Here is a 41463-nt window from a genome sequence, read left to right as displayed (position 1 = left end):
TGCCGCTTCTCCCAAACCAACGTTTATGAAAATACAGAAATAACGAGCAAATGGCATCATTCCTGCTTTTGTCAGGGAGATCTACCATGCTTATTGGCTATGTACGTGTGTCAACAAATGACCAGAACACAGATCTACAACGTAATGCGCTGAACTGTGCAGGATGCGAGCTGATTTTTGAAGACAAGATAAGCGGTACAAAGTCCGAAAGGCCGGGACTGAAAAAACTGCTCAGGACATTATCGGCAGGTGACACTCTGGTTGTCTGGAAGCTGGATCGGCTGGGGCGTAGTATGCGGCATCTGGTCATTCTGGTTGAGGAGTTGCGCGAACGTGGCGTTAATTTTCGCAGCCTGACGGATGCTATTGATACCAGCACACCGATGGGGCGTTTTTTCTTTCATGTGATGGGTGCCCTGGCTGAAATGGAACGAGAACTGATTGTTGAACGAACAAAAGCTGGACTGGAAGCTGCTCGCGCACAGGGACGAATTGGGGGACGTCGTCCCAAACTTACACCAGAACAATGGGCGCAGGCCGGGCGATTAATTGCATCAGGCGTTCCTCGCCAGAAGGTGGCGATCATCTATGATGTTGGTATATCGACACTGTATAAGAAGTTTCCGGTCGGAGATAAATGAAACCGTAGCATGTCGTATGCAAGATCGTGCGCGGTTGGCTGGTGAACTTCCGATATTGCAAGTATTGAATTATTTCCAGCCGTTATCGATTTTACGTATTTTTTTGTATGAGAGGATTTGCACCTCCTCCCACCGACCATCTATGACTGTACGCCACTATCTTTAGGACTGCTATGTGCCAGAGGAAGACGTTTATTTTTACATTGGAAAAACGCTTGGATCGGTGAACATAAAGACGAGTTTTCCAGATAGAACGCCTGGTCAGTACTGGCAGACCAGACTGAATTTTATCAGGAAAATTTACGGGAGCCTATGACGCAGAGGATGACACCGAATGTAATCAGTATCATCAGCGGACTAATGGCTTCATGCAGCAGTGTGGCTGACAGACCCAATCCAAAGAAAGGCTGTAATAGCTGTAGCTGACCGACAGCTGCAATCCCGCCAGTAGCCAGTCCCTTATACCAGAATATAAAGCCAATCAGCATGCTGAATAGCGAGACGTAGGCCAGAGCGAACCAGGCCGATGTAGAAATCCCGCCAAAAGTATCGGGTATTGTCATCAATGAGGCCAACACCATAAAAGGCAGGGAAATAATCAGTGCCCAGCTAATGACTTGCCATCCCCCAAGCACTCGGGTCAGTTTTGCGCCTTCTGCATACCCAAGTCCACAAATAACCACAGCGGCAAGCATAAGAAGATCGCCTGTCAGGGAGACTGTATCACTTTGCATGAAGGCAAACCCTATCACCAGTAGGCTACCCAGAACAGAAAAAATCCAGAACGCTATTGTTGGTCGTTCACCACCTCGTAGTACCCCAAAAATCGCTGTACTAAGCGGCAGTAGCCCTAAATAAACGATCGAGTGGGCCGCATCAATATGCTTTAGCGCCATCGCTGTAAGTAAGGGAAAGCCAACAATGACGCCCACAGACACAATAATTAGCGGTGCGAACTGAGCGGCTTGTGGGCGTTTTTCACGAAAGTAATAAACAAGAATCACCGCCAGCGTACCGGCAATGGATGCCCGGAGGAAAGTCAGAAAAAACGGATCCATATCAAGCACGGCAACACGTGTGGCCGGTAGGGAACCACTAAAAATGATGACGCCCAACAGACCGTTGACCCAACCAGATACTGAACTTGCCGCCATTTTATCTGCCACTGAATTCTCCATACCGACCTCACTTTTTGTTGCCTACAGACTTGAGCATTGTGATGGCGATGGTACGCTCAAACATTCGATACAATATAATTATTGTCATGGATACATTCGATGAAAGAGCGCTATAAATCCATCGTAGATATGTTCGCAAAGAAGATACGCAGTGGAGATATTCCTTCCGGCACCCGTTTACCGACACACAGAGCACTCTCTGCGCGGGAACACATTTCGCTGGCGACAGCGACACGAGTTTATAGCGAGCTGGAGGCTATGGGGCTGGTCAGCGGAGAAACGGGAAGGGGGACGTTTGTTCGTGAAATCGCGCTTCCATACGGACATGGAGTCGACCAGCCTGCTGTTGCTACAGATGTGATTGATTTGAACTTTAACTATCCATCGTTACCGGAGCAGGGGGAAATATTGCGTGGCGCTCTCCGACATATATCGACCGTGGGAGATATTGAGTCGCTTCTGCGCTATCAGCCGCATGCAGGCAGAATGACTGAGCGAAAAATTATCGCCGGTTACCTTGCCAGTCCAGAGTTTGAGCCTGAACCAGAGAATGTGATTATTGTGAATGGCGCGCAGCATGGACTTACCGTCACAGTTATGGGGTTATTGCGACCAGGAGATGTGGTGGCCGTCGATGCTCTGACCTATCCCGGCTTTAAAGTACTGGCTGAGTTATACCATCTGGAGATTGTCAGTATTCCAGCATTGGTTGATGGCCCCGATTTATCTGCACTGGAAGCGATATGCCAGAAAAGGGATGTAAGAGCCATCTATACAATGCCTACGTTGCACAATCCTTTGGGCTGGGTGCTTAGCCGTAAGCAGCGAAAAAAAATGGCTGATATTGCCCGAGCTTATGACCTGATCATCATTGAAGATACAGCTTATAGTTTTCTGATCCACAGGCCTCCGCCACCAGTTGCCTTTTATGCGCAGGAACGCACCGTGTACGTTACGGGTTTTTCAAAGAACATCGCGACGGGACTTAGAGTAGGGGCTATAGTTTGTCCTGAAACCTACAGACCAGCTCTGGAAAGAGCTGTGAGAGCAACCGCGTGGAATACGCCCTCAGTGATTACCTCGCTGGTCTGTAACTGGATAAAAGATGGTACTGTTTCCCGGTTTGAAATACTGAAAAGGCGCGATGCGCGCCAGCGCCAGGCTGTATTAAGATCCAACTTGGGCAATCTTCGCTGTGTTACGCATTCGAATTCCTATTTTGCCTGGATCCCTATGCCAGATGAAGCACGAGCTGATAGGGTTGCCAAGAATTTAATGAATTGCAACATTTCTGTCTCAACAGCAGAACCGTTTAGTACATCATTAGTGGTGCCCCAGGCAATCAGGTTAGCCCTAGGTTCCGTGACTACCGATGCCTTATACAAGGCAATTCTTAAAGTTCGGGAAGCGATTGAGTATGAGCAGTATCGCTAACCTGATAGTCCGTTGTTGGAGTATTTGACTTCAAAGAATACAACGTCCGCTTCACGCCCTGAGACATTCACTTCAGTTACGGCAGAAAGGTATGCATGCTGGGTGGGGAAAGTGTGAAGGAAAAGAAGACTGCTGCGCCGTTTGTCGTCACGTTTATCTTCATTGGCTATGCAAGTCGTAATACAAGGTGGGACAAAACTGAGACATATAAGGCCTCGCAATGGATTGCAAGGCTTTACATGTTTTGATGTGGTGGGACGTGTGAGCGCAGTGTTGATGGGGTAATGCTTTGAATTAGAAGCGGATTCTTATAATTCGTAATGCGAAGGTCGTAGGTTCGACTCCTATTATCGGCACCATTTCAAACTCTTCCCAAGTCTATCTAAGTCAATTGACCCCGCACATACTACAGCTCACTGCCCGTTCCTTATCTTCCATTATCAACCGTATTTTCTTTAATGCGTTATCTGGTTACACAGGTAGTCCGCTGGTTGTTTTGGGGGCGAGATTGTTGATTATTACAGGTGTTCGAACCGGAGAGTGGAGAGCGGCGCTCTGGAGCGAATTCAACCTCGATAAAGCGATATGGGAGATCCCTGCGCAACGGATGAAAATGAGGCGACCACATATTGTTCCGCTTTCAATTCAGGCAATTACAATACTCAAAACGCTTCAGATAATGACAGGAAATTATCCTCTAGTGTTTCCTGGTCGTAAGGATCCAAATAAGTGCATGAGTAAAGCGCCGGTGAAATAGCATGGAGCTACTGCCTGTAACTCCCGGAGCGGATACCGGGTTTTATGGTTGATACAATTCATATATCACAACTGACAGGATCATCACGTTCAATACGACGCTGATTGCGAAGTAGGTTCTGAATGGCTGTTTCTGTGTTTTATGTCGAAAGACCTGTTGACCAATAATTGCACCAACCCAACCTCCGACAAAGCCAAACACCAGCAGAGTTGCTTCTGGCACTCTGCGCCAGCCTCTACGTGCAGCCAGCTTATCAGTACCATAAATTACCAGGGTGAGCAGGTTTACGCATGTAACCCACGCAGCAAACGGCTCCGCCAGTAACACACTGCTGGCAGCCGTTAAAAGGAGGAGCAAATAGCAAAAACGATTCAGATTCATGGCGTATTTTAGTCATACCAGGCATGCGCTTGCTATCGTTTTTGTATATCTCCCTAAACGGAATGGACTCAATTTTGGGGATTATGATGTTGTGTAAGTATCCCCATAATCGTGGCTAGTTTTTGTTGACCACTTCAATCCCTTGTATAACAGTTTCGATACGCTCTTTTATTTCCTCAAGTTGTTGCTGACGACCTTCAGGTGTTAATGTCTGATCTTCGTTAACATCCAAAACCCATCGACGAGGAAGCAATGCGCCAAAAACAATATCCATTAGCATTCCAGCGCAATTACCCGTATTTTTAACAGCAATACGCCCTTGAGCTTGCTGAATATCCAGCCATTCGATTAACAGTTCTCTTGAGCGAAGCGTTTTAGTGGCATATAAATAGTCTGAAAGCTCTGGAAAGAGAATTGATTCACGTGTCATTAATTTTAAGAGTGCTTCTCTCTCTTTAGCTTCTTCTTGACTTATATCTAATCGGAATATACGAAACAGAGTTTCATTAATGGGGAGCATCTCGTTTTCCGGTCTTGGGAGATCGAGGAACAGGGCTTTATATTCTTTAATTACTTCAGAAAAAATTTCCTTCTTATTACTGAATACCTCATAAATTGTTCTTTTTGATACTTTTGCCCGACGAGCAATTTCTGTGGTTGAGGTTTGGGCAAAACCAAGCTCAATGAAGGCACTATACGCGCCAATAACTATCGCTTTCTTACGCTCATCAAGCCCCGCACTTTTAGGTCTTCCCCGTCGCACCGGCGTCCTCACTTCGCTCTTGTTCATCAAAACAGTTACTCCTGCATTCATTTTTGGTACTTGACCAGTACCAAAAATGGTATCACTATACCAACAACATAAGCAATGATCATAACATGGTGTATGAAAACAACCAGGTAACATCACTTCATAAAATACAGGTCCTTATTTATGAGTCGATTAAATAATAGTATCTGCCCCATTCGTGATCCCCAGGTTATACGTGTTCTGGAACGCATGAATAATGAACGCAAACATCCCCCGCAGGAACTGTTTCGCGAAGCTCCGGCACTTGATCCTGAAAAATTTTCCAGTTATGGCTTTTCCATAGCCCCAGAACAGGGGGAACTCATCTACTTACTGTGCCGGGCAATGAAAGCCACTCGCGTTGTGGACTTTGCAACTTCTGTAGGTATGTCAGCGCTCTATTTTGCCGCTGCGATGAAAGATAATGGTGGCGGACTGGTGATTGGTTCTGAAATGGTACGGGAAAAGGCTGAAGTCGCGTCTCGAAATCTGGCAGAGGCAGGTCTTACGTCTTTTGTTGATATTCGTGTCGGTGATGCGAGAGAAACGCTGAAAGATCTCGGTGGTCCTGTCGATTTTATTCTTATTGATGGTTTCCCTCTTGCGGATGGCCCAAGCCTCGCTCGTAAGGTTACTGAGATCGTTGCGCCACAGTTACGAGTAGGAGGATATATATTAAATGATAACGCAGAACCGGATTTTTTATCCTATGTTCGTGATCCGCAGAATGGTTTTATTTCTATAACATTGCCGATAAAACGAGGTACAGAGTTAGCACTGAAGATAAGTTAAATACAAGCACGAATGATAAAGTTGAAAAAATATAGTCTTGGTATCATGCTGATATTCATTTAATTTTGGTCAAAAGTAAAGAGGGCATTTATGCCGACGCGCAGAGAGTTTTTAATTAAAAGTATTGCGGGTGCTTTAGTTGTTTCAATGCCTCGCATTGTATTCGCAAACACAAACAACAAGGCAATAAAGGCTACAGCTATTACACAAGTTTTTGGTGACGGAGTTCGACTTATTGCGATAGCTGTAGAATTTGAAAAGCCTATAAATAAGGAAGAACTTTCGTCAACAGAGTTTAGCGTAAAAAATTATCATATCAATAAAGTGTTTATCAGTCAGTCAACAGCTTTGGTTGAGGCAAAATCAGGTAAGTACGCGATTCTTGAACTGGACCACAGCAAACCACAAAATGAATGGCAAGAAACTATAACGGACCCAACAATACAAAAAGCAGCTCCCAAACAAGGGCAAGGTAAACCCTCCTGGGTTGCAGGAGAAAAACTAAACCAAACTATTAGATATAAAGATGCATCTGCAACTGTGATTACACAAAATACCACGCTGGAAACTAACGCCGTTTCAAATCTGGTGGTCGATAGTTTTAGACAAGGTAAATATAAAGACAATGAAAGTGGAAAAATACTAGAATATAATTTCTTTATTCCTGAAGAACAAAATAAAGTATTGCCATTGGTTCTTTTTATGCATGATGCAGGGGCTACCAGTGCACAAATAACAACGACTCTGTTTCAGGGGCTAGGCGCAGTAATTTGGGCAGAACCGGAAGAACAACTGAAACGTCCCTGCTATGTTTTAGCTCCTCAGTATAATGAAATCATTGCTGATGATGACTGGCGTACATCTACGTTGCTTGATACAACAATAAATCTTGTTCAGTCTTTGATGAAAGAATATAAAATAGATCCTGAACGTATTTATGTTACTGGTCAGTCAGGGGGATGTATGCTGGCCATCGCTATGAATATCAAATATCCTGACTTTTTCACAGCGAGTTACCTGGTTGCAGGAAAATGGGATGCGGAACAGGTTGCTCCAATAGCTAAAAACAAATTGTGGTTTATGGCCTCAGAAGATGATGCAGGGGCTTTTCCCAGCTTCAACGCGATTACTGAACGTCTTAAGCAGTTTGGGGGAAAAGTTTCTCGTGCAGCATGGAATGGTCAATGGGACCCTGAACAATATCGATTTGCTGCCGACACATTGTTTGAAGAACAAAGTAATATCCGTTATACCGTTTTTATAAAAGACAGTGTATTTGATGAATACTCTTCGCGAGAAGGTGCCAGCGGGCATCGTAACACATGGCGTATTGCTTACAGCATAGAACCAGTTCGTGAATGGTTATTTAACCAACGCAAACAATAAAGTGTAGGCCAGACTGTCATCAGGTATCGTGTTGGCAGTCATTTTTACCGAGAGACAGAATGAAGGCGTTATTATTTGTAATTCTATTTTTTTCTGCATCTGTATATGCAGATACTCCACCAAAAATGAATTTTGATGAAATAATAACGCGCTCTGCTCAGGGAGATGCAGAAGCGCAAGCCAGATTGGGGGAAGCATACCTGAATGGAAACTACAATCAAACGGTGAATTATACTGAGTCTTTTAAATGGTTGACGAAATCAGCAGCCAGCGGAAACCCCCGCGCGAAACTGGATTTAGGGATTTTATATCTTAATGGATATGGCGTACCGTATGATTATGCAAAAGCCTTAAGCCTTTTTGAGCAAGCTGACCTGGCGGGAGAAATGAAAGCTGCACGTTATCTTGGGATTATTTATGAAAGAGGATTAGGCGTTCCTCAGGATTATAATAAAGCGGCGAAATATTATAAGAAAGGCGATAAAAATAATGATATTACGGCGCAGTATCGTCTGGCTAAACTTTATGAACAAGGTTATGGTGTAAAACGCGATTATCAAAAAGCGATAAACCTTTATCTTAAACATATCAGCAGAATGGATCATATCACTGCTCCCAGTTTTGTGGCTTTAGGTGATATTTATTCTTTGGGATTGGGCGTAGAGAAAAATCCACAACTGGCTAAAAAATGGTATCAAAAAGCGGTTGATGCGGCTCATACACAGCATCAGCAGGTAGCAAGCCATTAATGAGTAAGAAGATACGTTTGCAGGAAAGTTAATGCTGGCGTACTGAATACACCAGCGTTAATCAGGCATGATTATGCAGCCAGCCAGGTGTCGTTGAACCTTCAAACTCAGAGTTAACGCTTTTTCTTGCGCCTCTGAACAGCCTTAAAGCGGGGATTAGATTTGCAAATGGCATATAGCCGTCCTTTTCGCTTCACAATCTGACAGTCTGGATATGTGGGATTCCCGCAGCTAACTGAACGTGCCGGAAGTGAGAGATGTTGTTGGCTATCGTTGGTGACGGCACTATTCATGCTGATTTATGTCACTACCTGCTGATCGGTATGAACGCATTGAGAATGTGGGTGAGCCTTGCTTTACCGGCTGATTATTTATCACGCAGCCAAAGTAACAATTTGGTGAACCAACATGCGCATTGGGTAACTAAAATGCTGACTCAATGCGCAATCTCTTTTAGTGCGGCACAAATACGGTTTCTTTAAACTTCCCTTCGAAACCGTACGAATATCCTTCCCCACTGGCATAACTCTTACAAAGTAGGTGGAGGATACATATTTTAAATATCACCTAAGGGAATTGTTTTTAGATGTAATTAATAGTAATGGAGGAATAAATAAGCATATTCTACAACTGCAACCAAAACAACAATATTAATCAGCTTATTACTGATTTCTTGTATCTTATTCTCTTTCATTGGTATTTCCTCGCTTTAAAAAAGAGCGCACCTCATAAGCGCCTCTTATATAGATAACGAGTTTGGTCAACCAATTTTTTGAACTGTATCACAAATTTGGAAAGATGTATTACATCAATTATTACTAATCGCACACAAGTGATCCATAGTTTACGCTGAGATTGGCCCTGAGGATTACGCTGCTCTCCTTGTATGATCCCCGCATAATTGTGCTATTCACACTTAGAAATGTACCGTGTTTACAATCTGCTGAGACTGCATTTTCGTCGTAAGGACAAGCCATGGAACCGATGCTCATGATAAACAGTCCATGGCACATCATTTACTATTTACTTATAGATTTCAGCAACTCCGTGCAGTTTGTTATTCCCCGTGGTAGACAGGATTTTGAACGACGTTGCTTCTTGCTCATCAGCCTTACGAGAAAGCGCATTCGATAACTCATCAAGCGTCAAGGCATTGCTGGCTGAGATTACACCAATCTTTTCTTTGCCATCTGTATGATTAATTTCTTGCGCTGCAAATGCAACATTCACCGAAATAAAGCCCATGACTAATGTAGTAACAAGTAGTGTTTTCATAACTAATACCTAATCTAAGTTATATGTTTGAAAATGAATTAATATAGGAGAGAACGTCTCTTTCCTGATAATTGTACAGATTAAAGCTGTCATAATACTGACCGCTATATGATAAAATTGTCATATTTTAAAATTAGTTAACCTTGGTGTGCAGATTCAGGTCATTAATAATACATTCAGGTTCTTCACGCACAGGCATATTGTCTATATCCAAAACCCCATCGTTTTTTTGAGGATTATCACTCTGCAGGTTTGCAAACAGAGTGGGCAGATCCTGCTGCGCTTCTCCTCGTTCTGCGACCAGTTCGAATGTTTTATTTTTAGCGGCGTCGTTGCTCAGGGTACTGACCAGATCCACGGGCTGATGACCCATTGCAATAGCGGTATTTACTACATGAATACCGATGCATCCTGTTGCTCCTGCAACGAGTATTTTCATGGTAAACCTCATGATAATTAATCTTTATTTTCGATACATACAGATTATCAATTATCATAATTGTCAGTAATGTGGCTAAAATAATTGTATCTATGAACGCCCTTCATGAGTGCGCTTTGAAAAATGTGGATAAGGATATGATTGCAGTGCGGATTGGACCAGAGATGCGGATGGCCGTGGTGGGGGCACCGGAGTATTTTGCCGCTAACGCCTTACCTGAAACGCCTCACGAGCTACAAAATCATCGCTGCATCAATATGCGTTTGCCAACCGCCGGTGGGCTTTACCACTGGGAGTTCGAGCGAGAAGGGAAACCACTTCGCGTCAAGGTTGAGGGGCAACTGACGTGTAGCCCATTGCCAGTAAGAATTGATGCCGCGTTATCAGGGTTTGGGATCGCTTTCTCTGAAGACATGGTTCAGAAGTATGTAAAGTCAGGCAAGCTTATTCAGGTGTTGCAGGAGTGGTGTCCAACTTTTCCAGGATATTACCTTTACTACCCCAGCCACAAGCAGCATCCGCCAGCTTTTGCGCTGTTGATCGTATTCAGAGTAACGGGTCCACATTTTGTTGTGGACCCGTTTGGGCATTAACGGCCTACGCGTGCCTGGTGCTCAGGCGAGTAACGTTCACCGACGATTTTAATTGTTTCCAGTGCCTCGGTTATCTGCTGCGTATCATTGCGCGAAAGAACAATGTCGACAGCACCCAGGTTTTCTTCCAGCCGGTGTAGTTTAGTGGTGCCAGGGATGGGTACAATCCATGGCTTTTGTGCTAACAGCCATGCCAGTGCGATTTGTGCAGATGTTACCCCTTTCTCCGCGGCCAGTTCACCTAACAAGGTGACCAGTTTTTCATTGGCTTCAATAGCTTGTGCCGCGAAACGCGGTACGGTGCTACGGTAATCATCCTTGCCGAAAGTGGTTCCTGGCTTAATCGACCCCGTCAGGAAACCTTTACCTAGTGGGCTGAAGGGTACAAAACCAATCCCCAGTTCCTCCAGCAACGGCAGAATTTCCTGTTCAGGCTCACGCCACCACATGGAATATTCGCTTTGCAGGGCGGTGACAGGTTGTACCGCATGTGCACGACGAATGGTTTGTGCTCCCGCTTCAGACAGGCCGAAATGTTTGACCTTACCTTCTGCAATTAGGTCTTTCACCGTTCCTGCAACATCTTCAATAGGAACATCCGGATCAACACGGTGTTGATACAGAAGGTCAATGACATCAGTCTTAAGACGGCGTAATGATCCTTCAACGGCTTCACGGATATGCTCCGGGCGGCTGTTTAAAATCTGCTGCTTATTATCATCGCCGAAGGTAAAACCGAATTTAGTGGCAATCACCACACGGTCACGAAACGGTTTTAAGGCTTCGCCGACCACTTCTTCATTCAGATACGGACCATACACTTCGGCGGTATCGAAGAAGGTGACGCCACGTTCAACCGCAGCACGAATAAGTTCGATAGCCTGACGGGTATCGGTCGCCGGGCCGTAGCCGTGGCTTAAGCCCATGCAACCGAGCCCAAGGGCGGAGACTTCGAGTCCGGATTTACCCAGATAACGTTTTTGCATTGAATGAATACCTCTTTTATCGCGGCTTAAACATCAAGTTTGCGGCCAGTCAGCCATTCCACCATTGCGGGATCGCGGTGAGAGAAGAACGCGCTGGTTGCGGTATCCAGGGCGGTAATTTGCAGCATATCTTCAGGGCTGAGTTCAAAATCGAGAATGTTGATGTTCTCTTCCATGCGTTCTTTTCGCACTGATTTTGCCAGTGAAACAATGCCTCGTTGGTAGATCCAGCGCAGAACAACCTGGCCCACGCTTTTGCCATACTTCGCGCCAATTGCCGTCAATACGGGATGCTGGAACAGACCATTTTTCCCTTCCGCAAACGGTGCCCAGGCTTCTGGCTGAATGCCACGACTTTGCATCCACGGAACGGCCTGTAATTGCTGGTTGAAGGGGTTAACTTCAATCTGGTTTACCGCCGGAACGACTTTATTAAAGGCGATAAGGTCAGCCAGTCGGTCAGGATGGAAGTTACTGACGCCAATAGCGCGGATCTTGCCTGCCTGTTGCAGTTCTTCCATGGCGCGCCAGGCACCGTGGACATCACCGTATGGCTGGTGAATCAAATACAGGTCAACGTAATCAAGTTGCAGTCGATTCAGAGAGCGTTCGAACTGGGCTTTGGCCCCTTCGTAACTGGTATCCTGCAACCAGAGTTTGGTGGTGACAAAGAGCTCGTTACGGACGATACCGCTTTGTTTCAGTGCGTTCCCGACCTGGGTTTCATTTTGATAGGAGGCGGCGGTGTCAATCAGTCGATAACCGGTGTTAATAGCGTCAATGACCGCTCTTTCGCATTCGGCGGCATCGGTCATCTGAAATACACCAAAGCCCAGCAGGGGCATTTCAATACCGTTGTTCAGTTTTACTTTTTGCATGGTGTTATCCTTCCGTTATCGTTCATGAGAAGCATAACGTAAAGGGAAGAGCTCGATTAGACGGCAGGATCTGTCAGGGGTTATGAACGAAATTCATAAATCTGTTTGAGTGTTGAGATGAGTCGTGCAAGTTCGATATCCCCGGAATTTACATTCTGATGAAGGAAAATGAATATCCATAAAAAATATATTGGTTTATCCTGGCGTATATACCTACTTCGACGTATTGCCAATCGTGATAAATTAAAGGCAGGTCATTATTATTCACTCTGAATAATGAATTATTCACTGTCCGCAGACTAAGAAATATAACTTAGGTATCTATTTAATGACTTGCACAAAAAGCTAAATTTTCACCCATAAATAAAAATATAATCCCGCGCCCAACCACCTGATGAGTGGCTACAGGCACTGGATATATTAGGTGGCGGTGTACTTTCTTACATAAAGGTATTTCCTTTTCTGCGGAAAAGGAAACCGGGAAATTCCCGGTTTTTCTGACAAGCGGACGCCATTATTTGTGTCTGCCTATGTTCGTTAATTCGTTCATCAGGAAATTATCTCAATGTCACGTTATAAAACAGGTCATAAACAACCACGATTTCGTTATTCAGTTCTGGCCCGCTGCGTGGCGTGGGCAAATATCTCTGTTCAGGTTCTTTTTCCACTTGCAGTCACCTTTACGCCAGTAATGGCGGCACGTGCGCAGAATGCGGTTCAGCCACGGTTGAGCATGGAAAATACTACGGTAACTGCTGATAATAATGTGGAGAAAAATGTCGCGTCGTTTGCCGCAAATGCCGGGACATTTTTGAGTAGTCAGCCAGATAGCGATGCGACACGTAATTTTATTACCGGGATGGCCACCACTAAAGCTACCCAGGAAATCCAGGAGTGGCTCGGGAAATATGGTACTGCGCGCGTTAAACTGAATGTCGATAAAGATTTCTCGCTGAAGGATTCTTCGCTGGAAATGCTTTATCCGATTTATGATACGCCGACAAATATGTTGTTCACTCAGGGGGCAATACATCGTACAGACGATCGTACTCAGTCAAATATTGGCTTCGGCTGGCGTCATTTTTCAGGTAATGAATGGATGGCGGGAGTGAACACCTTTATTGACCATGATTTATCCCGTAGTCATACCCGTATTGGTGTTGGTGCGGAATACTGGCGCGATTATCTGAAACTGAGCGCCAATGGTTATATCCGCGCTTCTGGCTGGAAAAAATCGCCGGATATTGAGGATTATCAGGAACGCCCGGCGAATGGTTGGGATATCCGCGCAGAGGGCTATTTACCTGCCTGGCCGCAGCTTGGCGCAAGCCTGATGTATGAACAGTATTATGGCGATGAAGTCGGGCTGTTTGGTAAAGATAAGCGCCAGAAAGACCCGCATGCTATTTCTGCCGAGGTGACCTATACGCCAGTGCCTCTTCTGACACTGAGCGCCGGGCATAAGCAGGGCAAGAGCGGTGAGAATGACACTCGCTTTGGCCTGGAAGTTAACTACCGAATTGGCGAACCTTTGGCGAAACAACTCGATACGGATAGCATTCGCGAGCGTCGGGTACTGGCAGGCAGCCGCTATGACCTGGTTGAGCGTAATAACAATATCGTTCTTGAGTATCGCAAATCTGAAGTGATCCGTATTGCTCTGCCTGAGCGCATTGAAGGTAAGGGCGGGCAGACGGTTTCCCTGGGGCTTGTGGTGAGCAAAGCAACTCACGGTCTGAAAAATGTTCAATGGGAAGCGCCATCTTTGCTGGCCGCAGGCGGAAAAATTACCGGGCAGGGCAATCAGTGGCAAGTGACGCTCCCGGCTTACCAGGCAGGCAAAAACAATTATTATGCGATTTCTGCGGTTGCCTACGATAACAAAGGCAATGCCTCAAAACGCGTGCAGACAGAGGTGGTCATTACCGGAGCAGGTATGAGTGCCGAGCGCACGGCGTTAACGCTTGACGGTCAGAGCCGTATCCAAATGCTTGCTAACGGTAGTGAGCAAAAGCCACTGGTGCTTTCTCTGCGCGATGCAGAGGGGCAGCCAGTCACGGGTATGAAAGATCAGATCAAGTCTGAGCTGACGTTCAAGCCAGCTGGAAATATTGTGACTCGTACCCTGAAGGCCACTAAATCACAGGCACAGCCAACACTGAGTGAGTTCACCGAAACTGAAGCTGGGGTGTACCAGTCTGTCTTTACTACCGGAACGCAATCAGGTGAGGCAACGATTACGGTTAGCGTTGATGGCATGAGCAAAACCGTCACTGCAGAATTGCGCGCCACGATGATGGATGTGTCGAAGTCTACTCTGAGCGTGAATGAATCTTCAGGAGACGTGGTTGCCGATGGTCAGCAATCCCACACGCTGACGCTGACTGCGGTGGATACTGATGGTAACCCGGTGACGGGAGAGGCCAGCCGCTTGCGATTTGTTCCGCAGGATAGCAATGGTGTCACCATTGGTACCATTTCGGAGGTAAAACCAGGCGTTTACAGCGCTACGGTTTCTTCGACCCGTGCCGGAAACGTTGTTGTGCGTGCCTTTAGCGAGCAGTATCAGTTGGGCTCATTACAACAAACGCTGAAGTTTGTCGCCGGGCCGCTTGATGCAGCACATTCGACCATCGCCCTGAATCCGGATAAACCGGTGGTTGGCGGTACAGTTACGGCAATCTGGTCGGCAAAAGATGCTAATGACAACCCTGTAACTGGCCTCAATCCGGATGCACCGTCATTATCGGGCGCAGCCGCTGCAGGTTCTAAGGCCTCAGGCTGGACGGATAATGGCGACGGGACCTGGACTGCGCAGATTTCTCTCGGTACTACGGCGGGTGAATTAGCGGTAATGCCGAAGCTCAATGGACAGGACGCGGCAGCAAATGCGGCTAAAGTGACCGTGGTGGCTGATGCGTTATCTTCAGGCCAGTCGACAGTCTCTGTGGCAAAAGATCGCGTAAAAGCAGGCGAAAGCACAACCGTGACGCTTATTGCAAAAGATGCGCATGGCAACGCTATCAGCGGCCTTTCCCTGTCGGCAAGCCTGACAGGTGCTGCATCTGAAGGGGCGACGGTATCCAACTGGACCGAGCAAGGCGATGGTTCCTATGTCGCTACGCTGACCACAGGCGGAAAGACAGGTGAGCTTCTCGTTATGCCGCTATTCAACGGTCAGCCAGCAGCTACCGAAGCTGCGCGGTTGACTGTCGTAGCGGGGGATATGTCATCAGCGAACTCTACGCTTGTTGCGGACAATGAGGCTCCGACCGTCAAAGCGACGACGAAACTCACCTTCACCGTGAAGGATGCGTATGGGAACCTTGTCACCGGGTTGAAGCCAGATGCACCGCAGTTTAGTGGTGCCGCCAGCACGGGGTCAGTGCGACCTTCAACAGGAGACTGGACAGAAACAAGTAATGGGGTCTACGTGGCGACCTTGACTCTGGGATCTGCCGCGGGCCAGTTGTCTGTGATGCCGCGAGTGAACGGCCAAAATGCCGTTGCTCAGCCACTGGTGCTGAATGTTGCAGGTGACGCATCTAAGGCAGTGATCAGTGATATGACGGTGAAGGTTGATAACCAAGTGGCTAATGGACAGTCGACTAACCAGGTAACCCTGACCGTTGTGGACAGCTATGGCAACCCATTGCAGGGGCAAGAAGTTACGCTGACTCTGCCGAAAGGTGTGACCAGCAAGACGGGGAATACGGTAACAACCGATGCGGCAGGTAAAGCCGACATTGAGCTGATGTCAACGGTTGCCGGGGAACACAGCATCGCGGCCTCAGTGAATAATACTCAGAAGACGGTTACGGTGAAATTCAAGGCGGATTTCAGTACCGGTCAGGCGACCCTGGAGGTTGATGGCAGCACGCCAAAAGTGGCAAACGACAATGATGCCTTTACGCTGACGGCAACGGTTAAGGATCAATACGGCAACCTTCTTCCTGGCGCTGTGGTCGTCTTTAATCTGCCTCGGGGCGTCAAACCGCTTGCAGACGGTAATATCATGGTGAACGCCGACAAGGAGGGTAAAGCGGAACTGAAAGTGGTTTCCGTGACTGCCGGAACGTATGAGGTCACGGCGTCGGCAGGAAATGACAAGCCTTCGGATGCGCAGACTATAACGTTTGTGGCCGATAAGGCTACCGCAACCGTCTCCGGTATTGAGGTGATTGGCAACTATGCACTGGCGGACGGCAATGCCAAACAAACGTATAAAGTTACGGTGACTGATGCCAATAACAACCTGTTGAAAGATAGCGACGTGACGCTGACTGCCAGCCCGGACAATTTAGTTCTGACTCCCAATGGGACGGCGAAAACTAATGAGCAAGGGCAGGCTATTTTCACCGCCACGACTACTGTCGCAGCGAAATATACACTCACGGCGAAAGTGAGTCAGAGCAACGGTCAGGAATCGACGAAAACTGCCGAATCTAAATTCGTCGCGGATGATAAAAACGCGGTGCTCGCCGCATCATCTAATGTAGATTCTCTGGTGGCGGATGGGGTAAAGACTGCAACAATGACGGTTACCCTGTTCTCGGCAAAAAACCCCGTAGGAGGAACTATGTGGGTCGACATTGAGGCTCCGAAAGACGTGACAGAGGCGGATTATAAGTTCCTGCCGTCGAAGGCCGACCATTTCTCGAGCGGGAAAATTACGCGTACATTTAGTACCAAGAAGCCGGGTCTCTATACGTTCACATTCCACGCACTGACGTATGGCGGGTACGAAATGACGCCTGTGAAGGTGACAATTAACGCCGAGGCTGCAGATACTGAAGACGCGGAGGAGAAATAAAAGCGACGATGTAGTAAAAAATAATGGTGTTGACATGTTCAACGCCATTATTCACTGAATACCTGGCCTGATACTGATTAAACAGTAGCAGGCCAGGGTAAAACTCAATAAGACATAGCGACAAACTAAACCGGACGAACGGGGATAAAAATTTCGCAAACAACATCATTGCCATCCTTTTCTACGAAATCTTCATTGTAATAAAATCGCTCAATATCGCTGCCGTTCACTCTGGCTAACCCCCTGGCAGGCAACTCTATCAGATAGATGTTCCGAACCCAGTCAGAGTAATGTTCCCAGTTTCCTTCATAACGGAAAGAGGCATAAAGTCCTCGGGTCGTTGTCCACTCTTTCGGCATGTCAGCATATTCACATACCGTACCAGCAAAGGTTTCAACTGTGAGTAAATCGACCGACTTTGTTGATGGTTTAAACGTTGAGACGAAATAGATATCCGTCTTAAAATCCTTCATACACTTGGCTAAATGATGACGTCGCAATTTGACTTCTTCATCCGGTGATTTATTCGATATTTCAGTATCATACTTAAATGAATTGCCAAAAATACGTGTTTCAGGGAAATGAATTAATGTGCAATCAGTTTTTGTATGTTGGCGTGCTAAAAATGGAGGGAAGATATTTTCCAGATCCCAATAATCACGGAGCCGGTATTCTCGGGGAGAGCATCCGAACAACTTTTTAAATTCGCGACTGAATGACTGCTGTGAATCAAAATGCAAAGATAGTGCAATATCAAGCATAGATTTCGCTGTGAGTCGGACAAGAATAGCTGCCCGGCAAAGTCTTCGTTTGCGAATGTATTCTCCCAGCGGAACATGCATGAAGTTTCTGAACAGGAGCTGGATATTGCGTCTACTGTAGCCAGATTTCTGTGCGATATCTTCGATTGAGATAGGGTTACCGAGATTGCACTCAATCCACTCCAGGAGTTGCTGCAAAATCTTCTGCCTGATCATAACATTCTCCATTTACCCTTCGCCATTTCGTACATTTTTCGTATGACAAAGGCTATTAGTGTATCAAAAACAGAAAGGTCCGAGGCCTGGCGACTGACAGTATCTCAGATTGTTGGCTAATGCTTGTTGTGTATGCCGGAACTTATCCAGCCAACAAAATAGCGCAAATTCAATAAATTGCGATTCTCTGGTCGGCATGATAATCATAGCGCATCAGGCAATTTTGTGCTTGTCATCAATCTCATCGTGTCTGCTTCATTTTTCCCATAATAGAGAGAGTACAGTCCCCTATTATTAATGAAATTTTTACATAAGTGATATCAAAATCCACATACTAATCTGCGGTCATGTTTTAACGTAGACTAATGATTCATATGTAATGGAGGGACTGCTAGTGGAATTTTCCATATTAAGCAACAATCTGAAAATGCCGATGATGGGATTTGGTGTTTTTCAGGTTACCGATAAAGAAGTGTGTAAACAATCAGTGTTGAATGCTATCCGAACCGGTTATCGGCTAATCGACACTGCAGCGGTATATGGTAATGAAGACGCCGTCGGCGAGGCTATTCGTGAAGCCATTTCGGAAGGTTTCTGTACCCGCGAGGAGTTATTTATTACTTCTAAATTGTGGGTGCAGGACATGGTTGATCAGGATACGGCAAAAGCAGGTATTGAAGCGTCATTAAAAAAATCGGGACTTGAATACTTTGATCTCTATTTATTGCACCAGGCAATGCGCGATTATTTCAGTGCATGGCGTGCACTGGAAGAGGCTTATGAAGAGGGCAAACTGAAAGCAATTGGGGTTTCCAATTTCTATCCTCATGTTCTGGCCAACTTTTGTGAAACAGTCAGAATTAAGCCAATGGTCAACCAGGTTGAGTTGCATCCCTATTTTGCCCAACCAGAAGCGCTGGCAACCATGAAATACTACAACGTGCAGCCTGAAGCATGGGCACCATTAGGCGGTGGAAGACATAAACCATTTGAAAACAGCCTGCTTCAGGGTATTGCAAATGCTCACCAAAAATCGATTTCTCAGGTAATTCTACGCTGGAATATTCAACGGGGAGTGGTCGTTATTCCAAAATCGACTCATCAGCAGCGTATTGAAGAGAACTTCGCTATCTGGGATTTTTCCCTGACAGAGAAAGAAATGGCGCAAATAAGCTCACTTGATCTGGGTTATGTTGGCGAATCCGTAAAACATTTTAATCCTGAGTTTGTTCGTGGCTGTCTTGGCGTAAAAATACATAACTAATTAGAGTTATCAGGATACTACCTGACCCGCACTCTGAAAATATAACTTATAGCAGATGTTATTATATATTTTCCGAAGGCGGGATCTCATTATAAAAACACACTGAATCGCTTCAGTAAGATAAAATTACAATTATTAATGGTTGTGTGATTATTGTTAATAATTTCATTTATACTCATTTGGTGGACTGTTTTAACAGATACCAAATGAGTATCTCTAAATGGGTGTTTAAGATAAATTCGATTGGATTCATGACGTTATTATATCGAATGCATGATTCCATGTTGTTAGTGGCGATCATTATAAAAATGTGAGCGACGCCGAAAGAAATAAAATTAGCTATTGCATCCAGGTATCCAATGATGGATTATTGATTTGTCATACAAATCAGTCTGAATTTGTATTCTGCTACCCAATAAAAAAGCCGCCATTTTTATTGATGTCTGATAACCCGGAAGGAGTGGTTGCGATCAGGCATAAATAGAAATGAAGCAATGGAGTATTGGTTGTGAATGTAAATTTCTTTGTTACCTGTATCGGTGATGCCCTGAAATCAAGGATGGCACGTGACTCCGTGCTGCTCCTGGAAAAACTCGGCTGTCGCGTAAATTTTCCTGAGAAACAGGGATGCTGCGGTCAGCCTGCGATCAATAGTGGTTATATCAAAGAAGCGATCCCAGGAATGAAAAATCTGATCGCTGCACTTGAAGATAACGACGATCCCATTATTTCGCCCGCCGGTTCCTGCACTTACGCCGTAAAAAGTTACCCAACATATCTGGCTGACGAACCAGAATGGGCATTACGTGCAGAAAAGGTTGCCGCGCGTATGCAGGATCTCACTTCTTTTATTGTCAATACATTAGGGGTCGTTGATGTAGGCGCCAGCTTGCAAGGGAGGGCGGTATACCATCCATCCTGTAGTCTGGCCCGTAAGTTGGGCGTGAAGGATGAACCACTTACGCTGCTAAAAAATGTACGTGGACTGGAGCTGTTGCCCTTTGCCGAACAGGATACTTGCTGCGGGTTTGGCGGTACGTTCTCGGTCAAAATGGCCGAAATTTCCGGCGAGATGGTGAAAGAAAAGGTTTCACACCTGATGGAGGTCTGTCCTGAGTATTTAATTGGTGCCGACATTAGTTGCTTGCTGAATATAAGTGGGCGATTACAACGGGAAGGGCAGAAAGTCAAAGTGATGCATATTGCTGAAGTGCTGATGAGCCGCTGAGGGTATAAAGATGTCGATCAAAACCAGTAATACAGAATTCAAGACACGCATCCGTCAGCAAATTGAAGATCCGATCATGCGCAAAGCGGTGGCAAACGCGCAGCAGCGTATTGGGGCAAATCGGCAAAAAATGGTCGATGAATTAGGTCACTGGGAGGAGTGGCGCGATCGTGCCAGCCAGATACGTGATCATGTTCTGAGTAATCTTGACGCTTATCTGTACCAGCTCTCCGAAAAAGTGTCGCAAAACGGCGGTCACGTCTATTTTGCAAAAACCAAAGAAGACGCTACCCGCTATATTTTACAGGTCGCCCAACGCAAAAATGCCCGGAAGGTGGTGAAATCTAAATCGATGGTGACCGAAGAGATTGGCGTCAATCATGTGTTGCAGGATGCTGGCATTCAGGTGATTGAAACCGATCTGGGTGAATACATTCTTCAGTTGGATCAAGATCCGCCATCTCATGTTGTGGTTCCGGCTATCCATAAAGATCGCCACCAGATCCGCCGGGTGCTACACGAACGTCTGGGCTATGATGGCCCGGAGACGCCTGAAGCGATGACCTTATTCATTCGTCAAAAGATCCGTGAAGATTTCCTCAGTGCCGAAATCGGTATAACCGGCTGTAATTTCGCGGTAGCAGAAACCGGTTCGGTATGCCTGGTGACCAATGAAGGCAATGCGCGAATGTGTACCACGCTACCTAAAACGCACATCGCGGTGATGGGGATGGAGCGTATTGCCCCCACGTTTGCCGAGGTTGATGTATTGATCACCATGCTGGCGCGTAGTGCCGTTGGCGCACGTTTGACGGGATACAACACCTGGCTGACAGGGCCGCGCGAAGCGGGGCATGTGGACGGGCCTGAAGAGTTTCATCTGGTTATTGTTGATAACGGGCGTTCTGAAGTGCTGGCCTCTGAATTTCGGGATGTGCTGCGCTGTATTCGCTGCGGGGCCTGCATGAATACTTGTCCGGCATATCGCCACATTGGAGGTCACGGATACGGATCTATTTACCCAGGGCCAATCGGCGCGGTGATTTCTCCGCTACTTGGCGGCTATAAAGATTTTAAAGATTTACCCTACGCCTGCTCTTTATGCACGGCCTGTGACAGCGTGTGTCCGGTGCGTATTCCTCTGTCAAAACTGATTTTGCGCCATCGTCGAGTGATGGCTGAAAAAGGGATCACCGCAAAAGCAGAGCAACGGGCGATCAAAATGTTCGCTTATGCCAATAGTCATCCGGGATTGTGGAAAGTCGGAATGATGGCAGGCGCTCATGCGGCAAGCTGGTTTATCAGTGGCGGCAAAACACCACTCAAGATCGGTGCGATTAGCGACTGGATGGAAGCCCGCGATCTTCCTGAAGCTGACGGCGAGAGTTTCCGTAGTTGGTTTAAGAAACATCAGGCGCAGGAGAAAAAGAATGGATAATCGAAGCGAATTCTTGCAAAACATCGCTCAGGCACTGGGGCGTCCGTTGCGACTCGAACCGCAAACAGAAGATGTACCGCTTAACAACTATGCAAACGAGCGTCTTACTGAACTTAACCAGCAACAGCGCTGTGACGCGTTTATCCAGTTTGCCAGTGATGTCATGTTGACGCGTTGTGAACTGATCAGCGAGGCGCAGGCCGCGGATGCTGCATTACGCCTGTGTAAAGAGCTGGGAGATCAGTCGGTTGTGGTTAGTGGCGACAGGCGACTGGAAGAACTGGGGATCAGTGAACGTTTACAGCAGGAATGCAATGCCGTCGTGTGGGATCCGCTGAAAGGTGCCGAGAATATCTCGCAGGCAGAGCAGGCTAAAGTTGGCGTAGTGTATGCTGAATATGGCTTAACAGAATCGGGAGGCGTGGTGCTTTTTTCCGCTGCTGAGCGTGGACGCTCGTTGAGTTTGCTCCCTGAGTCCTCAATTTTTATCCTGCGCAAAAGCACCATCCTGCCACGCGTGGCGCAACTTGCAGAAAAATTGCATCAGAAAGCGCAGTCCGGTGAACGTATGCCGTCCTGCATTAACATTATTAGTGGCCCCAGTTCAACGGCGGATATTGAGCTTATCAAAGTCGTCGGGGTTCATGGCCCGGTAAAGGCGGTGTACCTGATCATTGAGGATTGCTGAGAGGGAGTAACATGAGAGTTACCTCACGTTTTTATGGCAGGATTCAGTCCCATATCAAAACGGTAACTCTCAACCTTACAAGGCCTACAGCCAAATCAAGTCGCGACTGAATTTTTAGTTCTCAGCGGCATTCCATTCGCCACAAAATACGCAGCCGTGCTTTTCGCCAATCATAATTGATGCATCCACCACGCGCAGGCCTTCCAGTTTGTATACGGCCCGCCGTCTCGTCGTAGTCTGTTCTGTACGCATCGCACGGGGGAAAGGCGGTTTCGGTGCAATTACGCACAAGTTCGTTGAGCTGTTCATCGGTCTGACAATCGACACACAGGGAATAGTGTGATGTTCCAGGACGTGCATAAAACTGCGCCATCTCTGCATATGGTACGGGAATCATTGAACCACTGTAGAATTTTATGCATATATTATATATAGTTGTAACTTCATATCTTGTAATTCCTCTTAGTCACTTGTAAATCTTATATTCTATTAATTAACGATTTTATATGAATGAAAGCTGAATGGATTCAGTCTTATGCGCATATATATTTATTAATAAGACAATTCTTATATTTAAATACCTAATTAGAGTTATCACTTTCGTTGGTTATATATTATGGGTGTAATGCCTGCTCCTTGTTTATGTTTTGAGTTGATTTGAGCTTTCAGATACATATAATGCGCATATGTTTGAGACTGGGTGCTAATGTAAGGGTAAAGTTAAGATTGTTAATTTGAAATAGGTGTCCGGTAGTAAGTTAATCTATTATTACTCTCTGAACTGCATACCCAGGTATGTGGTTATCAATGTTATGCGATTTTTTTGAATTTATATATGCCATGAACAGTAACCGGGATGGCATTTTATGCGTTGCTGTTTATGCAATCTTGGTTTTATTTGGATGTATTGCTGGAGATTGTGATGAATAAAATATATCGGCTAAAGTGGAACAGGTCCCGTAACTGTTGGAGTGTCTGCTCTGAACTGGGAAGCAAAATAAAAGGAAAAAAGTCCCGGGCTGTTTTAATTAGCGCGATAAGTTTATATTCATCTCTGGCGTTCTCTGGTGATTTCATCGTGAACGAGGATAAGACCGTTGATTACGGCAAAGCCGATCAGAACATCGATTACCGTATTACGGTGACTGATAACGCTAATCTGGTTATTAACGTAACAGATACTTCCCGTCCTCGTTTTACTCTCGCTTCTAATGGTGGGCTGGATATAACCGGAGGGAAAGTCTATATCAATGGTCAGCTTGACGTACTGTTGAAAGGTACGGGTTTCCTGAACGTCTCCAATGCTGGTAGTGAGTTGTATGCTGATGATTTATATGATTCAAACTCCGGCTCCTGGCATGATCGTGGCTATTTTAATGTCTCCAATGGCGGCAAAATCCATGTTAAGGGCACCAGTCGTCTGACTTATACGCAGGGAAATGTCAGTGGTGAAGGTAGCCAGGTAAATTCCGAAACCTTCTTTATGGGCGTTTTCAGCAGTTACGGTGGTGATCAGTACCTGTCAGTTAATAACGGCGGTGAAGTTAATGCCAGGAAGCAAATTAGCCTGGGCTATTATAATCAAAACTCCGATACAACACTTGCCGTTTCGGAAGGTGGTAAAATTTCTGCGCCGACTATTAGTTTAAGCACCAACTCTGAGTTGGCGTTAGGTGCACAGGAAGGAAGCGCAGCGAAGGCAGCAGGGATTATTGATGCCGAAAAAATTGAGTTTGTCTGGGCTTCGACATCCGATAAGAAAATCACCTTAAACCACACGGATAAAAACGCGACTATTTCCGCGGATATTGTCAGTGGCAGCGAGGGCCTGGGCTATATCAATGCGCTCAATGGCACGACTTACTTAACCGGTGATAACTCTGCCTTTAGCGGTAAAGTCAAAATTGAGCAAAATGGCGCTTTAGGGATCACTCAAAATATAGGTACAGCAGAAATCAACAACCGCGGGAAATTACACCTGAAGGCTGAGGATAGCATGACCTTTGCCAATAAGATTTCCGGCAACGGTACAATAAGTATCGACGGTGGGACGGTGGAGTTGACCGGCAATAACAATGCATTCTACGGATATATTGATGTTGCTTCCGATGCTGTCGCGGTTATTTCTGAAGATAAGAACATCGGCCGTGCAGAGCTGGATGTTGATGGCAAATTGCAAATTAATGCCAACAAAGATTGGGTATTTGATAACGATCTTGAAGGTAGAGGCATTGTTGAAATAAACATGGGGAATCACGAATTCTCCTTCGATGAGTTTGCTTATACAGACTGGTTCCAGGGTTCACTGGCGTTCCAGAACACGACATTTAACCTGGAAAAGAATGCTGAGTTTCTGCAGAAAGGCGGGATCACTGCGGGTCAGGGAAGCCTGGTAACGGTGGGTAAGGGCGCTCACTCCATTAGCACTTTGGGATTCTCCGGCGGAACCGTTGATTTTGGTGCCCTGACAGCAGGTGCACAGATGACAGAAGGGACGGTCAACGTTAGTAAAACGCTGGATCTGCGCGGCGAGGGTGTGATTCAGGTTTCTGACAGTGACGTTGTCCGCTCAGTATCTCGTGATATTGACTCCGCGTTATCGCTTACTGAAGTTGATGATGGTAACAGCGCCATTAAGCTGGTTGATGCGCAAGGTGCGGAAGTTCTGGGGGATGCGGGCAACCTGCAATTGCAGGATAAAAATGGGCAAATTCTCTCCAGCAGCGCCCAACGTGATATTCAGCAGAATGGACAAACAGCGGCCGTCGGCACTTACGACTATCGTCTGACGAGTGGGGTAAACAATGATGGCCTGTATATCGGCTATGGCCTGACGCAGCTTGATTTGCAGGCGACCGACAGCGATGCCCTGGTGCTGAGCGCTAACGGTAAAAGTGACAATGCCGCCGATCTCAGCGCAAAGATTACCGGCAGTGGTGACCTGGCATTCAGCAGCCAGAAAGGTCAGACCGTATCGCTTTCTAACAAAGACAACGACTATACCGGTATTACCGATCTGCGCAGCGGGACGCTCTTGTTGAATAACGATAACGTGTTGGGTAATACCCGTGAACTGCGTCTGGCGGCAGAGACTGAACTGGATATGAATGGTCACAGCCAGACCGTGGATACGCTCAATGGGAGCGCAGATTCGCTGCTGAACTTAAACGGCGGTAGTCTGACTCTTGCCAACGGGGGGACTTCAGCCGGTTCGTTAACGGGTAACGGGGAGCTGAATATTCAGGACGGCACGCTGGACCTTGCGGGCGATAACAGCAACCTGACGGCTAATATGAATATTGCTAGCTCGGCTAATGTTCTGGTAAGTCATGCACAGGGATTGGGTAGCGCAAATGTTGAGAACAACGGTACCCTGGTGTTGAATAATAGCGCTGAAAAAAGAGCGGCTGTGCCTGTGAATTACACCCTGGGCGGCAACCTGACCAACAACGGTACGCTGATGACCGGAGAGTCTGGACAGCAAGCGGGCAACGCGTTAGTTGTGAAGGGGAATTACCATGGTGATAACGGCCGACTGGTGATGAATACGGCACTGAATGGCGATGATTCAGTGACGGATAAACTGGTTGTTGAGGGCGATACCAGCGGCACGACTTCCGTTACGGTGAATAACGCTGGTGGTACAGGCGCTAAAACGCTTAACGGTATTGAACTTATCCATGTTGATGGTAAGTCTGAGGGGGAATTTGTTCAGGCGGGACGTATCGTTGCGGGCGCATATGACTACACTCTCGCGCGTGGTAAGGGGGCAAACAGCGGAAACTGGTATCTGACCAGTGGTGGTGATTCAGCTGAACCGCAACCGGAGCCAGAGCCGATGCCGAATCCGGAGCCTAATCCGACTCCGACTCCGACTCCGACTCCAGAGCCGACGCCGGGTCCGGATCTGAATGTGGATAATGACCTGCGACCGGAGGCGGGTAGCTACATCGCGAACCTTGCAGCAGCGAATACCATGTTCACTACGCGTCTGCATGAGCGTCTGGGTAATACGTACTATACCGACATGGTGACGGGTGAGCAGAAACAAACCACTATGTGGATGCGCCATGAAGGTGGTCATAATAAATGGCGCGATGGCAGCGGCCAGCTGAAAACCCAAAGCAATCGCTATGTTCTGCAACTGGGAGGCGATATCGCGCAGTGGAGCCAAAACGGCAGCGACCGCTGGCATGTTGGGGTCATGGCGGGATATGGCAACAGCGACAGCAAAACCATTTCCTCGCGAACCGGTTATCGTTCAAAAGCGAGTGTGAATGGATATAGCACTGGCCTGTATGCCACCTGGTATGCTGATGACGAATCGCATAATGGCGCGTATCTCGACAGTTGGGCGCAGTACAGCTGGTTTGATAACACAGTGAAAGGGGATGATTTACAAAGTGAATCCTATAAATCAAAAGGATTTACCGCTTCACTGGAAGCTGGATACAAACACAAATTAGCTGAATTTAATGGCAGTCAGGGAACGCGTAATGAATGGTATGTTCAGCCGCAAGCACAGGTTACCTGGATGGGAGTCAAAGCCGATAAGCACCGCGAAAGCAATGGGACTCTCGTTGATAGCAGCGGTGACGGCAACATTCAGACTCGACTTGGTGTAAAAACCTGGCTGAAGAGTCATCATAAAATGGACGACGGTAAATCCCGCGAGTTCCAGCCATTTGTGGAAGTGAACTGGTTGCATAACAGTAAGGATTTCAGCACCAGCATGGATGGCGTGTCAGTCACTCAGGATGGCGCCCGAAATATTGCCGAGATAAAGACGGGTGTTGAAGGACAGCTAAATGCCAACCTGAATGTCTGGGGAAATGTGGGCGTTCAGGTTGCTGATAAGGGATATAATGACACCTCTGCAATGATTGGCGTTAAGTGGCAATTCTGATCTGAATAATAAGTAAAAGGAGAGAGCCGAATGGGTACCAATTCGGCTCTCTGTGTCATTTTCTTGCAGTCAGCTTTTCCTGCCAGAGTGAAGACAAGCAGATTAAGCTGGCGCACAAGATTTAATCAAGGTGTGTTCAATGGCTTCGCATGATTTGAGTGTTTTTTTGGAAGAGTTCGGCGCAACGGTTAATTTGACGTTGCCTGGTATTGTGTCCGAAAAAGAACGGCTTTTACTCAAGCTGCTAATGGAGGGGATGTCGGTTACAGAAATCTCACAGTACAGAAATCGCAGTGCAAAGACAATTTCACATCAAAAGAAGCAGTTGTATGAGAAATTAGGCATCCAGAGTGATATCACTTTCTGGCGGGATATCTTTTTTCAGTATCACCCGCAGGTAACCACTGCTACGGGAAATAAAAATAAAATTTATCTTCCTGACAACCGTTGTCACCATATTGTCACACCTGAAGCCATCAGTCTGGCGCTGGAAAACCATGAATTCAAACCGTGGATCCAACCGGTATTTTGTGCTCAGACAGGGGTACTGACAGGTTGTGAAGTGCTTGTTCGTTGGGAACATCCGCAAACGGGAATCATCCCGCCGGATCAATTTATTCCTCTGGCGGAGTCATCTGGTCTTATCGTCATAATGACCCGCCAGTTGATGAAACAGACTGCGGATATTCTGATGCCGGTAAAACATTTGCTGCCGGACAATTTCCATATTGGTATCAACGTCTCGGCGGGCTGTTTCTTGGCTGCGGGATTTGAAAAAGAGTGTCTGAACCTGGTTAAGAAATTAGGTAACGATAAAATCAAGCTGGTTCTTGAGCTGACGGAACGTAACCCTATTCCGGTAACGCCAGAAGCCAGAGCGATATTTGATAGCCTTCATCAGCACAACATTACCTTTGCGCTGGATGACTTTGGTACGGGTTATGCGACCTATCGTTACTTGCAGGCGTTCCCGGTCGATTTTATTAAGATCGATAAGTCATTTGTGCAAATGGCGAGCGTGGACGAAATCTCCGGTCATATTGTCGACAATATTGTCGAACTGGCGCGTAAACCTGGTCTGAGTATCGTGGCTGAAGGGGTGGAAACTCAGGAACAGGCGGACTTAATGATCGGTAAAGGCGTTCACTTTTTGCAGGGCTATTTGTATTCTCCGCCAGTACCGGGTAATAAATTTATCTCTGAATGGGTAATGAAAGCAGGTGGTTGATCTAAACCGCTATTCACAACGCATCGGGAGGTTGAGTGGTATCAATTCTCCCGATGCAGTAGATCCTGATAGATCCCCGTTAATATGCCATTTGGCGCAAATTGTTTTTTAATCCACTGCGTCACCTGACCCGTAGCAGAATGCTGAGTCGCCAGTAACATGCGCGAATCCTGGCGCGGATTATGGATTTGTCGGGTAACCAGCAGGGATTGCGTCATCGCCTCACGGACCATGTAATCCGGCAAAAAACCAATCCCTTCACCTAAAATCTGGCACTGACATTTGGTATTGAAATCTGGCACCAGAATCGACTCCTGCCCATGCAGCAACCAACCTACTTTTTTATTAATCGTATGCGCGGTGTCCTCCACCATAATATTAGGGTAAAGACGCAACTGACTTTCAGCGATCGGTTCTGGCATAAAGGCCAGTGGGTGATCCGGGGCAATGGCAAAAGCCCAGCGAATCGCGCCAATTTCAGTGTAATCAATACCGCCACCGTCCAGCAGCGTGTCGGGCGCGCCGATGGCGATATTCGCCTGATTATTGATAATCGCATCCCAGACGCCGTTATACACTTCGGTCGTCACGGTAATCTGGCAGGTAGGAAACTGTTTTTTCAGCACCTGTAATAAGCGTGCGGTGTGTTTGGGCGTATAAAGTAGCTGATTAATACAAATGCGCACGCGCGCTTCTATGCCCTGAGAAATAGTATCGATACTGCGTTTGATGGCGTGAAAATCATTCAGCAGGTCGGTAGCTTTGCGGAAAAAATAACGCCCGGACTCGGTTAACTCAATGCTGCGGGTGTTACGAGTGAACAGCACCACATCCAGCCCCGTCTCCATACGCTTGATGGTGTAGCTAATGGCGGAAGTGGTTAAACCCAACTCTTCTGCCGCTTTACTGAAGCTGCCAAAACGCGCAGCGGTAGTAAATGCCAACAGATTCTCTTCGGTAAAAATTGAGTTCATTAAACCATTCCCGCCATTATCTACTATGAATTTCTCCAGCTATGACTGTAGAGGTATCGGTTAAAGATAGATAATCATTTTTGAATAACTTTTAATACCCGTCGCGTTTAGTCGTCGCTTCGCTTAATTTTTGTCCGCCATATTCTGAAATTATCCCCACGCAGTTACCCGCCAGAAAACCCAGTAACGTTACCGTCCAGTTCATCCCGCTGGCAAAAAACAGCGTCATGCCGAGAAAGCCACCGGGAATAAATGACAGTAACCAGAAACGCCCTTGCCAGACCACCACCGCCGAGAAGGGTACAGTCGTAATCACGCTCGCCCAGAACGCGAACAGTCCACTCACAGAGGCCAGCCAACCGGCAGCCAGCGCGGCGAAAAACGCCCACACCATCCCGGAATAATTAACCGCCAGGCTTCTGATAAACCCCGATTTACCGCCGCCTGCGGCATAAAAACTGCAAAAGGCGACGAACCCTATCGTACCTAATAATTCCCATCCCTGAGAAAGCCCAACATGTGAAGACACTAACTGCCAAAGCCCTGCACAAACACCGACGGTTATACCCGTTGCAGTGAGTCCGTTCATCTTGTTCCCCTCTGGTTAGACATGGACGAAAGCTGCGCTTACATGTGCAGACTATAGAGAAATAAAACCTGATTGAGTGAAAGGGTATCGGGTCAAAGAAACAAATATTGCACTACCGCACACTGCGAAAAGATTGTTGAACATCATTCAACAAAAAGGCGAAATACGGCGAATTAAATTTAAGCGGGTTCTTTTATCAGATTATCGTTGCTATTCTCAATTCATCGAAAACAGCCACAAAAACCAGGGGAATGTGAATGACTATAAAAAATCTACCTGCCGACTATTTATTGGCTGCACAACAGGGCGATATCGATAAAGTAAAAACCTGTCTTGCGCTGGGTGTCGATATTAATACCTGCGATCGCCAGGGGAAAACGGCAATTATGCTGGCAAGTTTATATCAGCAATATGCTTGCGTTCAGGCGTTAATTGATGCCGGGGCGGATATTAATAAACAAGACCTGACATGTTTAAATCCTTTTTTAATGAGCTGCCTGAACGGTGATTTAACGCTGCTACGAATTATTTTACCGGCTAAACCAGACCTTAATTGCGTCACCCGTTTCGGTGGTGTCGGCCTGACGCCTGCCTGTGAAAAAGGCCATTTAAGTATTGTGAAAGAACTTTTGGCGCATACGGAGATTAACGTTAACCAGACCAACCATGTTGGCTGGACGCCGCTACTGGAAGCGATTGTGCTTAACGATGGCGGGATTAAACAGCAGGCGATTGTCCAGCTATTGCTGGAACACGGTGCCAGCCCGCACATGACGGATAAATATGGCAAAACGCCGCTGGAACTGGCGCGGGAACGGGGCTTTGAAGAGATTGCGCAGTTACTGATTGCCGCAGGCGCATAAACCGGGAGGCTGGCTATCGACACACCAGAAAGACGGTGTGTGTGGGCGCTAACTGCGGATGCGGATTTTCTGGCGCAGCGGGGGAAAGGACAGGTTGAACAGGTCTTTGCCAGAGCGGTAAATATCGCACTCCCGGCCCGCCAGCAGTTGCTGACGCTGCTTTGTGAAGAGTACGACAATGCGCCAAACAGTTGTCGGTTGGCACTCACTCACTTTGATGGTCTGTTCCGGCATGGTGATAAGGTTCAGTTTGACGATCAAGGCATTACGGTTGGTCAACATCTTCATATAGAGATGAGTCGATGTCAGCGTTGGCTGTCCCCAACCTTGCAAATGACCGCTCTGAATTTTCACCTTATCGCCTGGCAACAGTGGCACGACATTATTCATCAGCACCTGGGGGAAAATGAAACCCTGTTTAATTATCGCGGCGATAATCCGTTTTATCAGGCATTAAATAAAGAATTACATATTAAACGACGGGCAGTTATTCAGGCAGTAAACGATAAACAAAATATCGCCTTAGCAGTCGCCAGTATGATGGGCTTAGGGATTGGCCTTACGCCATCAGCCGACGATTATTTAACAGGACTGGCGCTTATTTTATTTATATCCGGGCATCCGGCGGAAAAATACAAAGAGGAATTTTATCTCGGTCTGCAACGCGGCAAAAATAATACCACGTTATTAAGTGCCATAACGCTGGAAGCCGCATTACAACAACGCTGCCGGGAAAATATTCATCGTTTTATACACGACATTATTTATGACATCCCTGGGAACGCAACTCAGGCAATAGAAAAAATTAAACATATTGGCTCCAGTTCCGGCTGCGACATGCTGTATGGCATGGCCGATGGTTGTGCGCTGAGCCAAACCTACGGAGGGAATTATGTCAGTTAAAATAGTCATTAAACCGAATACCTATTTTGATTCTGTCTCGCTGATGTCTATCTCCACGCGTGCAAATAAACTCGACGGCGTCGAGCAGGCATTTGTGGCGATGGCGACCGAAATGAACAAAGGCGTACTGAAAAATTTAGGGCTGCTGACGCCGGAGCTGGAACAGGCGAAAAACGGCGACCTGATGATTGTCATCAACGGCAAAGCGGGCGCGGACAACGAGCAGTTGCTGGTGGAGATTGAAGAGTTGTTCAACACCAAAGCGCAAAGCGGCTCGCACGAGGCACGTTACGCCACGATTGCCAGCGCCAAAAAGCATATCCCGGAAAGTAACCTGGCAGTGATTTCGGTCAACGGCCTGTTTGCTGCGCGCGAAGCGCGTCAGGCGCTGCAAAACGACCTTAACGTGATGCTGTTTTCCGATAATGTCTCGGTTGAAGATGAACTGGCGCTCAAGCAGCTGGCCCACGAAAAAGGGCTGCTGATGATGGGGCCAGACTGCGGCACGGCGATTATCAACGGCGCGGCTCTCTGTTTTGGTAACGCCGTGCGTCGCGGCAACATCGGTATTGTTGGCGCATCCGGCACCGGCAGCCAGGAGCTGAGCGTCCGCATTCATGAATTTGGTGGCGGCGTTTCGCAACTGATTGGCACCGGCGGGCGCGACCTGAGCGAGAAAATCGGCGGCCTGATGATGCTCGACGCTATCGGGATGCTGGAAAACGATCCGCAAACTGAAATCATTGTGCTTATCTCCAAACCGCCAGCGCCTGCGGTGGCCCGCAAAGTGCTGGAACGTGCGCGCGCCTGCCGCAAGTCGGTAGTGGTCTGCTTCCTCGGTCGTGGCGAAACGCCGGTTGACGAGCAGGGACTCCAGTTTGCCCGCGGCAGCAAAGAAGCGGCGCTGAAAGCAGTGATGCTCTCCGGCGTGAAACAGGAACATCTCGACCTGCATACCCTGAACCAGCCGTTGATTGCGGATGTGCGTGCGCGTCTGCAACCGCAGCAGAAATACATTCGTGGCCTATTCTGCGGTGGCACGCTGTGTGACGAAACCATGTTCGCGGTGATGGAAAAACACGGCGATGTCTACAGCAACATTCAGCCCGATCCTGAATTCCGCCTGAAAGATATCAACCGCAGCATCAAACACACCTTCCTCGACTTTGGCGATGACGACTTCACCAACGGCAAGCCGCATCCAATGATTGACCCCACCAACCGCATCAGCCGCTTGATCGAAGAAGCGCGCGATCCAGAAGTGGCGGTGATCGTGATGGATTTTGTGCTCGGATTTGGATCGCATGAAGATCCGGTCGGCTCCACCATCGAGGCGATCAAAGAAGCGAAAGCGATCGCCGCTGCCGAAGGACGCGAGTTGATCATTCTCGCCTATGTGCTGGGTACCGATCTCGATACGCCATCGTTAGAACAACAAAGCCAGATGCTGCTTGATGCCGGAGTGATTCTGGCGAGCAGCAGCACCAATACCGGATTGCTGGCGCGTGAATTTATCTGCAAAGGGGAGGAAGCCTGATGAGCCAGTCACTGTTTAGCCAACCGTTGAATGTTATTAACGTCGGCATCGCCATGTTTAGCGATGACCTGAAAAAGCAGCATGTAGAAGTGACCCAACTCGACTGGACGCCGCCGGGACAGGGCAATATGCAGGTGGTGCAGGCGCTGGACAACATTGCCGATTCACCGCTGGCGGACAAAATCGCCGCCGCTAACCAGCAGGCGCTGGAGCGCATTATCCAGTCGCATCCGGTGCTGATTGGTTTTGATCAGGCGATTAACGTGGTGCCGGGCATGACGCCGAAAACCATTCTTCACGCCGGGCCGCCGGTTACCTGGGAAAAAATGTGCGGCGCGATGAAAGGCGCGGTCACCGGAGCGCTGGTGTTCGAAGGGCTGGCAAAAGATCTCGATGAGGCGGCTGAACTGGCGGCTTCCGGGGAGATCACCTTCTCGCCGTGCCACGAACATGACTGCGTGGGATCGATGGCGGGCGTCACCTCGGCCTCGATGTTTATGCACATCGTAAAAAACAAAACCTACGGCAACGTCGCTTACACCAACATGAGCGAGCAGATGGCGAAGATTTTGCGCATGGGCGCTAACGACCAGAGCGTGATTGACCGCCTCAACTGGATGCGCGATGTGCAGGGGCCAATGCTGCGCGACGCGATGAAAATTATCGGCGAGATCGATCTGCGCTTAATGTTGGCGCAAGCGCTGCATATGGGCGATGAGTGCCATAACCGCAATAACGCCGGGACGACGCTACTGATTCAGGCGCTGACGCCGGGGATTATTCAGGCAGGTTATTCCGTGGAGCAACAGCGCGAAGTGTTTGAGTTTGTTGCCAGCAGCGACTACTTCTCCGGCCCGACGTGGATGGCGATGTGTAAAGCGGCGATGGATGCGGCGCACGGCATCGAATACAGCACCGTGGTGACCACCATGGCGCGTAACGGCGTCGAGTTTGGCCTGCGGGTCAGCGGATTACCGGGGCAATGGTTTACCGGCCCAGCGCAGCAGGTGATCGGCCCGATGTTTGCCGGTTATAAGCCGGAAGATTCGGGGCTGGATATCGGCGACAGCGCCATCACTGAAACCTACGGCATTGGCGGATTTGCTATGGCGACCGCGCCCGCAATCGTCGCGCTGGTGGGCGGTACGGTGGAAGAGGCTATCGATTTCTCCCGTCAGATGCGCGAAATCACCCTTGGCGAAAACCCCAACGTCACCATTCCGCTGCTCGGTTTTATGGGCGTGCCGTCGGCAATCGACATCACCCGCGTGGGCAGCAGCGGCATTCTGCCGGTGATCAACACCGCCATCGCCCATAAAGATGCGGGCGTCGGCATGATTGGCGCGGGCATTGTGCATCCACCATTCGCCTGCTTCGAGAAAGCCATTCTTGGCTGGTGCGAACGTTACGGCGTCTGACTTACATGTTTATGCCGGATGCGGCGTGAACGCCTTATCCGGCCTACGGATGGCACGAGAATTTGTAGGCCTGATAAGCGTAGCGCATCAGGCAGTCTGGCGTTGGTCATAACCCCATCACCCTCTGTAGCGGACATAACAACATGAAAGAACTTGTGGTCGTTGCCATTGGTGGCAACAGCATTATCAAAGATAACGCCAGCCAGTCGATTGAGCATCAGGCGGAGGCGGTGAAAGCCGTCGCCGATACGGTGCTGGAAATGCTGGCTTCCGATTACGACATTGTGCTGACCCACGGCAACGGGCCGCAGGTCGGGCTGGATTTACGCCGTGCGGAGATTGCCCACGAGCGCGAAGGGCTGCCCTTAACGCCGCTGGCGAACTGTGTGGCAGATACGCAAGGCGGCATTGGCTATCTGATCCAACAGGCGCTGAACAACCGACTGGCGCGCCACGGCGAGAAAAAAGCCGTCACCGTGGTGACTCAGGTGGAAGTGGATAAAAACGATCCGGGTTTTGCTCATCCCACCAAGCCCATCGGTGCATTCTTCAGTGAAAGCCAGCGTGACGAATTACAAAAGGCTAACCCTGACTGGCGTTTTGTTGAAGATGCCGGACGCGGCTATCGCCGCGTTGTCGCCTCGCCGGAACCGAAACGTATTGTCGAAGCACCTGCCATTAAGGCGCTGATCCAACAAGGCTTTGTGGTAATTGGCGCGGGCGGCGGTGGAATTCCTGTGGTGCGCAGCGAAGCAGGGGATTACCAAAGCGTGGACGCGGTTATCGACAAAGATCTCTCCACCGCGCTACTGGCTCGCGAAATTCACGCCGACATTCTGGTGATCACCACCGGCGTGGAAAAAGTGTGTATTCACTTTGGCAAGCCGCAGCAGCAGGCGCTGGATCGCGTAGATATTGCCACCATGACCCGCTATATGCAGGAAGGGCATTTCCCGCCCGGCAGCATGTTGCCAAAAATCATCGCCAGCCTGACGTTCCTGGAACAGGGCGGCAAAGAAGTGATTATCACCACGCCGGAATGCCTGCCTGCGGCGCTGCGTGGCGAAACGGGCACCCATATTATTAAAACGTAAGGACGTAAGATGAAAGAAAGCAATAGCCGCCGTGAGTTTCTGAGCCAGAGCGGTAAGATGGTTACCGCCGCTGCGCTGTTTGGTACCTCTGTGCCGCTCGCCCATGCGGCGGTTTCTGGCACTATAAACTGCGAAGCGAACAACACCATGAAAATCACTGACCCGCATTACTATCTCGACAACGTGCTGCTGGAAACCGGTTTTGACTACGAAAACGCTGTGGCGGTGCAGACCCGCACGACGCGTCAGACCGTGGAGATTCAGGACGGTAAAATTGTCGCCCTGCGCGAGAATAAGCAGCATCCGGACGCCATGCTGCCGCACTATGACGCTGGCGGTAAGCTGATGCTGCCCACCACCCGCGACATGCATATTCATCTCGACAAAACCTTTTACGGCGGGCCGTGGCGCTCGCTCAATCGTCCGGCAGGCACCACCATCCAGGACATGATCAAACTCGAGCAGAAAATGCTGCCGGAGTTGCAACCGTACACCCAGGAACGGGCGGAAAAACTGATCGATTTATTGCAGTCGAAAGGTACCACCATTGCCCGCAGCCACTGCAATATCGAACCGGTTTCCGGCCTGAAAAATCTGCAAAATTTGCAGGCGGTGCTGGCGCGACGTCAGGCGGGTTTCGAGTGTGAAATTGTCGCCTTCCCGCAGCACGGTTTGCTGCTGTCGAAATCGGAACCCTTAATGCGTGAAGCGATGCAGGCAGGGGCGCATTACGTCGGCGGGCTGGACCCAACCAGTGTCGATGGCGCGATGGAAAAATCCCTCGACACCATGTTCCAGATTGCGCTGGACTACGACAAAGGCGTCGATATTCACCTGCACGAAACCACGCCGGCGGGCGTGGCAGCCATCAATTATATGGTTGAAACAGTGGAGAAAACGCCACAGCTGAAAGGCAAGCTGACCATCAGCCACGCCTTCGCGCTGGCTACGCTCAACGAACAACAGGTCGATGCGCTGGCAAACCGAATGGCGGCGCAGCAAATTTCTATCGCCTCGACGGTGCCGATTGGCACGTTGCATATGCCGCTCAAACAGCTACACGACAAAGGTGTAAAAGTGATGACCGGCACCGACAGCGTTATCGACCACTGGTCGCCTTACGGCCTGGGCGACATGCTGGAAAAAGCCAATCTGTACGCGCAGCTCTATATTCGCCCTAACGAACAGAACCTCTCCCGTTCGCTGTTTTTAGCCACTGGCGATGTATTGCCGCTCAACGAAAAAGGCGAGCGTGTGTGGCCAAAAGCGCAGGATGACGCCAGCTTTGTGCTGGTGGACGCCTCCTGTTCTGCCGAGGCGGTGGCGCGTATCTCGCCGAGAACGGCGACGTTCCATAAAGGGCAACTGGTGTGGGGGAGTGTGGCAGGTTGATACGCATTTGATATGTCTGCAACGGTGAATAGTAAGAGATTTAAGCCCCAGAGAGTGGGGCTATCTGAATATGAGTGTGTCGGCAGTGGTTTGCTAATGAATCATCCTGAACTTTATAATCTCCAGGCATAATTTTTAGGGGGTTATTTGAGAGAAATACACAAAAAAAGAGTTTTAACAAAGATATTTATCAAGCCATAAATGTGACCTGCTTCGGATAAAAAAGATTAAGCGTAGAAAAACCAATGATACTCTTGCTGATTATTATCAAGAGTAATTATGATGTGATTTATTTTTCCATGATTACGTAAATATTCCCATGTCCATAGAAGAAAATATCTCACAAAAATATCCCCATGCTTCCTGTTGTACTTTTGGCGATTCAGCAGCGTTGGCCGATCACCTCGCAACGTTGATTGCGACTGGTGTTAAAACTGCTTCCTGTGGTTCGCTGGCGGGATGTATTGAGGACAATGCGTTTCCGATGATTGGTGAGTATAAGATTGTGCAAAATAGCGCTGGCGAGCCTGTTTGTGTTATCAGAATTATTGGCCTGCATTTACTGCGCTTTTCAGATGTCACTGAAGAGTTTGCCCGTAAGGAAGGCGAAGGTGATCTCAGTCTTAAATATTGGCGTAATGAACACCGTCGTTTTTTCGAGGCGGAAGGAAGTTATTCGCCAGAAATGGACGTTATCTTCGAAGAGTATGCCCTTATTGCCGTTGTGTAGATAATTAATTTATCTGCGCCCAAAAAATAAATATAGTCAGTTTTACTCTTTTACGTATGGCAAAAATTACACGTATTGGCCCTGTGGGGAACGTTGCTGCTCTGTTTGATTCAGGTACGCGGTATGTTGGGGCTGGATCGGGCGGCTTAAATATTGGCTATATTCAATGGACGCGTTTTGCCGCGATGACATATCAGGCATCGCCAAATACACATAGCTAATCAGGAGTAAACGCAATGAAGATCAAAGCTATTGGTGCATATTCCGCTAAACAACCGCTGGAACCGATGGACATCACCCGCCGTGAACCGGGACCGCATGATGTCAAAATCGAAATCGCTTATTGTGGCGTCTGCCATTCCGATATCCACCAGGTCCGTTCGGAGTGGGCGGGGACGGTTTATCCCTGCGTGCCAGGCCATGAAATTGTGGGTCGCGTGGTGGCCGTTGGTGATCAGGTGGAAAAACATGCGCCGGGCGATCTGGTGGGCGTCGGCTGTATTGTCGACAGTTGTAAACACTGCGAAGAGTGTGAAGACGGGCTGGAAAACTATTGTGATCACATGATAGGGACCTATAACGCGCCGACGCCAGACGAGCCGGGCCATACTCTGGGCGGTTATTCGCAGCAAATTGTTGTTCATGAGCGTTACGTTTTACGTATTCGCCACCCGCAAGAGCAGCTTGCCGCCGTTGCGCCGTTGCTGTGTGCAGGCATTACGACCTATTCACCGCTGCGCCACTGGCAGGCCGGGCCAGGTAAAAAAGTGGGCGTGGTCGGCATTGGCGGTCTGGGGCATATGGGAATCAAGCTGGCCCACGCTATGGGGGCGCATGTGGTGGCGTTTACCACTTCTGAATCAAAACGCGAAGCGGCAAAAGCCCTGGGGGCTGATGAAGTCGTTAACTCGCGTAATGCCGATGAAATGGCGGCCCACGTGAAGAGTTTCGATTTCATTTTAAATACAGTTGCTGCGCCGCATAATCTCGATGATTTTACGATTTTGCTGAAACGCGATGGCACCATGACGCTGGTTGGCGCTCCCGCAACGCCGCATAAGTCGCCGGAGGTTTTCAACCTGATCATGAAACGTCGCTCAATTGCCGGCTCGATGATTGGCGGCATTCCAGAAACCCAGGAGATGCTCGACTTCTGCGCCGAACATGGCATCGTAGCTGATATAGAGATGATTCGGGCCGATCAAATTAACGAAGCCTATGAGCGAATGTTGCGCGGCGATGTGAAATATCGCTTTGTGATTGATAATGGCACGCTAACGGACTGAAAAATTAAATATAGCGTGTAGTGCTACATATAACGTCGCTCTCCGGCACTAAGAGAGCGACAACATTCAGGGCAGGGGCAAGAGCTCGCTGCCTGTGTAAAGCGATCAGTCGACATGACCCAGTGCTGCTTATTAAACGATCAATAAATATATTTTGTGAATGTACGAGTTGACATTCATATGAAAAAAATCATAATTCCGTCATGTTCGCGTAGGGCAGTTTCTGTATCTTATGCATCGCACCAGGGCCTGACAGGAAATATGCTGTAAGGTTCGTATCAAAAAACCGCCATTAGCTCATCAGGAAGAGCAGACGACAACCAGGATTGTTGTATGGTACGGGGTTCGAGGCCTCGATGGCGGTCCAATTTCTCAATTGGGTTGGTTACAATTATCAGCTCACCGATGTGTCACTCCTTCATAAATCAGCCGTAGCGCAAAGACACCAATAATCGCACCAATAACCCGACTGGCAACGCGCTGCATACGCCCGTATGCACGACGCACGGCGGGTAAAGAAAACGCCTGACTAAGAAATACACGCCAGATAATAGATGCGAGCACAATCCCCGCCCAGGCCATAAACCGCGCCCAGGTCGGCGTTTCTGCGCTTAACGTCACTGAGAAGATACTGATAAAAAATAAAACTGTTTGTGGATTAGAGAGATCGGTAATGAGTCCACGGCGGAAAAATACATACCAGGGAGCATTAAGCGGCTGCTGTAATGCGCTCATCTGTGGTGTTGATTGTCGGCGCATACTGTTCCAGGCAAACCATAAAAGATAAGCGCCGCCGACGATTTTAATGAGTGAGAAAATCTCTTCACACTGGGTAATGAGCGTCGCCATCCCAAACAATCCCAACCCGGAATAGATGGCATCGCCAAGCGCCACGCCAAGCCCGGTGAGTACACCTGCACGACGGCCTGAGGCCAGGCTGGTTTGTACCACGACAAAGAGATTTGCCCCCGGATTAAAAAAGGTGATGACGAACAGTCCGACGGTCAGGTAAACGGCGTGCAAGGGGTCCATAGTGATTTCACCCATAAATAAGCTGAATTAACTTCATCATATTTATAGTAAAAATGACTGAATGCGAGCGCGATCACAAAGGTTGTCGATCTAAGAGAGTGCCACCCGTACTGTGACAGGTGGCAAAGGGGTATCAGAAGAGATATTTCACGCCCAGCATTCCCTGGGTATCGCTGTAACCATTGTCACCCAACTGCTGGGCGACGTTGCCCCACAGTTGCAGACGCGGGGTAAGCTGACCTTCTACCCCCATTTTTAACTCGCCAATATTACGCGTGCCAGTAATTGCATCGCTGATGCCATCCATTTTCACGCTGTAATTGCGTGAGTTATAAATCCAGTTGGCTTCCACGAAAGGCTGGAAAGAACGCTCTTTATGATCATCAATAGCATGATGACCCTGCAGATACGCTTTAACCCCCAGACGCGTTTGCAGGTTGCCTTCGGTGCTGTCCTCAACCAGCGTGCCATTGTCTTCCGTATGATTGTCTGCCTTCACATCCATCCACGTCAGTTGCATTTTGGGCTGCAACCAGTAGCTGGTGCGGGCATCAGCGCTTTCACCGAGACGGAAGGTGTAACCCGCTTCAACGGCAGCAGTGATGCCGTCAGAGTGATATTTCTCACTCGGCAGGTACTCGCCGGAGACGCTGTTATCAAACCAGTTATAGAGCAACCAGCTGTCAACATAAGTCCCTGTTTTGTCTGCTTCGTTAGCGTACCAGGTGCCATACACGCCCACGCTGTAGCCGTGGATTTGCCCACGTGAGCTGTACCCGGTCAGGCTGGAATGCGTGTGACTCTTGCTGTTGGCATAGACAGCC

At 48.2% G+C, this 41463-nt stretch carries 34 protein-coding genes and 5 pseudogenes; 24 read left to right on the top strand and 15 right to left on the bottom strand.

Annotated elements, in window-relative coordinates; translation table 11 throughout:
* The first annotated feature begins 86 nt into the window (after positions 1–86).
* Positions 87–641, top strand: a complete 555-nt coding sequence (gene pinE / locus FEK42_RS18790; protein ID WP_000904981.1) for a site-specific DNA recombinase — start codon at positions 87–89, stop codon at positions 639–641.
* Positions 642–931: 290 nt separating this feature from the next.
* Here pinE and FEK42_RS18785 read toward each other — a convergent pair whose 3' ends face one another.
* Positions 932–1819, bottom strand: a complete 888-nt coding sequence (locus tag FEK42_RS18785) for a DMT family transporter (RefSeq protein ID WP_001560838.1) — start codon at positions 1817–1819, stop codon at positions 932–934.
* Between the two features lie 99 nt (positions 1820–1918).
* On the opposite strand from FEK42_RS18785, the gene FEK42_RS18780 reads away from it, so the two are divergent.
* Both FEK42_RS18780 and FEK42_RS18775 read left to right on the top strand, forming a co-directional pair.
* Entirely contained in the window at positions 1919–3253 is a 1335-nt protein-coding gene (locus tag FEK42_RS18780) for a PLP-dependent aminotransferase family protein (protein ID WP_001560839.1), read from the top strand.
* A 378-nt stretch (positions 3254–3631) separates the two neighbouring features.
* Positions 3632–4004 (top strand): annotated as a pseudogene (locus FEK42_RS18775) (tyrosine-type recombinase/integrase); the annotation flags it as partial.
* A 48-nt stretch (positions 4005–4052) separates the two neighbouring features.
* On the opposite strand, the gene FEK42_RS18770 reads toward FEK42_RS18775, so the two are convergent.
* Complete coding sequence (locus FEK42_RS18770; protein ID WP_130210782.1) at positions 4053–4391, bottom strand: DUF1294 domain-containing protein; 339 nt, start codon at positions 4389–4391, stop codon at positions 4053–4055.
* A gap of 115 nt (positions 4392–4506) precedes the next feature.
* Positions 4507–5181, bottom strand: coding sequence for a TetR/AcrR family transcriptional regulator (locus FEK42_RS18765; protein ID WP_130210784.1), 675 nt, complete (start codon positions 5179–5181; stop codon positions 4507–4509).
* 210 nt (positions 5182–5391) lie between these two features.
* Between FEK42_RS18765 and FEK42_RS18760 the strand changes: the two genes are divergently transcribed.
* The 3 genes from FEK42_RS18760 to FEK42_RS18750 all read left to right on the top strand — a co-directional run bounded on the left by FEK42_RS18760 (position 5392) and on the right by FEK42_RS18750 (position 8108).
* Positions 5392–5973 carry a class I SAM-dependent methyltransferase gene (locus FEK42_RS18760; protein ID WP_240726494.1) on the top strand — a complete coding sequence of 194 codons (582 nt, stop codon included), beginning with the start codon at positions 5392–5394 and terminating at the stop codon, positions 5971–5973.
* A gap of 90 nt (positions 5974–6063) precedes the next feature.
* Entirely contained in the window at positions 6064–7359 is a 1296-nt protein-coding gene (locus tag FEK42_RS18755; RefSeq protein ID WP_135492004.1) for a PHB depolymerase family esterase, read from the top strand.
* Positions 7360–7418: 59 nt separating this feature from the next.
* Positions 7419–8108 carry a tetratricopeptide repeat protein gene (locus tag FEK42_RS18750; RefSeq protein WP_135492005.1) on the top strand — a complete coding sequence of 230 codons (690 nt, stop codon included), beginning with the start codon at positions 7419–7421 and terminating at the stop codon, positions 8106–8108.
* 113 nt (positions 8109–8221) lie between these two features.
* On the opposite strand, the pseudogene FEK42_RS18745 reads toward FEK42_RS18750, so the two are convergent.
* Positions 8222–8323, bottom strand: a pseudogene (locus FEK42_RS18745) (ribosomal protein bL36); the annotation flags it as partial.
* A 42-nt stretch (positions 8324–8365) separates the two neighbouring features.
* On the opposite strand from FEK42_RS18745, the gene FEK42_RS22800 reads away from it, so the two are divergent.
* On the top strand, positions 8366–8590 hold the full coding sequence (locus FEK42_RS22800; protein WP_167852386.1) for a hypothetical protein: 225 nt from the start codon (positions 8366–8368) through the stop codon (positions 8588–8590).
* 110 nt (positions 8591–8700) lie between these two features.
* On the opposite strand, the gene ykgR is transcribed toward FEK42_RS22800, so the two are convergent.
* From ykgR to FEK42_RS18730, 3 genes are all read right to left on the bottom strand, one after another.
* Positions 8701–8802 carry a small membrane protein YkgR gene (gene ykgR / locus FEK42_RS18740; protein ID WP_064530486.1) on the bottom strand — a complete coding sequence of 34 codons (102 nt, stop codon included), beginning with the start codon at positions 8800–8802 and terminating at the stop codon, positions 8701–8703.
* Between the two features lie 329 nt (positions 8803–9131).
* A complete protein-coding gene (locus FEK42_RS18735; protein ID WP_135492006.1) occupies positions 9132–9383 on the bottom strand; it encodes a DUF1471 domain-containing protein in 252 nt (83 codons plus the stop codon).
* A gap of 133 nt (positions 9384–9516) precedes the next feature.
* Positions 9517–9822, bottom strand: a complete 306-nt coding sequence (locus FEK42_RS18730) for a hypothetical protein (protein WP_135492007.1) — start codon at positions 9820–9822, stop codon at positions 9517–9519.
* A gap of 119 nt (positions 9823–9941) precedes the next feature.
* Between FEK42_RS18730 and FEK42_RS18725 the strand changes: the two are divergent.
* Positions 9942–10415 (top strand): annotated as a pseudogene (locus tag FEK42_RS18725) (LysR substrate-binding domain-containing protein); the annotation flags it as partial.
* Here the strand turns inward: FEK42_RS18725 and FEK42_RS18720 are convergent.
* Together FEK42_RS18720 and FEK42_RS18715 are read right to left on the bottom strand one after the other, a co-directional pair.
* Positions 10412–11401 carry an aldo/keto reductase gene (locus FEK42_RS18720; RefSeq protein ID WP_130218362.1) on the bottom strand — a complete coding sequence of 330 codons (990 nt, stop codon included), beginning with the start codon at positions 11399–11401 and terminating at the stop codon, positions 10412–10414. The pseudogene FEK42_RS18725 and the gene FEK42_RS18720 overlap by 4 nt on opposite strands.
* A 26-nt stretch (positions 11402–11427) precedes the next feature.
* Positions 11428–12279, bottom strand: coding sequence for an aldo/keto reductase (locus tag FEK42_RS18715; protein ID WP_135492008.1), 852 nt, complete (start codon positions 12277–12279; stop codon positions 11428–11430).
* A 565-nt stretch (positions 12280–12844) separates the two neighbouring features.
* Here FEK42_RS18715 and fdeC point away from each other — a divergent pair.
* Positions 12845–17092, top strand: a complete 4248-nt coding sequence (gene fdeC / locus FEK42_RS18710; RefSeq protein ID WP_138211918.1) for an inverse autotransporter adhesin FdeC — start codon at positions 12845–12847, stop codon at positions 17090–17092.
* Between the two features lie 125 nt (positions 17093–17217).
* Here fdeC and FEK42_RS18700 read toward each other — a convergent pair whose 3' ends face one another.
* Positions 17218–18069: a helix-turn-helix domain-containing protein gene (locus tag FEK42_RS18700; protein WP_135492010.1), complete on the bottom strand. Its 852-nt coding sequence runs from the start codon at positions 18067–18069 to the stop codon at positions 17218–17220.
* A 394-nt stretch (positions 18070–18463) separates the two neighbouring features.
* On the opposite strand from FEK42_RS18700, the gene FEK42_RS18695 reads away from it, so the two are divergent.
* The 4 genes from FEK42_RS18695 (at position 18464) to FEK42_RS18680 (ending at position 22687) form a co-directional block, all read left to right on the top strand.
* Entirely contained in the window at positions 18464–19333 is an 870-nt protein-coding gene (locus FEK42_RS18695) for an aldo/keto reductase (RefSeq protein ID WP_138211917.1), read from the top strand.
* Positions 19334–19841: 508 nt separating this feature from the next.
* On the top strand, positions 19842–20561 hold the full coding sequence (locus FEK42_RS18690) for a (Fe-S)-binding protein (RefSeq protein ID WP_135409559.1): 720 nt from the start codon (positions 19842–19844) through the stop codon (positions 20559–20561).
* Positions 20562–20571: 10 nt separating this feature from the next.
* On the top strand, positions 20572–21999 hold the full coding sequence (locus FEK42_RS18685) for a LutB/LldF family L-lactate oxidation iron-sulfur protein (protein ID WP_135408117.1): 1428 nt from the start codon (positions 20572–20574) through the stop codon (positions 21997–21999).
* Complete coding sequence (locus FEK42_RS18680) at positions 21992–22687, top strand: lactate utilization protein C (RefSeq protein WP_135492012.1); 696 nt, start codon at positions 21992–21994, stop codon at positions 22685–22687. Before FEK42_RS18685 ends, FEK42_RS18680 begins: the two co-directional genes overlap by 8 nt.
* Before the next feature lie 95 nt (positions 22688–22782).
* Here the strand turns inward: FEK42_RS18680 and FEK42_RS18675 are convergent.
* A pseudogene (locus FEK42_RS18675) lies at positions 22783–23012 on the bottom strand (choline dehydrogenase); the annotation flags it as partial.
* A gap of 597 nt (positions 23013–23609) precedes the next feature.
* On the opposite strand from FEK42_RS18675, the gene FEK42_RS18670 reads away from it, so the two are divergent.
* Both FEK42_RS18670 and FEK42_RS18665 read left to right on the top strand, forming a co-directional pair.
* Positions 23610–27593 carry an autotransporter outer membrane beta-barrel domain-containing protein gene (locus FEK42_RS18670; protein ID WP_135492013.1) on the top strand — a complete coding sequence of 1328 codons (3984 nt, stop codon included), beginning with the start codon at positions 23610–23612 and terminating at the stop codon, positions 27591–27593.
* A gap of 139 nt (positions 27594–27732) precedes the next feature.
* A complete protein-coding gene (locus FEK42_RS18665) occupies positions 27733–28821 on the top strand; it encodes an EAL domain-containing protein (RefSeq protein WP_130209778.1) in 1089 nt (362 codons plus the stop codon).
* A gap of 41 nt (positions 28822–28862) precedes the next feature.
* Here FEK42_RS18665 and FEK42_RS18660 read toward each other — a convergent pair whose 3' ends face one another.
* Together FEK42_RS18660 and FEK42_RS18655 are read right to left on the bottom strand one after the other, a co-directional pair.
* Positions 28863–29795 (bottom strand): LysR substrate-binding domain-containing protein, encoded by a 933-nt coding sequence (locus FEK42_RS18660; RefSeq protein ID WP_130261244.1) that lies wholly within the window; start codon positions 29793–29795, stop codon positions 28863–28865.
* A gap of 91 nt (positions 29796–29886) precedes the next feature.
* Positions 29887–30384 (bottom strand): DUF1097 domain-containing protein, encoded by a 498-nt coding sequence (locus FEK42_RS18655; protein ID WP_138211916.1) that lies wholly within the window; start codon positions 30382–30384, stop codon positions 29887–29889.
* A 257-nt stretch (positions 30385–30641) separates the two neighbouring features.
* Between FEK42_RS18655 and FEK42_RS18650 the strand changes: the two genes are divergently transcribed.
* The 9 genes and pseudogenes from FEK42_RS18650 to yahK all read left to right on the top strand — a co-directional run bounded on the left by FEK42_RS18650 (position 30642) and on the right by yahK (position 39607).
* On the top strand, positions 30642–31247 hold the full coding sequence (locus FEK42_RS18650) for an ankyrin repeat domain-containing protein (protein WP_135492014.1): 606 nt from the start codon (positions 30642–30644) through the stop codon (positions 31245–31247).
* A gap of 39 nt (positions 31248–31286) precedes the next feature.
* Positions 31287–32150 (top strand): DUF2877 domain-containing protein, encoded by an 864-nt coding sequence (locus FEK42_RS18645; protein ID WP_135492015.1) that lies wholly within the window; start codon positions 31287–31289, stop codon positions 32148–32150.
* Complete coding sequence (gene fdrA, locus FEK42_RS18640; protein WP_131161599.1) at positions 32140–33687, top strand: acyl-CoA synthetase FdrA; 1548 nt, start codon at positions 32140–32142, stop codon at positions 33685–33687. Before FEK42_RS18645 ends, fdrA begins: the two co-directional genes overlap by 11 nt.
* Entirely contained in the window at positions 33687–35105 is a 1419-nt protein-coding gene (locus tag FEK42_RS18635) for a DUF1116 domain-containing protein (RefSeq protein WP_135492016.1), read from the top strand. Before fdrA ends, FEK42_RS18635 begins: the two co-directional genes overlap by 1 nt.
* A 13-nt stretch (positions 35106–35118) precedes the next feature.
* A pseudogene (gene yahH / locus FEK42_RS23220) lies at positions 35119–35199 on the top strand (protein YahH); the annotation flags it as partial.
* 49 nt (positions 35200–35248) lie between these two features.
* Positions 35249–36199, top strand: coding sequence for a carbamate kinase family protein (locus FEK42_RS18630; protein ID WP_000661631.1), 951 nt, complete (start codon positions 35249–35251; stop codon positions 36197–36199).
* Between the two features lie 9 nt (positions 36200–36208).
* Complete coding sequence (locus tag FEK42_RS18625; RefSeq protein ID WP_135492017.1) at positions 36209–37591, top strand: amidohydrolase family protein; 1383 nt, start codon at positions 36209–36211, stop codon at positions 37589–37591.
* A 319-nt stretch (positions 37592–37910) separates the two neighbouring features.
* Entirely contained in the window at positions 37911–38321 is a 411-nt protein-coding gene (locus FEK42_RS18620) for an ASCH domain-containing protein (RefSeq protein ID WP_135490852.1), read from the top strand.
* Between the two features lie 236 nt (positions 38322–38557).
* Positions 38558–39607, top strand: a complete 1050-nt coding sequence (gene yahK / locus FEK42_RS18615) for an NADPH-dependent aldehyde reductase YahK (protein ID WP_130261253.1) — start codon at positions 38558–38560, stop codon at positions 39605–39607.
* Between the two features lie 399 nt (positions 39608–40006).
* Here yahK and FEK42_RS18610 read toward each other — a convergent pair whose 3' ends face one another.
* Both FEK42_RS18610 and FEK42_RS18605 read right to left on the bottom strand, forming a co-directional pair.
* Positions 40007–40639, bottom strand: a complete 633-nt coding sequence (locus tag FEK42_RS18610; RefSeq protein WP_130218317.1) for a LysE family transporter — start codon at positions 40637–40639, stop codon at positions 40007–40009.
* Between the two features lie 133 nt (positions 40640–40772).
* Positions 40773–41463, bottom strand: a 691-nt coding sequence (locus FEK42_RS18605) for an autotransporter outer membrane beta-barrel domain-containing protein (RefSeq protein ID WP_138211915.1), incomplete at its 5' end; no start/stop codon positions are given.

It is taken from the genome of Escherichia sp. E2748 (genome assembly GCF_005781125.1).
In the GTDB taxonomy this organism is placed as follows: domain Bacteria; phylum Pseudomonadota; class Gammaproteobacteria; order Enterobacterales; family Enterobacteriaceae; genus Escherichia.
Note: the sequence above shows the minus strand (reverse complement) of the source record. Positions and strands in the feature narration are given on the sequence as shown.

Bases quoted from the DNA above. Each gene is read 5' to 3' on its own strand.
- FEK42_RS18680 (WP_135492012.1), top strand. From the start codon at position 21,992: ATGGATAATCGAAGCGAATTCTTGCAAAACATCGCTCAGGCACTGGGG.
- FEK42_RS18660 (WP_130261244.1), bottom strand. From the start codon at position 29,795: ATGAACTCAATTTTTACCGAAGAGAATCTGTTGGCATTTACTACCGCT.
- FEK42_RS18625 (WP_135492017.1), top strand. From the start codon at position 36,209: ATGAAAGAAAGCAATAGCCGCCGTGAGTTTCTGAGCCAGAGCGGTAAG.
- ykgR (WP_064530486.1), bottom strand. From the start codon at position 8,802: ATGAAAGAGAATAAGATACAAGAAATCAGTAATAAGCTGATTAATATT.
- FEK42_RS18760 (WP_240726494.1), top strand. From the start codon at position 5,392: ATGAATAATGAACGCAAACATCCCCCGCAGGAACTGTTTCGCGAAGCT.
- FEK42_RS18750 (WP_135492005.1), top strand. From the start codon at position 7,419: ATGAAGGCGTTATTATTTGTAATTCTATTTTTTTCTGCATCTGTATAT.
- fdrA (WP_131161599.1), top strand. From the start codon at position 32,140: ATGTCAGTTAAAATAGTCATTAAACCGAATACCTATTTTGATTCTGTC.
- fdeC (WP_138211918.1), top strand. From the start codon at position 12,845: ATGTCACGTTATAAAACAGGTCATAAACAACCACGATTTCGTTATTCA.
- FEK42_RS18650 (WP_135492014.1), top strand. From the start codon at position 30,642: ATGACTATAAAAAATCTACCTGCCGACTATTTATTGGCTGCACAACAG.
- FEK42_RS18755 (WP_135492004.1), top strand. From the start codon at position 6,064: ATGCCGACGCGCAGAGAGTTTTTAATTAAAAGTATTGCGGGTGCTTTA.
- FEK42_RS18780 (WP_001560839.1), top strand. From the start codon at position 1,919: ATGAAAGAGCGCTATAAATCCATCGTAGATATGTTCGCAAAGAAGATA.
- FEK42_RS18730 (WP_135492007.1), bottom strand. From the start codon at position 9,822: ATGAAAATACTCGTTGCAGGAGCAACAGGATGCATCGGTATTCATGTA.
- yahK (WP_130261253.1), top strand. From the start codon at position 38,558: ATGAAGATCAAAGCTATTGGTGCATATTCCGCTAAACAACCGCTGGAA.
- FEK42_RS18770 (WP_130210782.1), bottom strand. From the start codon at position 4,391: ATGAATCTGAATCGTTTTTGCTATTTGCTCCTCCTTTTAACGGCTGCC.
- FEK42_RS18655 (WP_138211916.1), bottom strand. From the start codon at position 30,384: ATGAACGGACTCACTGCAACGGGTATAACCGTCGGTGTTTGTGCAGGG.
- pinE (WP_000904981.1), top strand. From the start codon at position 87: ATGCTTATTGGCTATGTACGTGTGTCAACAAATGACCAGAACACAGAT.
- FEK42_RS18720 (WP_130218362.1), bottom strand. From the start codon at position 11,401: ATGCAAAAACGTTATCTGGGTAAATCCGGACTCGAAGTCTCCGCCCTT.
- FEK42_RS18635 (WP_135492016.1), top strand. From the start codon at position 33,687: ATGAGCCAGTCACTGTTTAGCCAACCGTTGAATGTTATTAACGTCGGC.
- FEK42_RS18765 (WP_130210784.1), bottom strand. From the start codon at position 5,181: ATGAACAAGAGCGAAGTGAGGACGCCGGTGCGACGGGGAAGACCTAAA.
- FEK42_RS18630 (WP_000661631.1), top strand. From the start codon at position 35,249: ATGAAAGAACTTGTGGTCGTTGCCATTGGTGGCAACAGCATTATCAAA.
- FEK42_RS18715 (WP_135492008.1), bottom strand. From the start codon at position 12,279: ATGCAAAAAGTAAAACTGAACAACGGTATTGAAATGCCCCTGCTGGGC.
- FEK42_RS18670 (WP_135492013.1), top strand. From the start codon at position 23,610: ATGAATAAAATATATCGGCTAAAGTGGAACAGGTCCCGTAACTGTTGG.
- FEK42_RS18685 (WP_135408117.1), top strand. From the start codon at position 20,572: ATGTCGATCAAAACCAGTAATACAGAATTCAAGACACGCATCCGTCAG.
- FEK42_RS18610 (WP_130218317.1), bottom strand. From the start codon at position 40,639: ATGGACCCCTTGCACGCCGTTTACCTGACCGTCGGACTGTTCGTCATC.
- FEK42_RS18620 (WP_135490852.1), top strand. From the start codon at position 37,911: ATGTCCATAGAAGAAAATATCTCACAAAAATATCCCCATGCTTCCTGT.
- FEK42_RS22800 (WP_167852386.1), top strand. From the start codon at position 8,366: ATGTTGTTGGCTATCGTTGGTGACGGCACTATTCATGCTGATTTATGT.
- FEK42_RS18735 (WP_135492006.1), bottom strand. From the start codon at position 9,383: ATGAAAACACTACTTGTTACTACATTAGTCATGGGCTTTATTTCGGTG.
- FEK42_RS18700 (WP_135492010.1), bottom strand. From the start codon at position 18,069: ATGATCAGGCAGAAGATTTTGCAGCAACTCCTGGAGTGGATTGAGTGC.
- FEK42_RS18785 (WP_001560838.1), bottom strand. From the start codon at position 1,819: ATGGAGAATTCAGTGGCAGATAAAATGGCGGCAAGTTCAGTATCTGGT.
- FEK42_RS18665 (WP_130209778.1), top strand. From the start codon at position 27,733: ATGGCTTCGCATGATTTGAGTGTTTTTTTGGAAGAGTTCGGCGCAACG.